57 protein-coding genes, 2 tRNA genes, 1 pseudogene and 1 riboswitch (1 of these 61 running past the window's edge) are annotated in these 54540 nt (G+C 59.0%); of the genes and pseudogenes, 29 read left to right on the top strand and 31 right to left on the bottom strand.

Annotated elements, in window-relative coordinates; genetic code table 11:
• Positions 1 to 899, bottom strand: the 5' portion of a protein-coding gene (gene hpxO, locus ACTJI7_RS04240; RefSeq protein WP_236307364.1) for an FAD-dependent urate hydroxylase HpxO. The gene continues 256 nt to the left of window position 1, outside the view; only the first 899 of its 1155 coding nucleotides appear in the window; the start codon lies at positions 897 to 899; its stop codon lies off the left edge, out of view.
• A 239-nt stretch (positions 900 to 1138) separates the two neighbouring features.
• Here hpxO and uraD point away from each other — a divergent pair, with 239 nt between their 5' ends.
• A complete protein-coding gene (gene uraD, locus ACTJI7_RS04235) occupies positions 1139 to 1639 on the top strand; it encodes a 2-oxo-4-hydroxy-4-carboxy-5-ureidoimidazoline decarboxylase (protein ID WP_236299846.1) in 501 nt (166 codons plus the stop codon).
• On the top strand, positions 1636 to 1959 hold the full coding sequence (gene uraH / locus ACTJI7_RS04230; RefSeq protein WP_236299845.1) for a hydroxyisourate hydrolase: 324 nt from the start codon (positions 1636 to 1638) through the stop codon (positions 1957 to 1959). The genes uraD and uraH overlap by 4 nt, the downstream gene beginning before the upstream one ends.
• On the opposite strand, the gene guaD is transcribed toward uraH, so the two are convergent.
• Together guaD and ACTJI7_RS04220 are read right to left on the bottom strand one after the other, a co-directional pair.
• Complete coding sequence (guaD, locus tag ACTJI7_RS04225; RefSeq protein WP_440669746.1) at positions 1939 to 3255, bottom strand: guanine deaminase; 1317 nt, start codon at positions 3253 to 3255, stop codon at positions 1939 to 1941. The two genes, uraH and guaD, sit on opposite strands and share 21 nt — an antisense overlap.
• 101 nt (positions 3256 to 3356) lie before the next feature.
• Positions 3357 to 4853: an NCS1 family nucleobase:cation symporter-1 gene (locus ACTJI7_RS04220; protein ID WP_047368247.1), complete on the bottom strand. Its 1497-nt coding sequence runs from the start codon at positions 4851 to 4853 to the stop codon at positions 3357 to 3359.
• Positions 4854 to 4997: 144 nt separating this feature from the next.
• Between ACTJI7_RS04220 and ACTJI7_RS04215 the strand changes: the two genes are divergently transcribed.
• From ACTJI7_RS04215 to puuE, 3 genes and pseudogenes are all read left to right on the top strand, one after another.
• A complete protein-coding gene (locus tag ACTJI7_RS04215) occupies positions 4998 to 5714 on the top strand; it encodes a GntR family transcriptional regulator (protein WP_045630054.1) in 717 nt (238 codons plus the stop codon).
• Positions 5714 to 6548 (top strand): annotated as a pseudogene (gene hpxA / locus ACTJI7_RS04210) (allantoin racemase). Before ACTJI7_RS04215 ends, hpxA begins: the two are co-directional and overlap by 1 nt.
• Positions 6502 to 7401 carry an allantoinase PuuE gene (puuE, locus tag ACTJI7_RS04205; protein ID WP_410173285.1) on the top strand — a complete coding sequence of 300 codons (900 nt, stop codon included), beginning with the start codon at positions 6502 to 6504 and terminating at the stop codon, positions 7399 to 7401. Before hpxA ends, puuE begins: the two are co-directional and overlap by 47 nt.
• A gap of 42 nt (positions 7402 to 7443) precedes the next feature.
• Here the strand turns inward: puuE and hpxZ are convergent, their stop codons facing one another.
• The 4 genes from hpxZ to hpxW are packed head-to-tail and all read right to left on the bottom strand — an operon-like array spanning position 7444 to position 11003.
• Entirely contained in the window at positions 7444 to 7830 is a 387-nt protein-coding gene (hpxZ, locus tag ACTJI7_RS04200) for an oxalurate catabolism protein HpxZ (RefSeq protein WP_248199297.1), read from the bottom strand.
• Positions 7827 to 9224, bottom strand: a complete 1398-nt coding sequence (locus ACTJI7_RS04195) for an AtzE family amidohydrolase (protein WP_440669743.1) — start codon at positions 9222 to 9224, stop codon at positions 7827 to 7829. Before ACTJI7_RS04195 ends, hpxZ begins: the two co-directional genes overlap by 4 nt.
• Positions 9221 to 9409, bottom strand: coding sequence for an oxalurate catabolism protein HpxX (gene hpxX / locus ACTJI7_RS04190; RefSeq protein WP_028012637.1), 189 nt, complete (start codon positions 9407 to 9409; stop codon positions 9221 to 9223). Before hpxX ends, ACTJI7_RS04195 begins: the two co-directional genes overlap by 4 nt.
• A gap of 10 nt (positions 9410 to 9419) precedes the next feature.
• Positions 9420 to 11003, bottom strand: a complete 1584-nt coding sequence (gene hpxW, locus ACTJI7_RS04185) for an oxamate amidohydrolase (RefSeq protein ID WP_063154509.1) — start codon at positions 11001 to 11003, stop codon at positions 9420 to 9422.
• Between the two features lie 143 nt (positions 11004 to 11146).
• Between hpxW and hpxU the strand changes: the two genes are divergently transcribed.
• The 7 genes from hpxU (at position 11147) to hpxK (ending at position 17518) form a co-directional block, all read left to right on the top strand.
• Positions 11147 to 11986: a MurR/RpiR family transcriptional regulator HpxU gene (gene hpxU, locus ACTJI7_RS04180; protein WP_045261682.1), complete on the top strand. Its 840-nt coding sequence runs from the start codon at positions 11147 to 11149 to the stop codon at positions 11984 to 11986.
• Between the two features lie 191 nt (positions 11987 to 12177).
• Positions 12178 to 12960 carry a transporter substrate-binding domain-containing protein gene (locus ACTJI7_RS04175; RefSeq protein ID WP_045261681.1) on the top strand — a complete coding sequence of 261 codons (783 nt, stop codon included), beginning with the start codon at positions 12178 to 12180 and terminating at the stop codon, positions 12958 to 12960.
• Positions 12961 to 12964: 4 nt separating this feature from the next.
• Positions 12965 to 13630 carry an amino acid ABC transporter permease gene (locus ACTJI7_RS04170; protein ID WP_041912033.1) on the top strand — a complete coding sequence of 222 codons (666 nt, stop codon included), beginning with the start codon at positions 12965 to 12967 and terminating at the stop codon, positions 13628 to 13630.
• Positions 13630 to 14286, top strand: coding sequence for an amino acid ABC transporter permease (locus tag ACTJI7_RS04165; RefSeq protein WP_014883296.1), 657 nt, complete (start codon positions 13630 to 13632; stop codon positions 14284 to 14286). The genes ACTJI7_RS04170 and ACTJI7_RS04165 overlap by 1 nt, the downstream gene beginning before the upstream one ends.
• On the top strand, positions 14267 to 15004 hold the full coding sequence (locus ACTJI7_RS04160) for an amino acid ABC transporter ATP-binding protein (RefSeq protein WP_008499843.1): 738 nt from the start codon (positions 14267 to 14269) through the stop codon (positions 15002 to 15004). Before ACTJI7_RS04165 ends, ACTJI7_RS04160 begins: the two co-directional genes overlap by 20 nt.
• Positions 15005 to 15017: 13 nt before the next feature.
• Positions 15018 to 16259 carry a pyridoxal-phosphate-dependent aminotransferase family protein gene (locus ACTJI7_RS04155; RefSeq protein WP_048959633.1) on the top strand — a complete coding sequence of 414 codons (1242 nt, stop codon included), beginning with the start codon at positions 15018 to 15020 and terminating at the stop codon, positions 16257 to 16259.
• Positions 16256 to 17518 carry an allantoate amidohydrolase gene (hpxK, locus tag ACTJI7_RS04150; RefSeq protein ID WP_192979187.1) on the top strand — a complete coding sequence of 421 codons (1263 nt, stop codon included), beginning with the start codon at positions 16256 to 16258 and terminating at the stop codon, positions 17516 to 17518. The genes ACTJI7_RS04155 and hpxK overlap by 4 nt, the downstream gene beginning before the upstream one ends.
• Here hpxK and ACTJI7_RS04145 read toward each other — a convergent pair.
• A complete protein-coding gene (locus tag ACTJI7_RS04145; RefSeq protein ID WP_045261677.1) occupies positions 17484 to 18485 on the bottom strand; it encodes a magnesium transporter in 1002 nt (333 codons plus the stop codon). The two genes, hpxK and ACTJI7_RS04145, sit on opposite strands and share 35 nt — an antisense overlap.
• A 60-nt stretch (positions 18486 to 18545) precedes the next feature.
• A riboswitch (M-box (ykoK) riboswitch) is annotated at positions 18546 to 18715 on the bottom strand.
• 154 nt (positions 18716 to 18869) lie between these two features.
• Here ACTJI7_RS04145 and ACTJI7_RS04140 point away from each other — a divergent pair.
• Positions 18870 to 19373, top strand: coding sequence for a DedA family protein (locus ACTJI7_RS04140; protein ID WP_063154504.1), 504 nt, complete (start codon positions 18870 to 18872; stop codon positions 19371 to 19373).
• 1 nt (position 19374) lies between these two features.
• On the opposite strand, the gene ACTJI7_RS04135 is transcribed toward ACTJI7_RS04140, so the two are convergent.
• The gene (locus ACTJI7_RS04135; RefSeq protein ID WP_028012645.1) at positions 19375 to 20124 is read right to left on the bottom strand and encodes an SDR family oxidoreductase; all 750 of its coding nucleotides are present in this window, start codon (positions 20122 to 20124) and stop codon (positions 19375 to 19377) included.
• A gap of 100 nt (positions 20125 to 20224) precedes the next feature.
• On the opposite strand from ACTJI7_RS04135, the gene ACTJI7_RS04130 reads away from it, so the two are divergent.
• Entirely contained in the window at positions 20225 to 20584 is a 360-nt protein-coding gene (locus ACTJI7_RS04130) for a winged helix-turn-helix transcriptional regulator (protein WP_023335206.1), read from the top strand.
• Between the two features lies 1 nt (position 20585).
• Here ACTJI7_RS04130 and ACTJI7_RS04125 read toward each other — a convergent pair whose 3' ends face one another.
• The gene (locus ACTJI7_RS04125; protein WP_028012646.1) at positions 20586 to 21380 is read right to left on the bottom strand and encodes an SDR family NAD(P)-dependent oxidoreductase; all 795 of its coding nucleotides are present in this window, start codon (positions 21378 to 21380) and stop codon (positions 20586 to 20588) included.
• Positions 21381 to 21504: 124 nt separating this feature from the next.
• Positions 21505 to 21948: a winged helix-turn-helix transcriptional regulator gene (locus ACTJI7_RS04120; RefSeq protein WP_028012647.1), complete on the bottom strand. Its 444-nt coding sequence runs from the start codon at positions 21946 to 21948 to the stop codon at positions 21505 to 21507.
• Positions 21949 to 22100: 152 nt separating this feature from the next.
• Between ACTJI7_RS04120 and agp the strand changes: the two genes are divergently transcribed.
• A complete protein-coding gene (gene agp, locus ACTJI7_RS04115; RefSeq protein ID WP_063154502.1) occupies positions 22101 to 23342 on the top strand; it encodes a bifunctional glucose-1-phosphatase/inositol phosphatase in 1242 nt (413 codons plus the stop codon).
• A 33-nt stretch (positions 23343 to 23375) separates the two neighbouring features.
• On the opposite strand, the gene ACTJI7_RS04110 is transcribed toward agp, so the two are convergent.
• Entirely contained in the window at positions 23376 to 23603 is a 228-nt protein-coding gene (locus ACTJI7_RS04110; RefSeq protein WP_028012649.1) for a YccJ family protein, read from the bottom strand.
• Positions 23604 to 23621: 18 nt separating this feature from the next.
• Complete coding sequence (gene wrbA, locus ACTJI7_RS04105; protein WP_041910554.1) at positions 23622 to 24218, bottom strand: NAD(P)H:quinone oxidoreductase; 597 nt, start codon at positions 24216 to 24218, stop codon at positions 23622 to 23624.
• A gap of 390 nt (positions 24219 to 24608) precedes the next feature.
• On the opposite strand from wrbA, the gene ACTJI7_RS04100 reads away from it, so the two are divergent.
• Both ACTJI7_RS04100 and ACTJI7_RS04095 read left to right on the top strand, forming a co-directional pair.
• Positions 24609 to 24779, top strand: a complete 171-nt coding sequence (locus ACTJI7_RS04100; protein WP_001273664.1) for a general stress protein — start codon at positions 24609 to 24611, stop codon at positions 24777 to 24779.
• A 116-nt stretch (positions 24780 to 24895) separates the two neighbouring features.
• On the top strand, positions 24896 to 25816 hold the full coding sequence (locus ACTJI7_RS04095; protein WP_047368260.1) for a DMT family transporter: 921 nt from the start codon (positions 24896 to 24898) through the stop codon (positions 25814 to 25816).
• Positions 25817 to 25925: 109 nt separating this feature from the next.
• Here the strand turns inward: ACTJI7_RS04095 and rutG are convergent, their stop codons facing one another.
• From rutG to rutA, 7 genes are all read right to left on the bottom strand, one after another.
• A complete protein-coding gene (rutG, locus tag ACTJI7_RS04090; protein WP_063154500.1) occupies positions 25926 to 27248 on the bottom strand; it encodes a pyrimidine utilization transport protein G in 1323 nt (440 codons plus the stop codon).
• Between the two features lie 21 nt (positions 27249 to 27269).
• A complete protein-coding gene (rutF, locus tag ACTJI7_RS04085) occupies positions 27270 to 27761 on the bottom strand; it encodes an NADH-dependent FMN reductase RutF (RefSeq protein WP_047364261.1) in 492 nt (163 codons plus the stop codon).
• Between the two features lie 12 nt (positions 27762 to 27773).
• A complete protein-coding gene (locus tag ACTJI7_RS04080) occupies positions 27774 to 28364 on the bottom strand; it encodes a malonic semialdehyde reductase (RefSeq protein ID WP_063154499.1) in 591 nt (196 codons plus the stop codon).
• A 9-nt stretch (positions 28365 to 28373) separates the two neighbouring features.
• Positions 28374 to 29174, bottom strand: a complete 801-nt coding sequence (gene rutD / locus ACTJI7_RS04075) for a pyrimidine utilization protein D (RefSeq protein ID WP_028012656.1) — start codon at positions 29172 to 29174, stop codon at positions 28374 to 28376.
• A 7-nt stretch (positions 29175 to 29181) separates the two neighbouring features.
• Positions 29182 to 29568 (bottom strand): pyrimidine utilization protein C, encoded by a 387-nt coding sequence (rutC, locus tag ACTJI7_RS04070; RefSeq protein WP_063154497.1) that lies wholly within the window; start codon positions 29566 to 29568, stop codon positions 29182 to 29184.
• A gap of 11 nt (positions 29569 to 29579) precedes the next feature.
• Positions 29580 to 30257: a pyrimidine utilization protein B gene (gene rutB / locus ACTJI7_RS04065; protein ID WP_440705157.1), complete on the bottom strand. Its 678-nt coding sequence runs from the start codon at positions 30255 to 30257 to the stop codon at positions 29580 to 29582.
• A complete protein-coding gene (gene rutA / locus ACTJI7_RS04060) occupies positions 30257 to 31348 on the bottom strand; it encodes a pyrimidine utilization protein A (protein ID WP_440669736.1) in 1092 nt (363 codons plus the stop codon). Before rutA ends, rutB begins: the two co-directional genes overlap by 1 nt.
• A 245-nt stretch (positions 31349 to 31593) precedes the next feature.
• Between rutA and rutR the strand changes: the two genes are divergently transcribed.
• A complete protein-coding gene (gene rutR / locus ACTJI7_RS04055; protein ID WP_028012659.1) occupies positions 31594 to 32232 on the top strand; it encodes an HTH-type transcriptional regulator RutR in 639 nt (212 codons plus the stop codon).
• Here rutR and ACTJI7_RS04050 read toward each other — a convergent pair.
• A complete protein-coding gene (locus tag ACTJI7_RS04050) occupies positions 32229 to 32624 on the bottom strand; it encodes a lysozyme inhibitor LprI family protein (protein WP_041910548.1) in 396 nt (131 codons plus the stop codon). The two genes, rutR and ACTJI7_RS04050, sit on opposite strands and share 4 nt — an antisense overlap.
• A gap of 51 nt (positions 32625 to 32675) precedes the next feature.
• Positions 32676 to 36638: a trifunctional transcriptional regulator/proline dehydrogenase/L-glutamate gamma-semialdehyde dehydrogenase gene (gene putA, locus ACTJI7_RS04045; RefSeq protein WP_440669734.1), complete on the bottom strand. Its 3963-nt coding sequence runs from the start codon at positions 36636 to 36638 to the stop codon at positions 32676 to 32678.
• Positions 36639 to 37060: 422 nt separating this feature from the next.
• On the opposite strand from putA, the gene putP reads away from it, so the two are divergent.
• Together putP and ACTJI7_RS04035 are read left to right on the top strand one after the other, a co-directional pair.
• Entirely contained in the window at positions 37061 to 38569 is a 1509-nt protein-coding gene (gene putP / locus ACTJI7_RS04040) for a sodium/proline symporter PutP (RefSeq protein ID WP_045261668.1), read from the top strand.
• 116 nt (positions 38570 to 38685) lie between these two features.
• Positions 38686 to 39105, top strand: a complete 420-nt coding sequence (locus tag ACTJI7_RS04035; RefSeq protein WP_047368265.1) for a DUF3574 domain-containing protein — start codon at positions 38686 to 38688, stop codon at positions 39103 to 39105.
• A 48-nt stretch (positions 39106 to 39153) separates the two neighbouring features.
• On the opposite strand, the gene ACTJI7_RS04030 is transcribed toward ACTJI7_RS04035, so the two are convergent.
• Positions 39154 to 40338: a NupC/NupG family nucleoside CNT transporter gene (locus ACTJI7_RS04030; protein WP_047368266.1), complete on the bottom strand. Its 1185-nt coding sequence runs from the start codon at positions 40336 to 40338 to the stop codon at positions 39154 to 39156.
• 251 nt (positions 40339 to 40589) lie between these two features.
• On the opposite strand from ACTJI7_RS04030, the gene efeU reads away from it, so the two are divergent.
• From efeU to phoH, 4 genes are all read left to right on the top strand, one after another.
• Positions 40590 to 41423: an iron uptake transporter permease EfeU gene (efeU, locus tag ACTJI7_RS04025; RefSeq protein WP_028012665.1), complete on the top strand. Its 834-nt coding sequence runs from the start codon at positions 40590 to 40592 to the stop codon at positions 41421 to 41423.
• Between the two features lie 40 nt (positions 41424 to 41463).
• A complete protein-coding gene (gene efeO, locus ACTJI7_RS04020; RefSeq protein WP_028012666.1) occupies positions 41464 to 42591 on the top strand; it encodes an iron uptake system protein EfeO in 1128 nt (375 codons plus the stop codon).
• Positions 42592 to 42596: 5 nt separating this feature from the next.
• Positions 42597 to 43880 carry an iron uptake transporter deferrochelatase/peroxidase subunit gene (gene efeB, locus ACTJI7_RS04015; protein ID WP_048960510.1) on the top strand — a complete coding sequence of 428 codons (1284 nt, stop codon included), beginning with the start codon at positions 42597 to 42599 and terminating at the stop codon, positions 43878 to 43880.
• 499 nt (positions 43881 to 44379) lie between these two features.
• Entirely contained in the window at positions 44380 to 45168 is a 789-nt protein-coding gene (phoH, locus tag ACTJI7_RS04010) for a phosphate starvation-inducible protein PhoH (RefSeq protein WP_024908976.1), read from the top strand.
• A 293-nt stretch (positions 45169 to 45461) separates the two neighbouring features.
• Here phoH and ACTJI7_RS04005 read toward each other — a convergent pair.
• From ACTJI7_RS04005 to ACTJI7_RS03995, 3 genes are all read right to left on the bottom strand, one after another.
• Positions 45462 to 45549: transfer RNA gene (locus tag ACTJI7_RS04005), tRNA-Ser, on the bottom strand.
• A gap of 137 nt (positions 45550 to 45686) precedes the next feature.
• Positions 45687 to 46364 carry an isochorismatase family protein gene (locus ACTJI7_RS04000; protein ID WP_063153818.1) on the bottom strand — a complete coding sequence of 226 codons (678 nt, stop codon included), beginning with the start codon at positions 46362 to 46364 and terminating at the stop codon, positions 45687 to 45689.
• A 20-nt stretch (positions 46365 to 46384) separates the two neighbouring features.
• Complete coding sequence (locus tag ACTJI7_RS03995) at positions 46385 to 47245, bottom strand: pirin family protein (RefSeq protein ID WP_045261663.1); 861 nt, start codon at positions 47243 to 47245, stop codon at positions 46385 to 46387.
• 109 nt (positions 47246 to 47354) lie between these two features.
• Here ACTJI7_RS03995 and ACTJI7_RS03990 point away from each other — a divergent pair, with 109 nt between their 5' ends.
• Positions 47355 to 48260 (top strand): LysR family transcriptional regulator, encoded by a 906-nt coding sequence (locus ACTJI7_RS03990; RefSeq protein WP_440669730.1) that lies wholly within the window; start codon positions 47355 to 47357, stop codon positions 48258 to 48260.
• 243 nt (positions 48261 to 48503) lie between these two features.
• Here the strand turns inward: ACTJI7_RS03990 and ACTJI7_RS03985 are convergent.
• Positions 48504 to 48591: transfer RNA gene (locus tag ACTJI7_RS03985), tRNA-Ser, on the bottom strand.
• Between the two features lie 232 nt (positions 48592 to 48823).
• Here ACTJI7_RS03985 and ghrA point away from each other — a divergent pair.
• The 4 genes from ghrA (at position 48824) to ACTJI7_RS03965 (ending at position 51738) form a co-directional block, all read left to right on the top strand.
• Positions 48824 to 49762, top strand: coding sequence for a glyoxylate/hydroxypyruvate reductase GhrA (gene ghrA, locus ACTJI7_RS03980; RefSeq protein WP_440669728.1), 939 nt, complete (start codon positions 48824 to 48826; stop codon positions 49760 to 49762).
• 84 nt (positions 49763 to 49846) lie between these two features.
• Positions 49847 to 50584 carry a phosphatase gene (locus tag ACTJI7_RS03975; protein WP_028012671.1) on the top strand — a complete coding sequence of 246 codons (738 nt, stop codon included), beginning with the start codon at positions 49847 to 49849 and terminating at the stop codon, positions 50582 to 50584.
• 20 nt (positions 50585 to 50604) lie between these two features.
• Positions 50605 to 51159: a TorD/DmsD family molecular chaperone gene (locus ACTJI7_RS03970; protein ID WP_028012672.1), complete on the top strand. Its 555-nt coding sequence runs from the start codon at positions 50605 to 50607 to the stop codon at positions 51157 to 51159.
• A gap of 96 nt (positions 51160 to 51255) precedes the next feature.
• Positions 51256 to 51738, top strand: a complete 483-nt coding sequence (locus ACTJI7_RS03965) for a DUF1097 domain-containing protein (protein ID WP_072201771.1) — start codon at positions 51256 to 51258, stop codon at positions 51736 to 51738.
• A gap of 45 nt (positions 51739 to 51783) precedes the next feature.
• Here ACTJI7_RS03965 and csgG read toward each other — a convergent pair whose 3' ends face one another.
• From csgG to csgD, 4 genes are read right to left on the bottom strand one after another with little or no spacing between them, the layout of a single operon-like run.
• On the bottom strand, positions 51784 to 52617 hold the full coding sequence (gene csgG, locus ACTJI7_RS03960; RefSeq protein WP_047368272.1) for a curli production assembly/transport protein CsgG: 834 nt from the start codon (positions 52615 to 52617) through the stop codon (positions 51784 to 51786).
• Between the two features lie 26 nt (positions 52618 to 52643).
• Complete coding sequence (csgF, locus tag ACTJI7_RS03955) at positions 52644 to 53057, bottom strand: curli production assembly/transport protein CsgF (RefSeq protein WP_028012675.1); 414 nt, start codon at positions 53055 to 53057, stop codon at positions 52644 to 52646.
• A gap of 23 nt (positions 53058 to 53080) precedes the next feature.
• Complete coding sequence (csgE, locus tag ACTJI7_RS03950) at positions 53081 to 53470, bottom strand: curli production assembly/transport protein CsgE (RefSeq protein ID WP_028012676.1); 390 nt, start codon at positions 53468 to 53470, stop codon at positions 53081 to 53083.
• A gap of 4 nt (positions 53471 to 53474) precedes the next feature.
• A complete protein-coding gene (gene csgD, locus ACTJI7_RS03945) occupies positions 53475 to 54125 on the bottom strand; it encodes a biofilm master transcriptional regulator CsgD (RefSeq protein ID WP_028012677.1) in 651 nt (216 codons plus the stop codon).
• Positions 54126 to 54540 lie beyond the last annotated feature (415 nt).

Here is a 54540-nt window from a genome sequence, read left to right as displayed (position 1 = left end):
GCGCAACCGCCCTGGCCGATATCCGGCGTGGTGCTGTGCCCGGCATCGCCGAGCAGCGCGACGTTGCCGCGTACCAGGCTGTCGAACGGCTCGATGTCATGGATTTCAATGCGGTTGGTGGTATCGGGATCCAGCGCGGCGATAAGCTTCTGTACCGGCGGCGCCCAGCCGCGGAAGTAGCCCGTGAGATCGGCGCGCAGGGTGGTGCGATCCTCCGCCAGGCCCGCGGGCAGCGGCACGTCAAAAAAGAAGTAGAAACGACCGCCGGAGACGGGCATCAGCGACACGCGTTTACCCTCGCCAACGAAGGTGGTCCACTGGTGCGCCGGGGCAATCTCTTCATCAATCTTCACCAGCCCGTTCCAGTTCACGTATCCGGCGTAGCGGCGCTCCGGGGTATAGCCCAGCACGTACGGACGAACCGCCGAGTGGCTGCCGTCGGCGGCAATCAGAAAATCGCCTGTTGCCGTGGTGCCATCGGTAAAGGTCACGCTTACGCCCGCGTCGTCTTCGTGGACGTGTTCCACGCGCTTGCCAAACTGCACCTTGTCGCGCCCCCAGAAGTCCAGCATTTCGCGCTGGAGTTCAGCGCGCGAGACGGGGCAGGGGCGCCCGCCGGTACGCTCAACCAGCGGAGCGAGGCTGAAGCGGGTCAGGGTGTCGCCGCGCCGGTAATCCTTGTAGGCCATAAAACGCATTGGACCGCCGTAGGTTTCGATAATGTCGCCCATGCCGAGGTGCTGCATACACTTCACGCCGTTAGGCCAGATGGAGATGGCCGCCCCGACGGGCCGGATCTCTTTTACGGCTTCGAACACGGTACAGTCGATGCCCGCTTTCTTTAGCGCGACGGCAGCGCTCAGGCCGCCAATACCCGCGCCAATGACGATTGCTTTCATGCTTCTCTCCTTTTGCAGGGTGTAAAAACATTCAGCAATTTGCGTACCAGGCTGCAGAGTGGCGAAAACGGCGTTGTGGGGGGTGAGTTTGCACTGCTAAGGTGCGCAAACACGGTGAATATGCCTTTTTATGAATCAATAATTTCCTGTCCAGCCATACAGAATCGACTGTTTCACATCGGCGACAAGAGTGGCGTGGTTTGTGCAACAACCCGGAGGAGGACAATAAAGGAGACACTATGATCGCACTGCACGACTTCAATTATCTTCCTGAGAAAGAGGCTCTCGCGCTGCTCACCCCCTGCGTGGCGCTCCCCGGCTGGGCTGAGGCGCTGGTTTGTGGACGGCCTTACCCGAGCCGGAGTGAATTGACGATCGCGGCGCAGGCGCTGATGCAGCGCTGGGATGAGGCGTCGTTAGCGCAAGCCCTGAGCGCGCACCCGCGCATCGGGGAAAAGCCCGCGGGTGCAGAGGTGGAGGCGGCGCTGTCGCGTCAGGAGCAGGGCGCGGTGAATGACCGGGACGCGGCACTTGCGCAGGCGCTGCGCGAGGGTAACGCCCGCTACGAGGCACGCTTCGGCCGGGTGTTTCTGATCCGCGCGAAAGGCCGGAGCGGCGAGGACATTTTACAGATACTGAATGCACGGCTGGAGAACAGCGACGCGCAGGAAGTTCAGGCGGCGCTGGAACAGCTGCGGGAAATTACGCTGCTGCGCCTTGAAGGAGTTATCCACGAATGAGCACACTCAGCACCCATATTCTCGATATTTCGACGGGCAAGCCCGCCGCGGGCGTGACGGTTCACCTTGAACGGGAGGGCGAAATCATGGCGACGGACGTGACCAACGTAAATGGTCGCATCAACGAATTTGTCCCTTTCCTGCCCGCAGGCCGCTATCGGCTGGTGGCGGAGATCGGCGGGTGGTTTCGCGCAACCGGCCGGGAGACGATCTACCCCTGCGCGCAAATTGAGTTTGTGACGGGAGAAGCGGCAGACGAGCACTTCCATCTGCCGTTTGTGATTGCGCCAGGCGGGTGGTCAACCTACCGGGGCAGTTGACCACACCCGCTCGCCGTTGACCCAGGTCTCACTGATGTTGCGCTCGTCGCCCAGGGTCATCAGCACAAATAGCTGCTCGTAGATATCCTGACAGCGGCGATTGCGCAGGCGCTGCAGCGGCGTCACGTCAGGATCGATAACCACGAAATCCGCCTCTTTGCCGGGGGCGAAGTTGCCAATCTTATCGTCCAGCCTGAGGGCGTGCGCGCCGCCCAGCGTGGCGTGATAAAACGCCTCGCTGGCGCGCAGGCGGTAGCTCTGAAGCTGGCCGACCTTGTAGGCTTCTCCCAGGGTGCGCAGCATACTGAAGGTGGTGCCCGCGCCGACGTCGGTGCCGATGCCCATCCGCACCTTGTGCTGCCAGCAGGCGGGCAGGCGAAACAGCCCGCTGCCGAGAAACAGGTTCGAGGTGGGGCAAAACGCCACCGCCGAACCGGTGTCGTGCAGGCACTGCCACTCGCTGTGGTGCAGATAAATCGCGTGGGCAAACACGCTGCGCTCGCCGGTCAGGCCGTAGTGGTGATATACGTCCAGATAGCGCTCGTGCTCCGGCCAGAGAGCGTTCACCCAGGCCACTTCGTTTGGGTTTTCGCTGAGATGGGTCTGCAGCCAGGTATCCGGGAACTCTTCTCTGAGCAGGCTGACCGCGGCGAGCAGCTCGGGTGAGGACGTTGGGGCAAAGCGCGGCGTAATGGCATACCCCAGCCGACCCCGTTGATGCCAGCGCTGGATCAGCTCCCGCGTCTGCCGGTAGCTCTGCTTTGCATCTTCGCTCAGGTAGTCCGGCGCGTGCCGGTCCATCATCACCTTTCCGGCGATAAGGCGCATGTTGAGGCGCAGGGCTTCGGTAAACAGCGCTTCGACCGATTGCGGATGCAGCGTGCAAAACACCAGCGCGGTGGTGGTGCCGTTGCTCACCAGTTGGTTAATGAAAAATTCGGCGATCTCTTTCGCGTAGGCTTCATCGGCAAACTGGCTCTCCACCGGGAAGGTGTAGGTGGTTAGCCACTCCAGCAGCTGTTCGCCAAAGGCGCCGATCATCTCCGTTTGTGGATAATGAACGTGGGTGTCGACAAAACCGGGCAGCAGCAGCCTGCCGCGCAGGTCCGTGTAGCCTTTGTGGGGGTCGAGATACTGCTCGCCCTCCTGACACGGCATCTGCGCCAGAATTTTTCCGTTCTGGATAAACAGCAGCCCGTCCTCAAGGTAGCGGGCGTGTTGGGCAATCGCGTCTGCGCTGTCGCAGACCTGGGCGATATCGAAAAATGCACCGCGTATCGCAGTCTGGTATTCCATCGTGGGTCCTGCCTTAGTGTTTGCGTAGCGGGGTGAAAAAGCTCAGCAAGAACGGTGCCAGAATGAACGGGCCGCAGATAAACTGCGGCCGGTGGGAGGGGTTACTCTTTTTGCGTCGCCACGCGGGAGCTGAACGAGGCCGCGCCTGCCGTCTCGCGCTCTTCCCGCGCCAGCCAGCGGTAGGTCACGCCGCCGAGGAAGACGCCGATAAACCAGCTGAAGTTTGCCACTTCATGCAGGGCCGGGATAAAGCCAATCACCAGACCTACGGCAACGGATGGGATCAGCGCGCCAATGGCCTTCGGGTTAAAGCCGTTGCGGTACCAGTATTTGCCCTTTGGCGTGTCGTCGAACAGATCGTCTACCGACACCTTGCCGCGCTTAATCAGGTAGAAATCGGCAATCAGAATGCCGAACAGCGGGCCGATAAACGCTCCAAGCACGTCCAGGGTGTAATGGATGAGCTCCGGCGAGTTGAACAGGTTCCACGGGGTGAGCAGGATCGAGCCGACGGCGGCAATCATCCCCCCGGTGCGGAAGCTGATCTTCTGCGGCGAGCAGTTAGAGAAATCAAACGCCGGTGAGACAAAGTTCGCGACGATGTTGATCCCGATGGTGGCGGTGATCATCGTCAGCAGGCCAATTGCCACGGCCAGATCGTTACCTACGCGACTGACGGTTTCGATCGGGTCGGTGATCATGCGGCCAAACAGCGACTGGGTGCCGGAGACAATCACCACAGTGACGATGGAGAACAGCAGGAAGTTAAACGGCAGCCCCCAGCGGTTGCCGCGGCGGATCTCACCCATGCTTTTGCCGTAGCGGGAGAAGTCGCCAAAGTTGAGCAGCGGGCCGGAGAAGTAGGAGACCACCAGCGCGGTCGCGGTGATCATCTGCCAGGTCTGCTCGCCCGCGCTCAGGGATTTGCTGGCGAGGGTGAAAGAGATCCCGTCAAAACCGGTCTTGTATACAATCCAACCCGCAAGGGCCAGCATCACCACATAGACCGCCGGACCGGCGATATCAATAAAGCGCTTAATGGCGTTCATGCCGTGCCAGAAGACCATCGCCTGAAGAACCCACATGATGGCAAAGCAGATCCAGCCCAGCGGCGACAGGCCCAGGAAGGCACCGGTGGTAAGGCTCGCCAGAGAAGGCCAGAACTTCAGCACCACCAGCATCAGCGCGTTGGCAGCAAGCCAGGTCTGGATGCCGTACCACGCAAAGGCGATAAGCCCGCGGATCACCGCCGGAATATTGGCCCCGAAGACGCCAAACGCCTGACGGCTGATCACCGCATAGGGCACGCCCGCCATCTGGCTCGGTTTTGCTACCAGGTTGGCGCACAGCTGCACAATGCAGATCCCCACCAGCAGGCAGAGCAGTACCTGCCAGCTTGCCAGCCCGAGCGTAAAGAAGCTCGCGGCAACAACGTAACCCCCCATGCTGTGAACGTCGGACATCCAGAAAGAAAAGATGTTGTACCAGCTCCAGTTCTGGTCACGCGTCGGTGCCAGATCCTCATTGCAAAGACGTGGGCTGTAAACCGCACCGGAATCAGCGGCCGTACTCTGCTGTGCGTTTTGACTGTTTGGCATGAAACCTGCTCCTGTGAATGTAAACCCGTTGAGTGGGAGTGCAAACGGTGTTGCAGGATCCAGGCCAAAATAATAAATCTTGTATGCAATATTTTATTTTTATGTATACGATTCGATAACGGAAAGTAAAATTCGGAGTGGTGAATGAACAACATAAACGCCCTGCAGACCGCGCCAGACCTGCATGACAAAGACGAAACCATCTTCCAGGCGCTGATGACCGCGATTGTGGAACATCAGCTGCTGCCGGGGAGCAAATTGCCGGAAGAGGCGCTGGCCGAGGTGTTTGGCGTGAGCCGCACGGGCATCCGCAAGGTGCTTCAACGACTCGCCGCTGTGCAAATGGTCACCCTGACGCCCAAACGTGGTGCACACGTCGCCAGCCCGACGGTGGAAGAGGCGCGGCACATCTTCCGCACCCGCGCGCTGCTGGAGGTCGCTAACCTGCCGGATGTGCTGGCGCACTGTCAGCCGCCGCACCTTGCCGCGCTGGAGGCCATTATTCGTCAGGAGCAGCAGGCGCACGAGGCGTACGACGGCCCGGCGGCAATCCGACATTCCGCCAGTTTCCACATTCAGCTGCAGGCCATCTCCGGTAACCAGGTGCTGACGGAGATGGTGACAAGCCTGAGTCAGCGCTCCTCGCTGGTGATTGCTACCTGGGGCGCGCCGTGGCGTCAGGGCTGTCGCTGCAACGACCACGAACAGCTGGTGGATCTGCTGCGTCAGAAGGCGCTGCAGCCGCTAAGCGATGCCCTCATGCACCATTTTGAACACATCGTTGCCAGCCTTTGCTTCGAGCGGGCGGGCGAGTGCCTGCCTGATTTTGCCCGGCTGTTTGCCGGCCACAAGGAGTCGTAATGTCTGTCTGTATACAAGTGATCAACCCCAACACCAGCCTCGCGATGACGGAAACCATCGGCGCGGCGGCCCGCTCGGTGGCGGCACCGGGAACGGAGATCCTCGCGGTCTGTCCGGGCGCGGGCGTGCCGTCTATAGAAGGCCACTTTGATGAGGCCATCGCCGCCGTTGGTGTCCTGGAACAGATCAAAAAAGGCAGGGAGCAGGGCGTGGACGGTCACGTGATTGCCTGCTTTGGCGATCCGGGACTGCTGGCGGCGCGCGAGTTGGCGCAGGGGCCGGTTATCGGCATTGCCGAAGCTGCCATGCATATGGCGACGCTGGTCGCGACGCGCTTTTCGGTGGTCACCACGCTGCCGCGCACGCTGATTATTGCTCGCCATCTGTTGCACCAGTATGGCTTTCAGGACCACTGCGCAGCGCTGCACGCCATCGACCTTCCGGTGCTGGCGCTGGAGGACGGCAGCGGTCTGGCGCAGGAGAAGGTGCGCGCGCGCTGTATACAGGCGCTGAAAGAGGATGGCTGCGGCGCCATCGTGCTCGGCTGCGGCGGCATGGCGACGCTGGCGCAGGAGCTGACGCGCGAGCTGCGCGTGCCGGTGATCGACGGCGTCAGCGCGGCGGTGAAGATGGTGGAATCGCTGGTGGCGCTGGGGCTCTCGACCAGCAAGCATGGGGATCTGGCCTTCCCGGAGAACAAACCGTTAAGCGGGCATTTTCAGGCATTGAATCCATTTTAACTTTTGGGGGTGGTATGGGGCTTTTCGAACAGGATTATCCGCGGGATCTGCGCGGCTACGCGGGCAACCCGCCGCACGCGCGGTGGCCGAATGAGGCGCGCATCGCGGTGCAGTTTGTGCTCAATTATGAAGAAGGGGCGGAAAACCACGTTCTGCACGGCGATGCCGGGTCCGAGCAGTTCCTGTCGGACATCATCGGCGCGGCCAGCTACCCGGACAAACACATGTCGATGGACTCCCTTTACGAATACGGCAGTCGCGCCGGGTTCTGGCGGATCCACAATGAATTTCAAAAACGCGGCCTGCCGCTGACGGTCTTTGGCGTGGCAATGGCGCTGGCGCGTCACCCGGAGATTGTTGAGGCGATCAAAGCCGCGGATTACGACGTGGTCAGCCACGGCTGGCGCTGGATCCACTATCAGAACATGGACATCAGCCAGGAGCGCGAACATCTGCACAAGGCGGTGCAGGTTCTTACCGACCTGTTCGGCAAGCCGCCAACCGGCTGGTACACCGGGCGCGACAGCCCCAACACCCGCCAACTGGTGGTGGAGCACGGCGGCTTCGACTACGACAGCGACTACTACGGCGATGATTTGCCCTTCTGGACGGAAGTGGCCTGCGGCGACGGCACCCGTAAACCGCACCTGGTCGTGCCCTATACGCTGGATGCGAACGACATGCGCTTCGCGACCGCGCAGGGATTTAACACCGCCGAGCAGTTTTATACGTATCTGAAGGACAGTTTTGACGTGCTGTATGAAGAGGGGGAAAGCGCGCCGAAGATGATGTCTATCGGCATGCACTGCCGCCTGCTGGGGCGGCCGGGGCGCTTCCGCGCGCTGCAGCGGTTCCTGGATTACGTGCAGCAGCACGATCGGGTGTGGGTCTGTACCCGCCAGCAGATTGCCGACCACTGGCGGGAAGTGCATCCGTTTCAGAAGTAATTGTGCGATGTTTTGCCGGGTGGCGGTTGCGCCTTACCCGGTCTATACCATCAAACTCACCTGCGCCGCAACAATGCGCCACCCGTAGGCAAACCTTACCCACGTCTGCTGCTGGCGGCCAATCCGCTCCGTACCTTCACGGGTAAACTCGGTGCTGCACACGGCATAATCCTCCCCGAAGGTGGTAATCACGGTGTGGCGCAGCGTCCGCTGAAGCCCGGCAGACGGACGCGCCGCCCTAAAGGCGCGGATTTCATCGATCCCGTACAGGTTTTCACCCGCCCCCAGACGCACCGTGTTTTTGTCGTGCCAGAACAGCTCGTCCAGCACGGCAATGTTGTTATTCACCAGCGCGTCTTCATAGCGATAAAACGCGGCGGTCACCTCGGCAACCACCCACGGCAGGTTAATGTCATCGTGATTGATCATGCTGCAACCTCCGCCGGGCGGGTATCGGTGATGCCGCTCTCTTCCAGCACGCGCGCGACGCGCAGGCAGGCCTGCTCGTTAAACGGCGCGGCAATCAGCTGCAGGCCAATCGGCGCGCCATGTGCGGTGCGCAGCGGAACGGTGGTCACGGGCAGGCCCAAAAATGAAATCGGCTGGGTCAGCATCCCCATGCTGGCGCGGATGGGGAGCGGCTGACCGTTAATCTCCATGGTTTGCTCGCCGATCCGCGTGGCGCTGCGCGGCGTCGCGGGGGCGATCAGCACGTCGGCCTGGGCAAACAGCGCGTGAAACGCCTGCCGCGCCTGCGCGCGGAACCGCTGGGCCTGAATATACCAGGCGGAGGGGATCATCGCGCCTGCCAGCAGTCGCTCGCGGGAGTGCGGCTCAAAGCGCTCGGGCTCGCGGCGAAGCGCGGGCAGGTACTGATTTCCCCCTTCGGCGGCGCTGATGATAAACGCCGCGGAGCGCGCCAGCTCGGCGTCCGGAAACTGCAGTTCATCCTGCACGTCGAGCGCCTTCGCCACCCGCGCCACGGCGTCTCTGGCCTGTGCGTCGCACCAGGTGGTGAAGTAGCCGCCGAGCACCGCGCAGCGCAGGCCGTCAAGCCCGCGGTCTAGCAGGGGGCGCGTCTGCTCGCGTGAGCTCTCTGCCTGAAAACGGTCGCTGCTGTCCCGGCCCTGAAGCGCGTCGTACACGGACGCCAGGTCGCACACCCGGCGGGCAAAGGGGCCGATATGATCCAGGCTCGCGACAAACGGATGGCTGCCGGATCGTGACAGGCGGCCAAAGGTGGGCTTGAGGCCATAGATGCCGCACAGGGAGGCCGGAACGCGAATCGACCCGTTGGTGTCGGTGCCGAGCGAAAAGTGCACCAGCCCGGCGGCCACGGCGGCGGCTGAACCGCCAGAGGACCCGCCCGTAATGCGCGTCAGGTCGTGCGGGTTACGCGTCGCGCCGTAGTGGCTGTTCTCGGTGGTAAAGCCGTAGGCGTAGGCGTCCATATTCACCATGCCGGACAGCAGCCCGCCCGCGCTGCGCAGCTGGCGCACCGCGAAGCTGTCAGCGGCCGCAGCGGGACGCTGGCTGAACAGCTCGGCGCCGGCGAGGGTGGTGTGTCCGGCAACGTCGAACAGGTTTTTCACCGCGTAGGGCACGCCCGCCAGCGGCGGCAGGGGGCGCTTTTCGCGGCGCAGGGTGTCGATGTTCTCGGCCTCGGCGAGCATGCGAGCTTCCGTCACGGTGGTCCAGGCATTGATCTGCGGGTTAACGCGCCCAATCGCCTCCAGCGTCTGGCGGGCAATCTCATGGGCGCTCAGCTCGCCCGCGCTCAGCGCCTGTTGAATGTCGCTGATACTCATCTCGTGTAGCGTCATGCTTTATACACTCCTGCGATCTCCAGACGGTCGTCGAGCGGCAGCGCCATCAGCGGGGCGGCCATGCTGGCAATGCGGCTGAACTGCAACTGCAGCTCGGCGCGGCGGGCATCGTCCAGCGTCACGCCGAGCACGGACTCCATTTGCGCAAGATATGCCTGCCAGTCGGGTTGTTGTGTCGTCATTGTTTTCTCCTCAGTATCCGGCGGCCGCGCCGTTGCTGCGCGGGTCAAACGCCCCTTCAAACAGCCCGTTGGGGTGCCGGACAATCGCGCCCGCGTGGCCCATCGCTTCGCTAAAGTCCGGGAAGCGTTCGACCTCATGCCCCCGCGCCCGCAGTTCAGCGACCGTCTCAGCACTAAAGCGTCCTTCCAGCTTTAACGTGTCCGAGGTTTGCCCCCAGGTACGCCCCAGCAGCCAGCGCGGGCGGGTGATGCTCTCCTGCAGCGGGACGCCCTGAACCACGTAGCGGGTAAAGAGCGCGGCCTGGGTTTGCGGCTGTCCGTCACCGCCCATCGATCCGTAGACCATTACGCGCCCGTCCTTAAGACGCGCCGCCGCCGGGTTCAGGGTATGGAAAGGCTGTTTGCCCGGCGCGAGGGCCAGAAGATGAGCGGGGTCGAGGCTGAATGACGCCCCCCGGTTCTGCCAGACGAGGCCGGTATCGGGCAACACCACGCCGCTGCCGAACTCGTGATAAATACTCTGGATAAACGACACGGCAAGCCCGCTGTTATCCATCACCCCCATCCACACCGTATCGCCGGGCCCTTTTCCGGTTCCCCACGGCGCGGCGTGGCCGTCGTCAACCCTGTCGGCAAGCGCCTGCAGGGCTGAGGGATCCAGCAGTTTCTGAATCTCGGTTTTCAGCTCACGCGGGTCGGTAATGTGGGCATCGCGCAGGCCAAAGGCCAGCTTGGTGGCTTCAACGATGCGGTGAATGGTGTCCGCGTCGTCGGCCTCCGCCATATTCAGGCGGTCGGTGATGCCGAGTATCGCCAGCGAGACCAGCCCCTGCGTCGGCGGGGCGTGGTTAAAGATCTCCCCCTGCTGATGCTGCAGCTTCAGCGGCGCGGTGCGCCGGGCAACGTGCGCGTTAAGATCGGCCAGCGTCACGGGCATGCCCAGCGTCTCCATACCGTGCGCCAGCACGTTCGCCAGCGGGCCGCGATAAAAGCTGTCCAGACCGTCCTCTACGAGGCGCGTCAGGGTTGAGGCCATGGCGGGCTGATAAAAACGGCTCCCGACCTGCGGCGGCTTACCGTTCACCAGCCACGTTTCCGCGAAGCCGGGGATGGCCTTCAGTTCGTCGAATTTACTGGCCGTGGCATGGGCCTGTGAGGCCGTGACCGGGGTGCCGTTCTGCGCATAGTCAATGGCGTCGGCCAGCAGGCGGGCCAGCGGCAGCGACTTGCCGGTCATCTCGCGGGAGACCTTCAGCGCCTCGTCCCAGCCGCTCACCGTGCCAGCGACGGTCAGCGCCGCCTGCGGTCCGCGATGAGGAATGTGCGTGTGCCCGTCGTAGGCGGCAAGCGTCGCGCGCGATCCCGCCGCGCCGCTGGCGTCAATGGCGATGGGGTCGCCTTCTGGCGGCACGATAAGCCAGAAGCCATCGCCGCCCAGCCCGTTCATGTGGGGGTAAACCACGGCGATGGTGGCCGCCGCCGCGACCATCGCTTCAATCGCGCTGCCGCCTTCGCGCAGCACCGCCAGCGCGCTCTGGCTGGCAAGATGGTGGGGCGCAACGGCCATGCCGTGCGTGGAGACGTTGCTTTGCATGAGAAGTCCTCGTAACACTGAAAGTCACAAGGCGCTGCAAAAGCTGTTCCAGTTCTGAAAGAAAAGTTTCAGTAAACTGGCACGTATAATGAATACGTATAAAGAAAGGTATAATGTGATGAAACAAAAGTTACAGAGGCGCTATGGAACAACTGGATGAACGTCTGAAAGCACAATACCCGTCGCTGTCGCCGCAGGAGCAGCGGGTGGCAGACTTTATATTCGACCATTTTGACGACCTGATCAGCTACAACAGCGCCGAGCTGGCGCAGCTGAGCGGGGTGTCTAAAGCCACGGTCAGCCGCCTGTTTAAGCGTCTGGGCTATGAGAAATATAAGGATATGCGCGACGAGCTGCGCACCCTGCGCCAGAGCGGGATGCCGCTCACCGATAACCGCGACGCGGTGCAGGGCAACACGCTGCTGGCGCGCCACTACAAGCAGGAGATGGCGAACCTGACCCAGTGGGTCAATGCCCTTGACGCGCAGCAGTTTGCCGACGCCATGGCCTGCATGGTCAAGGCGCGGCGCATCGTCATTATCGGAATGCGTAACGCTTATCCGGCGGCGCTCCACCTGCGCCAGCAGCTACTGCAGGCGCGCGGTCAGGTGCTGGTCCTGCCGCAGCCGGGCCAGAGCCTGAGCGAGGAGCTGGTGGACTTAACGCCGGACGATCTGGTGGTGATGATGGCTTTCCGCCGCCGCCCGCGCATCATTCGTCCGCTGATGCAGCAGCTTCAGAGTAGCGGTATTCCGGTGCTGCTGATGTGCGAGCCGCAGGCCCACAGCCTGTTTCCGCTGGCGAGCTGGCAGCTCTGCGCCCCGCTGGACAGCGTCTCCGCCTATGACAGTTATTCCTCGGTCAACAGCCTGATCAACCTGCTGGCGAACGCCTTCCTGCATGACATTCTCGATAAAGGCCGTCCGCGCATTCACGAGATTGCCTCCCTCTACCAGCAGCTGGACGAACTCGAACAACGATAATGGGGCATCAGACTGGTGCTTTGCATTGAAATGGTGCAAATGAATGGGGCGAAAATAGAGAGTATTTTCGCCCCGTCCGCGTTTTATCAGGCTTTAAGAGAAAATTCCCCGCTTCGCCTTATCTGGCACATTAGTTGCAAAATCACATTCAAAGAATCTTTTGTTTCATGTTAACGTTACGGGGAAGCACCATGAAAAAACTATTTATTGCACTGGCCGGGGCCGCATGTCTCTTCACTCAGCTGCCAGCAAAGGCTGACCAGCTTCAGGATATCGAGAAGCGCGGCACCATTCGCATTGCCGTTCCGCAGGATTTCCCGCCGTTTGGCTCGGTGGGGACTGATCTGCAGCCGCAGGGCTACGACATCGATATGGCGCGCTATCTGGCGAAACAGATGAAGCTCAAGCTGCAGCTGGTGCCGGTGACCAGCGCCAACCGCGTGCCGTACCTGCAAACCGACAAGGTGGATCTGGTCATTTCCAGCCTCGGTAAAAACCCGGAACGCGAGAAGGTGATCGACTTCAGCCGCGCCTACGCGCCGTTCTTCCTCGGCGTGTTTGGCCCGAAAGGGGCCGAGCTGAAGGACGCCGCCGCGCTGAGCGGAAAAACCATCGGCGTGACGCGCGGGGCGGTGGAGGACATGGTGCTGACCGGCCTGGCACCGAAAGACGCCAACGTGAAACGCTACGAAGACAACAACACCACGCTCTCGGCCTACCTCTCCGGCCAGGTGCAGTACGTGGCGACCGGCAACCTCGTGGTGGCGGCCATTTCGCGCCAGAACGCGGATAAAGCCCCGGTGCCGAGCTTTATGCTGAAAGACTCACCGTGCTTTATCGGCCTTAAGAAGAACGAACCGGCCCTGAAGGCAAAAGTGGATGCGCTGATTGAGCAGGGCATCAAGGACGGCACGCTGAACGGCCTGTCCGAGCAATGGCTGAAGGCCCCGCTGCCGGCAAACCTTGGCGCCTGAGCCGATGACGGAGCAACTTGATTTTTCAGCCCTCTGGCCGCACTGGCCGGAGCTGCTGGCGGGGCTGTGGGTCACCATTCAGCTGACGGTAATGGCAACCGTCGGTGGGCTGGCAATCGGGATTTTCGGCGCGGCGATCCGCAGCGGACGCACCACCTGGTACAGCCGGATCTGGGGCGGCTACGTGGAGATCATCCGCAACACGCCGTTTGTGGTGCAGCTGTTTTTCATCGTCTTCGGCCTGCCGAATCTTGGCCTGAAGATGACGGCGGGGGAGGCGGCGCTGCTGGCAATGGTGGTGAACCTGGGCGCGTACAGCACCGAAATTATCCGCGCGGGCATTCAGGTCACGCCGAAAGGACAGTGGGAGGCCGGGCGCGTGCTGGGGCTAACCCGTCTGCAGACGTTTATTCGCGTGGTGCTGCCGCCCGCGCTGCAGCGCATTTATCCGGCGCTGGTGAGCCAGTGCATCATCGTGATGCTCGGCTCGTCGGTGGTGTCGCAGGTCTCGTATGAAGAGCTGACCTTCGCCGCTAACCTGATCCAGTCCAGAACGTTTTTGAGCTTTGAGGTCTATCTGGTGACAACCGGGATTTACTTAGCGCTGTCGATTACCCTGCGCCAGCTGATGATGGCGGCAGGACGCAAATGGCTGGGGGTGCAGGCATGATGACCACTTTTACCGACTGGGACATTATTCGCAACCTGCTGCTGGCCGGACGCTGGACGGTACTACTGTCGCTGGTGGCGTTTGTCGGCGGGGCGGTGGTAACGCTGCCGCTCCTGCTGCTGCGCCTGACGGGCGGACGCACGGTGAAGCGCATTATCCGCGGCTATATCGAGCTGTTTCAGGGCACGCCGCTGCTGATGCAGCTGTTCCTGGCCTTCTTCGGCGTGGCGCTGTTCGGCATCGACGTTTCGCCGTGGACCGCCGCCTCGCTGGCGTTAACCTTCTACACCAGCGCATTTCTGCTCGATATCTGGTACGGCAGCATTCGCGCCCTGCCGAAGGGGCAGTGGGAAGCCTCGCGCTGCCTGGGCCTGACCTTCGGCCAGACCCTGTTTCGCGTGGTCGCTCCGCAGGCGCTGCGCATCGGCATCGCCCCGACGGTGGGCTTTGCGGTGCAGGTGATCAAAGGTACCGCGCTGGCGTCGATTATCGGCTTCATCGAGCTGACCAAGGCCGGCACCATGCTGACCAACGTGACCTATCAGCCGTTTAAGGTCTTTGCGCTGGTGGCGCTGGGCTACTTTATTCTGTGTTATCCGCTGTCGCGCTACAGCCGCTATCTGGAGACCAAATTCAATGCCTCTCATCACCATTAATCAGGTGCAGAAGTACTACGGCGATAACCACGTGCTCAAGGGCGTCGATCTGGATATCGATATGGGCCAGGTGATCTCCATTATCGGGCGCAGCGGATCGGGCAAAAGCACGCTGCTGCGCTGCATCAACGGCCTGGAAGGGTATCAGGACGGAAGCATCAAGCTGGGCGGCATGACCATTACCGACCGGGATTCTCAGGCGCGCGAAATCAGCCGCTCGGTCGGGATGGTGTTCCAGAGCTTCAACCTGTTCCCGCACATGACGGCGCTGGAGAACGTGATGCTCGCCCCGCGTCGGGTGCTGAAGAAAAGCGCCGCCGAATGCCGCGAACTGGCCCAGCGCATGCTGGAGAAAGTGGGGCTTGGCGATCGTCTGGATTACTACCCGTCGAGCCTCTCCGGCGGCCAGCAGCAGCGCGTGGCGATTGCCCGCGCGCTGGCGATGTCGCCTAAAGTTTTACTCTGCGACGAGATCACCTCCGCGCTCGACCCGGAGCTGGTGGGCGAAGTGCTCAAGGTGCTGGAGCAGCTGGCGGCCGAGGGGATGACCCTGATTCTCGTGACCCATGAAATGAATTTTGCCCGCGAAGTGGGCGACCGCGTGGTGTTTATGCACCAGGGGAAAGTCTGGGAGCAGGGCGACAGCAAAACGCTGTTCGCCAACCCGCAGACCACGGAACTGAAGCAGTTCATCTCCTCCGTGCGCGGCCTCAACTGATAAGGACTGACAAATGGATATCGCACGCTTTCCGCAAATCAACCCGCCCCAGCGCCTGCTGATGGGGCCGGGGCCGATCAACGCCGACCCGCGCGTACTCCGCGCCATGTCGAGCCAGCTGATCGGCCAGTACGATCCGGCCATGACCCACTACATGAACGAGGTGATGGCGCTCTATCGCGGTGTGTTTCGCACCGAGAACCGCTGGACGATGCTGGTGGACGGCACCTCCCGGGCGGGGATTGAAGCCATTCTGGTCTCCGCCATCCGCCCCGGAGATAAAGTGCTGGTGCCGGTCTTTGGCCGCTTTGGACACCTGCTGTGCGAAATTGCCCGCCGCTGCCGCGCGGAGGTGCATACCATCGAGGTGCCGTGGGGCGAGGTGTTCACCCCGGACCAGGTCGAAGATGCGATTAAGCGTATTCGTCCGCACCTGCTGCTGACCGTGCAGGGCGACACCTCCACCACCATGCTGCAGCCGCTCGCGGAACTCGGCGCCATCTGCCGCCGCTACGACGTGCTGTTTTACACCGATGCCACCGCGTCGCTCGGCGGCAACGCGCTGGAGACCGACGCATGGGGGCTGGACGCCGTCTCGGCCGGGATGCAGAAGTGCCTCGGCGGCCCGTCGGGCACGTCGCCGATCACCCTGAGCGCGCGCATGGAGGAGGCGATCCGCCGCCGCAAATGCGTTGAGGAGGGCATTCGCACCGACGCCCACCGCGACGGCGACGAGGAGATGATCTACTCCAACTACTTCGATCTCGGCATGGTGATGGACTACTGGGGGCCGGAGCGCCTCAACCACCACACCGAAGCGACCACCGCGCTGTTTGGCGCCCGCGAGTGCGCGCGTCTGATCCTGCAGGAAGGGCTGGATAACGGCATCGCCCGCCACAGGCTGCACGGCGATGCGCTGCTGAAGGGCATTCAGGCGATGGGGCTGGAGACCTTTGGCGATCTGAAGCACAAGATGAACAACGTGCTGGGCGTGGTCATCCCGCAGGGCATCAACGGCGACCAGGTGCGTAAGCTGATGCTGGAGGATTTCGGGATTGAAATCGGCACCTCGTTTGGCCCGCTGCACGGCAAGGTGTGGCGCATTGGCACCATGGGCTACAACGCGCGTAAGGACTGCGTGATGACCACCCTGAGCGCGCTGGAGTCGGTGCTGAACTACCTGAAATTCACCACCACGCAGGGTGCGGCGATGCAGGCCGCGTGGGACCACTATCGCCGCGAGACGCCGCAATGAGCCCGGCGGCAGAACGGGTGATGGCCCGCTCCGACGCGCTGGCCGCCATCAGCGAAACCCCGGATGCGCTGACCCGGGTCTATCTCTCCACGCAGCATCTGCAGGCCAACCAGCTGGTGGGGCAGTGGATGAGCCAGGCGGGAATGACCGTCTGGCAGGACAGCGTGGGCAACATCTGCGGACGCTATGAGGGGGCGCAGGAAGGGGCGCAGGCGGTGCTGCTTGGATCGCATCTGGATACCGTGCGCAACGCGGGACGCTACGACGGCATGCTCGGGGTGCTCACGGCCATTGAAGTGGTGGACAGCCTGCATCAGCAGGGAATGCATCTGGCGCAGGCCATCGAGATTGTCGGCTTTTGCGATGAAGAGGGCACCCGCTTCGGCATTACGCTGTTAGGCAGCCGGGGGCTGACGGGCACCTGGCCGCAGGGCTGGCTGGAAAAAACTGACGCTAGCGGCATCAGCGTGGCGCAGGCGATGACACAGGCGGGGCTCGATCCTGCCCGCGTGTCGCATGCCGCAAGGCGTCAGGAAGATTTCAGCGCCTATCTCGAGCTGCATATTGAGCAGGGGCCGTGCCTTGAGCAGGAGGCGCTCGCGCTTGGCGTGGTGGAAGCCATTAACGGCGCCCGTCGCCTGAACTGTCGCTTCACCGGCGAGGCCGGACATGCGGGAACCGTGCCGATGCTCCACCGCAGAGACGCGCTGGCCGCCGCCGCCGAGTGGATGGTTATCATTGAAAACGCTACCCGACAGCAGGGCGGCAACCTGGTGGCGACGGTAGGGGAATTGCGCTGTCTGCCGGGAGCGGTCAACGTGATCCCCGGTGAGGTTCAGCTCTCGCTCGATATTCGCGGCCCGCAGGATGCACCGCTGGACAGGTTGCTCAACGACCTGCTGGAACATGCCCGGGCGATCGCATCGCGCCGCGGGCTGGCATTTAGCGCCGAGGAGTTTTACCGCATTGCCGCCACGCCGTGCGATCTGCACTTGCAGAACGTGCTGGGGGAGGCCGTAAAATCGGTACAGGGACGCTCGCTGTCGCTGCCCAGCGGCGCGGGCCACGATGCGATTGCCATCGCGGAACGCTGGCCGGTGGGCATGCTGTTCGTGCGCTGCAGGGGCGGAGTCAGCCACCACCCGGCGGAATCGGTGATGGCTGAGGATGTTGCGCTGGCGATTGAGGCGTTTTCGCGTGCGGTGATTCAGCTGGCGGATCGCGTTACTCCAGCCCCAGCGTATACTGCGCGATCTTAAAGTAGATAATCAGCCCGGTACCGTCGATAAGCGTCGCGATAAACGGCGCGGAGACGACCGCCGGGTCAATGCCGCAGCGCTTGAGCACCATCGGGATCACTGACGACACAATCGCGCTCCAGAGCGTAATGCATACCAGCGTCAGGCTGACGATAAGCGTGATTTCCAGCCCGATACCCATCATCCAGGCGCGGATGCACCCGGCAATACCGAGCGTCACGGCAATCATCAGCGAGGTGGTCATCTCTTTGCGCAGCACGCGGCCTACGTCGCGCAGATGCACTTCACCCAGCGCCATGGCGCGCACCAGCGTGGAGGTGATCTGCGTTCCGCTGTTGCCACCCGTGCCGATCAGCAGCGGAATAAAGAACGCCAGCGCGATGGCAGACTCCAGCGCCTCTTCGAAGTGCTGAATCACCGAGCTGGTGTAGGCTTCCGCGACAAACAGCAGCAGCAGCCAGACGGAGCGTTTCTTCCACAGGCTGAAGGCGCTGGTTTCCAGATAGGGCTTCTCCAGCGGCAGCGTCGCCCCCTGAAGCTGGGCGTCTTCGGTGACGTCATCTTCCAGCAGATGGGCGATTTCGCGCTCGGTCAGACAGCCGACGAGCTTGCCGTGGGTCACCACCGGCACGACGTCCGCGTCGCCGTGGGCCAGAAGTCCGGCGACATCGGCTCGTTCATCTTCCGGTTTGACCTGCAAAAACTGCGAAATCATCAGGCTTTTAATTGGCTGCACGGTATCCGTGACCTGCAATAATTTGCGTACCGCAATCATGCCCGCCAGGCGTCCATGGTCTTCAATAAAAATATGCGACGGAATATCATCGTCTTTTAATTTTTCGAAGAATTGCTCGCGCGCCAGCGCCACGCATAATGAAACGTCGAGGACAATAAAATCGGTATTCATATATTGCGCGACCGCGCGGTCATTGAATGCCAGGTTGTGGTTGTGAATAGCGTAAGACATAGTGAATTCCCTTTGAATAATAAAATCTCTCAGGGGCGAGCAAGACAGGGCATGTCGGAAAGGAGATCCCCACGTCCTGGGTTCAGCACTGTACACCGTATCCCGCAAGGGAAGTTATACTGACAAAGCCTTGATTCGACAGTGCCTGTTTTACCCTGTGCCGGTTCTCTCGAACCCACCAGAGCGATAACGTGTATTTGTACAGGAGCCTCGCCATAACGAGATCGTTGTAAAGCGTGAGGAATAATACGCTTGTTTAAATTTATCGCTCAGGAAATTAAATAATGTTTAAGGAAGGTTTAGGTAAATCTTATTAATAAAATGTTGAGGGTTTATTTAAGGTTATTCCTTTTAAATGGAGGATTAATTAACGGGGGAAGGAAAATGGCGTGGTTTGATAATCTGCTGAATCATTTTGCGCTTTATCCGGCACATCTGTTCGCGCTGTTATTCGTAATGGCGCTGAGCAAGTCCACGGTGCTGATCTCCTCCGTGCTGCCGCCCGCCTCGGTGATGCTGCTGGCGGGCATCGGCGTCAGCCAGGGGAGCATGCCCCCGGCGCTGGCGTGGCTCGCCGTGGTGCTGGGGGCAACGGCGGGTTCGGTGCTGAACTACCATATCGGCCAGTTGATGGGGCACACCCGGCTTGTCGCGCGCTTTACGGCGAAGCATGCCGCTATGTTTTTACGGGTTCAGCATCAGCTGCAAAAAAACGGTGTCATCGTACTGTTTACGTCGCGCTTTCTGGCGGTGTTGCGTTATGTCGTGCCGCTGGCGGCAGGGATGCTCAGGCTGAACGCCGTCAAAGTTTACGCCGTCAGCCTGCTTTCCGCCTGTGCATGGGCGGCGCTGTATGTCGGCGCGGTCACCGGCATCAGCGCCTTTTGAGTTACAGACTCCCCATTCCGCCGTCCACCAGCAGCTCCGTTCCTACCGTGTAGCTCGACTCGTCGGACGCCAGATAGAGCGCGGCTTTTGCCAGCTCCGTCGTCGAGCCCATTCTGCCGAGCGGCACCAGCTTGATGATCTCCGCCATCATCGCGTTAAGCGTCTCTTCGCTTAAGCCCGTCTTCGTAAATGCCGGCGTTTCCACCGGACCGGGGCTCAACCCGTTGACGCGGATCCCGCGCGGCAGCAGCTCCGCCGACAGCGTACGCGCCAGCGACAGGAGGGCGGCCTTGCTCGCGGCATACACGCTGCTGGTGGGCAGGCCGATGCGTGCGCTCACGGAGCCGCAGAGGATCACCGACGACGGGTTATTCAGCAGCGGCAGCAGCGCCTGAATTAAAAAGAACGGTCCCTTCAGGTTGATGCCCATCAGGCGGTCCCACGCATCCTCCTGCCAGGCTTCCAGCGGCGCGTGCGTCACGTCGCCAGCGTTGAGAAACACCGCGTCCAGGCGTGGCCAGCGAGCGGCGAGAGTTTCCGCCAGCGCTTTTTGCGACGCGATATCGCCTGCGTCGGTTGGGATCACCCAGGCCTTATCGCCCAGAATGCGCTCTGCTTCGGCGAGGGTGTCCGGGTTGCGTCCGGTCACGGCGACGCGCGCCCCTTCGGCGATAAACGCCTGCGCGGTGGCAAGACCAATGCCGCTGGTGCCGCCGGTAATCAGCGTATATTTATCGGTTAAACGACCCATGTTCTTCTCCTGAAATGTCACTGGAGAAAGCACTATAGAAACGTTAGTATCGAAAGGAAACCAGGTACCAAATGGATACTAACGAGGCAAGAGGTGTGCTATGGCAGAAATGCTGGAGGTGTGCTGCGAAAAAAAATCTGAGGCGTATACCTGCCCGATGACGCAGTTTGTCAACCTGATATCCGGTAAGTGGGCGATCCCCATTCTCTATCGCCTGATTGTGTTCAACACGCCCGTACGCTTTGGCGATCTGCTGCGTGCCGCTGCCCCCATCACGCAGAAAGAGCTGACGAAGCAGCTCCGCCTGTTTGAGCAGCGCGGGCTGGTGACGCGGACGGTCTACCCGGAGATCCCCCCGCGCGTGGAGTATCAAATTACCGAGCTGGGGTTAACCCTGCAGGATGCGCTCTCGCCGCTGGCCGCCTGGATGAGCGAGTACGGCGACCAGCTTGAGCGTTAGGCTACTGTTTCACGTAGCGCGGTGCCGGAACCCCGGTGCGCGCGCTGTTAAACAGCTCAAGGCGCGCCGCTTCGTAGCGATCCCACAGGGCGGCGTCATGCATCGGCGGAATAGTGATCTGTTCGCCCTGATCCAGACCCGCCAGTGACGCATCGACCATATCGTCGGTGGTCATCACCGACCCTTCCGGCAGATCGTTCACCGTAACCCCTGAATGGCTCCAGATCTCCGTCGCCGTCGCGGCGGGCAGCACGGCCTGAATGCGCACGCTGCTATCGGCAAATTCTTCCTGCAGTCCGCGGGTAAAGCTCAGTACCCAGGCTTTGGTGGCGCTGTACAACGCGCTACCCGCACGGACATGGAGCGATAACACCGAGGCGATATTGATCAGCGTCCCGCGATTGTTCTGCGCCAGGCGGGGCAGGATAGCGTAGGTCAGACGCATCAGCGCCGTGGTGTTGAGGGTATTGATGGCCTGATGCTGCGCCACATCGCCCGCGAGGAACGGGGCCATCTGCGCGGTGCCCGCGTTGTTTACCAGCGTATCGATGGCGGTATTGTGGCGCAGTTCATTTTCCACGGCGCGGATCCCGGCTTCATCGCTGAGATCGGCCACCAGAATAGCGACGGCCACGCCATAGCGCGCGCGCAGGTCGGCGGCGAGGGTTTTCAGGCGATCCTCGCGGCGGGCGACCAGGACCAGGTTAGCGCCGCGCGCGGCCAGGCGATCGGCATAGACGGCCCCGATCCCGGAAGAGGCGCCGGTAATTAAGGCGGTGGTGATTTGCGTAGTCATCATGTGTTACCTCAAAGCAAAGTGGGTTATTTGGTTTCAATATGAAACTGAATTAACTCTCTGCTATTTGGTTTTATAATGCAACCATTTTGGGGGCATTTTGTGCTTTTGCCGTTGGGAACGATCAGGAGGGGAGTTTAGCCACGATCTCTTCAGGCGTCAGCTCGCGCCCATCGTCGGCGATAAGCGCCAGTTTACGCAGGGGTTTGCGCTGTTCGCTATCGACGAGAACAGTGCCGCATTCGTTTTCCGCGAACAAAAATTCATTGCCCCACTGGGAGAGAGCAACCAGCACCGTCTGGAGCGCGCGTCCCTTGTCGGTCAGAACGTATTCCTGCCAGGCGCTACCGTCGGAGGCGGGCTGAAGCCGGAGGATGCCTTCATCGACCAGCAGCTTCAGCCGAGAGGTGAGCATGTTTTTCGCGATACCGAGGCTTTTCTGAAACTCGCCGAAGCGTTTAATCCCGCGCAGCGCGTCGCGAACGATCAGCAGCGACCACCAGTCGCCAATGATATCCAGCGAACGGGCGACGGGGCAGGTGCTCTCTTCAAGGCGGGTGCGTTTCACGGTCAGGTCTCCGGTGGTGTATGGTTTTATTATAAAACTAATTAGCGCCCACCGTAAGCACGTTAATCATCAGTTTGAGAAATGCTTCCCGAAAAAACTGTCACGAATCTGTCACACTCACTGGAACATTAAAAAAACGTGAGGAACGAGGGATGAGAAAAGCACTACTCGCAGTGGCCGTGGCAGGAACCCTTTCAATGACCTTTGGCGCACAGGCGCAGGAGACGCCGAAAGGCTATCAGCTGGAGCAGGTGTTAATCATGAGCCGTCACAACCTGCGCGCGCCGCTCGCCAACAACGGCAGCGTGCTGGAGCAGTCCACGCCGAAGCAGTGGCCGGAGTGGGACGTGCCGGGCGGTCAGCTCACCACCAAAGGCGGTGTGCTGGAAGTCTATATGGGCCATTACATGCGCGAGTGGCTGGCAGAGCAGGGGATGGTGAAGACGGGAGAGTGTCCGCCAGCGGATAGCGTTTATGCCTACGCCAACAGCCTGCAGCGTACTGTCGCCACTGCGCAGTTCTTTATCACCGGCGCGTTCCCGGGCTGCGACGTACCCGTGCATCATCAGGAAAAAATGGGCACCATGGATCCGACCTTTAATCCGGTGATTACCGACAACTCGCCGGAATTCCGCGAAAAAGCGCTGAAGGCGATGGAGACCGAGCGGCAGAAAATGCAGCTTGGCGAAAGCTATAAGCTGCTGGAGCAGATGACAAATTACGCCGATTCCCCGTCCTGCAAAGAGAAAAAAGTCTGCTCCCTGGCAGACGCGAAAGATACCTTTAGCGCCGACTATGAAAAAGAGCCTGGCGTATCCGGGCCGCTGAAGGTGGGTAATTCGCTGGTGGACGCGTTCACGCTGCAGTATTACGAAGGTTTCCCGGCCGACCAGGTGGCCTGGGGTGAAATCAAGACCGACCAGCAGTGGCGCGTGCTGTCGAAGCTGAAGAACGGCTATCAGGACTCGCTGTTTACCTCCACCGAGGTGGCGCAAAACGTGGCGAAGCCGCTGGTGAAATATATTGATAAAACGCTGGTCACCGAACAGGCGAAAGCACCTAAGATTACTCTGCTGGTAGGGCACGATTCGAACATCGCTTCACTGCTCACCGCGCTGGATTTCAAGTCGTATCAGCTGCATGACCAGCAGGAACGGACCCCGATCGGCGGCAAGATTGTCTTCCAGCGTTGGCACGACAAAAACAGCAATCAGGAGCTGATGAAAATTGAGTATGTCTACCAGAGCGCGGAGCAGCTGCGCAACGCCAGCGTGCTGTCATTGCAGTCGCCCGCGCAGCGCGTGACGCTGGAGCTGAAGGGCTGTCCGGTGGACGCGAACGGCTTCTGTCCGGTTGATAAATTCAATGCGGTGATGAATAACGCGGCGAAGTAAAAGAGAACCCCCCGCTGCGGCGGGGGGAAACGCTTAGACGTTTTTACGTTCGATGGTTTGCTCGCCCCAGAAGAGCGAGTCTTTGTCCGTTTTTTCGAAGGCGCGAATCAGCACTTCATCGTTGCCTTCTTCCCAAATCTGCTCGGCCAGCTTTTCGTCGTAGTTCGCGACTTCAAAGATGGCTTCGGCAATCTCCGGAGAGGTGTTGCGTAAACTTGCCCATTCGCCCACGTGGTGAGCTTTGGATTCCTGTGTTGGCATACTTTTCCTCCTGTTGGGTTAGCCGTTCAGTTTTTTAGCGAGACCCGCGACGTATTCACCCTGATAACGGGCGATAGAGAGTTCTTCATTGCTTGGCTGACGTGAGCCATCCCCACCGGCAATGGTGGTTGCGCCGTACGGCGTCCCGCCGCGCACCTGAGAAACGTCAAACAGCTCCTGCGCGCCGTAGCCAATTGGCACAATCACCATCCCATGATGAGCAAGGGTAGTCCAGGTTGAGGTAATCGTCTGCTCCTGGCCGCCGCCGGTGCCGGTAGAGCTGAATACGCTGGCGAGTTTGCCGTACAGCGCCCCGGATGCCCAGAGCCCGCCGGTTTGATCGAGGAAGGTACGCATCTGGCCTGACATATTGCCGAAGCGGGTCGGGGTGCCGAAGATAATGGCATCATACTCCGCCAGCTCCTGCGGGGTGGCGACCGGGGCATTTTGTGTTTTTCCCCCGGCTTTGGCGAACGCTTCCGCCTGCATGGTTTCCGGTACGCGTTTTACCACAACCTCAACGCCGTCCACTCTGTTTGCACCTTCTGCTACCGCGTGAGCCATGGTTTCAATGTGTCCATACATGGAATAATAGAGCACCAGAACTTTTGCCATTTTGCATCACTCCTCGTTGGTTTTTCTGACAGCGGATCGCTGCGTTCATTTAAAGATATGACATCACGGCCAGACTGCAAAAATGAACGGCATTTCTTTGATTTATAACAACATGGTTACAATAAGGTGCTGTAGCAAAATGAAACAACTTTCTGGCCGTCGAATTTTAAAATGATAAGAAAGGCTTATAGATTTCCGTCGCGTTATCTGACCCGAAAGGCGGATATCATGTTGCAGAATATTACCCGTGGCTTGCCGGATAGCCTCAGTCCACTAAGCTTAGTTTCACGCGGCACAGATAAAGGCCCTGTCCTTTAGCCGCGAGGTGAAAGAATCCTCTTTTACTGAATGCAATATGATGTCTAATGTTTCACACTCTGGAGGTTAGAGATGGCAAACCATCGTGGTGGTTCAGGTAATTTCGCTGAAGACCGTGAAAGAGCATCAGAAGCAGGTCGTAAAGGTGGCCAGTCTAGCGGGGGTAACTTCAAGAACGACCCTCAGCGCGCATCAGAGGCTGGTAAAAAAGGGGGTAAAAATAGCCACGGCAGCAATAAGTAGTACGCCGGGTTGACTCCCTGCCGCCGGGTTTCCCGGCGGTTTTTTTATGTCTGCAACATTGAACTGCAACCAAAGGCAACGCACACTACAGAATTGATCTCACTTGTTGGTGTCGCATGTCCGTCTCACGCTTTAAATTCTCCATAAAACCGCAGGAAGCCATCCTTATTCTCATCACCATGTTCTGGGGCGGGACCTTTCTTGCCGTCCAGTACGCGGTGACCCTCAGCGATCCGTTCTTTTTTGTCGGCCTGCGCTTTGCGACGGCGGCGATAGCCGTGGGGCTGATCTCCCTTAAAACGCTGCGGGGTCTGACGCTGAAGGAACTCAAGGCCGGCGTGGCGATTGGGATTGCGATAGCGATGGGCTACAGCCTGCAGACGTGGGGATTGCAGACCATCTCCAGCAGCAAATCCGCTTTTATTACCGCCATGTACGTGCCGCTGGTGCCGCTGCTGCAATGGTTATGCCTCGGGAGGCTACCGGGGCTGATGTCCTGCATTGGCATCGTGCTGGCGTTTATCGGCCTGATTTTATTAGCCGGGCCGGAAAATAACCTGCTGGCGCTGGGGCCGGGCGAGATCATTACCCTCGTCGGGGCCATTGCCATCGCGGCGGAAATTATTCTGATCAGCGCCTGGGCTGGGAAAGTGGACGTCAAGCGCGTGACGGTGGTGCAGCTCGCGACGGCGTCGCTGGTGGCCTTCGCGACGATGGTGCCAGCCGGGGAATCCGTGCCGCCGATGTCCACGGGGCTGGTGGTGGTCGCGCTGGGGCTTGGCATCTTCAGCGCCATTATCCAGGTGACCATGAATTGGGCGCAGCGCAGCGTATCGCCAACGCGGGCGACGGTGATCTACACCGGTGAACCGGTCTGGGCAGGGATTTTCGGACGACTGGCCGGCGAGCGTTTACCGCTGCTGGCGCTGGTGGGCGCGGCGTTTATTGTCGCCGGGGTGCTGGTGAGCGAGTTGAAGTTAAAAAAACGACGTAAGGCGATTGCCGGGGTAGGTGCTGAACAAGGTGCAGATAGCTAACAACGCGCACGCTACCGTTTTGCCCGACGGCGCTACGCTTGCGCGGGCCTACATCCCAAATGTAGGCCGGGTAAGCGTAGCGTCACCCGGCAAGAAAGTGACACACATATCAGGTGGACGGGGTGATGGCTTCCCCTTGCGCCACATCCCTTTTCCGGCGGTTCAGCAGGGCGTTAAGCAGGATCGCGCCGAAGGTCGCCGTACCAATCCCACCGATCGTAAACCCGCCCAGCGTCAGGGCAAAATCGCCCGCGCCCAGCACCAGCGTGACGGCCACCATGATCAGGTTGCTGTTCTGGCTGAGATCAACCCGATGCTGCACCCAAATGCGCGCCCCGGCCACGGCGATCAGCCCGAACACCACAATCGACGCGCCGCCGATGACCGGTGACGGAATGGTGTGGATCAGTGCGCCGAACTTCGGTGAGAAACCAAGAAGGATCGCCATTACCGCCGCCGCCACGAAGACCAGCGTTGAGTAGACCTTGGTCACCGCCATCACGCCGATGTTTTCCGCGTAGGTGGTCACGCCGCTGCCGCCCACGGAGCCTGAGAGCATGGTCGCCAGCCCGTCGCCGACGAACGCGCGGCCCATGTACGGATCCATGCTGCGCCCGGTCATTCCCGCCACCGCCTTCAGGTGCCCTAAGTTTTCCGCCACCAGGATCACCGCCACCGGGGCGATAAGCATCATCGCCTGCGTGTTAAAGGTGGGCGAGGTCACCTGCGGCAGACCGAACCAGGCGGCCTGATGAAGCAGGGTAAAATCGACCGGCTTGCCCATGCCGAACACGTTCGCCAGCAGGGCGTAGATCAGACAGGCGACAATCAGCCCGACCAGGATCAGCAGACGCTGGATCATCCCGCGCGTAAAGACTGCCACCAGGCCGATGCACAGCACCGTGATCACCGCCATCCAGCTTTCAAACGGCGAAGCGGAGACGCTTTTCACCGCAATCGGCGCGAGGTTCAGGCCTATCGCCATCACCACCGCGCCGGTGACGACGGGGGGCATCAACCGTTCGATCCAGCGCGTGCCGATCTTCATCACAACGAGACCAATCAGGGTATAGACCAGCCCGCAGGCGATGATGCCGCCGAGGGCCACGCTCAGGTTGGGGTTGATCCCCTGGCCGTTAAAACCGGTAGTGGCGATCACCACGCCGACAAAGGCGGCGCTGGAGCCCAGGTAGCTGGGCACGCGCCCGCCGGTAACAAAAAAGAACAGCAGGGTGCCGATTCCCGACATCAGAATAGACAGGTTGGGATCGAGCCCCATCAGCATCGGCATCAATACCGTCGCGCCAAACATCGCGACTGCATGCTGGACGCCCATCACCATGGTTTGCCCGAGCGGGAGGCGTTCATCCGGCGCGACCACGCCTGCTTCAGTGGAGGTCGATTTCAACTGCCAGTGGGGAAATCCGAACATGGTCTGTCTCCTTAAAGCGCCTTAGCAGGCGGGTCGCATAAGAGCGTGGTAGCTGCGGTCAAACCACACCAGACCTTGCGGGGCGGGGTGGCGAATAATCGATACGATGTCGCAAAACAGAATGTCGTGAGTACCGACGCTGACCACCTGACTGATGCGGCAGTCAAACGAGGCCAGCGCATCCTCCAGACGCGGGCAGCCCGTGTCGCCCGTCTGCCAGCGGGCGGCGGTAAAGCGTTCCGCCATCGGCGTTTTGCCGCCAAACAGATTGGATAAAGACTCCTGTCCGGCACTCAGGGTATTCACGCACAGGGTGCGGTTTTCGCTGAACGTGGGCCAGACCGACGCGCCGCGGTTCAGGCACACCAGCAGGGTGGGAGGGGAATCCGTGACGCTGCATACCGCGCTGGCGGTAAAGCCCGCCATCCCCGCTGGGCCGTCGGTGGTGATGATGTTGACCGCCGCGCCAACGCAGGCCATGGCGTCGCGAAAGGTTTGTTTATCCGGTGTCATCACGATCGCTCCTTACGCCAGTCCGCAGGCATCGTCGAAGGTCAGGCGCGGCAGGCGCCCGTAAAGTTTGCGCGTATCGCCATAGCCAATGTTGATCAGCAGGTTGCTTTTAAGCGTTGTGCCGGTGAAAAAGGCCTCGTCGACCTTTTGTCGGTCAAAGCCCGACATCGGCCCGGTGTCCAGGCCGAGTGCGCGGCAGGCGAAAATCAGATACGCGGCCTGCATTGAGCTGTTGCGAAAGGCCGTCTCTTCCGCCAGCGCGGGGCTTGCGGTAAACCAGCTTCTGGCATCGCCGTGCGGGAACAGCTCGGGCAGGCGCTCGTAGAATTCCCTGTCCCAGGCAACAATCGCTGTCACCGGGGCGGTAAGCGTTTTCTCTTGGTTGCCGCTGGAGAGCGCCGGGCGCAGCTTCTCTTTTCCCTCTGCGCTTCGCACAAAGACAATGCGCGCCGGTGAGCAGTTGGCAGACGTTGGGCCCCATTTCATCAGGTCATACATCTCGCGCAGCGTCTCGTCGCTGACCGGCATATCCAGCCAGCCGTTGTGGGTGCGGGCACCGGTGAACAGCGTTTCCAGCGCGGCGGGGGTAATGACTTCGCTCATTAAAGCTCCTTATAAAGCGGGTTCAGGGCTGTGCAGCAGGCTGGCAAGCCCGTTCAGCAGCAGGGTGTTAAAGGTGTCCGGTTCGGTGACGTTGCAGGCATGTCCGCCCTGGCGCATGACCGTTTTGTGGGCGTGCGGGAGGGCGGCGTGCAGTTCAGCGGAACAGACGGACGGCACCAGCACGTCGTCGGCGGAACAGATAATGTGCACCGGGCAGCGAATGCGTGCGGACTGGCGGCGGAAGTCGGCTTTTTTCAGGGCGCTGAGCCTGCGCAGCAGGTTGGTTTTACCCTGGAAATGGGCCAGCGCCAGCGCTTCTTCGGCCTCCAGACGCGGCGCGCGGGCGGCCATCCAGTCTGCCGGATAGAGAAACAGCGGCTGCGCCTCGACCCACGCCTGCGCTCCGCCGGAATGCAGCAGCCGCTCGCGAACGTCAAAACAGCGGCGGGTGTGGGCATTGAGGGTCAGCCAGCCATTGACGCACACCAGCGCGGTGAGGGCGTCGGGCCTGTCGAGGGCCAGCTGCAGGCCGACCAGCGCGCCGAGCGCGTGCCCGACGACGCTGTAGCGCGCAATGCCTGCGTCAGCCAGCGCCTGGGCGAGCTCGTCTGCCATCTGCGCAAGGCTGTAACCCTCCGGCAGGGTGTCGGGGTTATTGCCCGTTCCCCGCTGGTCATAGCACACCACCTGATACTCCGGCTCCAGCGCGGCCTGCTGGGGCAGCCAGTAGCTGCCGCTGCCGCCGAGACCGGAAATAAAGACCACTACGGGCGCACCCTCGTACGGCGGCGGCGAGACGGAAAGTTTCATGCCTGCCTCACTTCGCGATGTGCGCAACGGTGGCGATCTCAACCAGCGCGTCCGGTTTTACCAGCCCGCACTGAATGCAGAACCGCGCCGGTTTATCGCCGGGGAAGAACTCGGCGTAGATTTCGTTAATCGCGGCGTAGTTTTTCCAGTCGGTGATAAAGATGCTGTTGAAGGTCACGTCCTCCATGGTGCCACCCGCCGTTTCGATCACGGTTCTGATCGTCTCCAGTACGTGGCGGGTTTGCGCCTTTGGGTCGTTGATAAATACCACGTTGTTGTCTTTATCAAACGGCAGCGTGCCGGAGACATACACCACGCCGTCGGCGAGGGTGCCGGGGACGAACGGGGCGATGGGCGTGCTGGTGCCCGGCGGGATGATTACGGATTTCGGCATCGTGTGTCTCCTCAGGCGATACGGGCGAGCGGAGGATTCAGGGCGTCGCAGAAATCCGCAACGTTACTGACCCAGCCAAAAAAGGTTTCGATATTGAACAAAGCTGCCTTTTGGGCGAATTCCGGCCCGGCCTGATGGGTGGCGTCTTCCAGCACCACGCCGAAATACTCGAGGAAAAAGCCGTCGCGCAGGGTCGATTCCACGCAGACGTTGGTGGCAATGCCGGTGAACACCAGGTGGCGAATGCCCCGGCTGCGCAGCAGGCTGTCGAGCGGGGTGTTGAAAAAGCCGCTATAGCGCGGTTTCGGCAGGACGATATCGCCCGCCTGCGGGACCAGCTCATCCACCAGCTGATAATCCCAGCCGCCTTTGGCCAGCAGCTTGCCCTGCAGTTCGGGCCGCTTGCGCATGGTTTTCAGGGCGTTTGACTTGTGGAAGTTGGGCGAGCCGGGGCCGCCGGCCTCGACGTACTGGTCATCCCAGCCGTTCTGGAACCAGATGATGAGCATTCCNGCGGCGACGGCGGTTTTGATGTTCTCGATCACAGGCCTTGTGGCGGAGACGTCGAACCCCGCCAGATCCAGATAACCGCCCTGGCTGGCATAGGCGTTTTGCATGTCCACCACGATCAGCGCGCTCTGCTGCGGCGCAAAGGTGATGGCTTCCGGGCGAGCGTTTAAGGTCGTCATTACGCCACCTCCTTCGTGACGGCAGGGATATGGGCGCGGCACTGCATCAGCGGCTGGATGCGCTCGCCAAAGGTTTCCACGCCGGTGAGGAAATCATCGAAGGTCAGCAGGACACCCTCCGCGCCGGGTACGGCCGCCACTTCGTCGAGCATCCTGGCAACGCTGGCATACGAGCCGACCAGCGTGCCCATGTTGATATTGACGGCGGAGGTTGGGTCGGCCATCTGACGCACGTTGGTGTCTGCGCCGGAGCGGGTGTCTTTCTGGCTCTGCTCGGTAAGCCAGCTCAGGGCTTCGTCGTCAGCGCCGTCCTTATACCGTTCCCATTTGGCGCGCGCGGCGTCGTCGGTTTCGTCGGCAATGACCATGAACAGCACGTACGAGCCCACGTCGCGCCCGGTTTTGTCGGCGGCCTCCTTCATGCGTGCCGCGGTCGGGGCGAAGGCGGCAGGGGTGTTAACGCCTTTGCCGAAGCAGAAGTTGAAGTCAGCATATTTCGCGGAGAATGCCATCCCCGCGTCGCTCTGCCCGGCGCAAATCACCTTCATCGGCACCGACGGCTGCGGGCTGACGCGGCAGTCGTTCATGGTAAAGAAGTCGCCTTTGAAGTCGCTTTTGCCGGTGCCCCACAGGTCGCGCAGCACCTCTACGTATTCGGTCAGGTAGTCGTAGCGACGGGAGAAGTAATCGTCGCCCGGCCAGAGTCCCATCTGCTCGTACTCCGGTTTTTGCCAGCCGGTGACCAGGTTAACGCCAAAGCGCCCGCCGGAGATGGAGTCGATGGTGGAGGCCATGCGTGCCACGATCGCGGGCGGAAGGGTGAGGGTGGCCGCGGTGGCGTAGATCTGGATCCGCGAGGTAACCGCTGCCAGCCCGGCCATCAGTGTGAAGGACTCCAGGTTGTGATCCCAGAATTCCGTTTTGCCGCCAAAGCCGCGCAGCTTGATCATCGAAAGCGCAAAGTCGAAATGGTAGTGCTCCGCTTTCTGCACGATGGCTTTGTTCAGCTCAAAGGTCGGCATGTACTGCGGTGCAGTGGTCGAGATAAGCCAGCCGTTGTTGCCGATGGGTACAAATACGCCAATTTTCATCACGAACCTCTCTTCATTACGTCGCAGGTGTAAAGGTGGTTTTGCAAAGGCAATGCCAGTTTTGAAAATGCTTGTGTTATTAATGTGTTAATTGGAGGTTGGGGAATTGATGCCGCTAAATGTGGACTAAATGGTCAAAAACATTGCACAGAAAACAGGCACTCATGCGCGATGGGAGTGCAGAAGGTCGTGGCGAGGCGGGGGTTTTGCTATGCTGAGCGCAGGAAAGAAAATGGAGAGCGGAAATGACACAAGGCGCAGTGAAAACACCCGGAAAACGTTCGCAGGCGGTGAGCGCCAAAAAGCAGGCGATCCTTAGCGCCGCGCTGGAGACCTTTTCACAGTTTGGCATTCACGGCACGCGCCTGGAGCAGGTGGCGGAGCAGTCCGGGGTGTCTAAAACCAATCTGCTCTACTATTACCCGTCGAAAGAGGCGCTGTATGTGGCGGTGATGCAGCAGATCCTCGACATTTGGCTGGCGCCGCTCAAGGCATTTCGCGAAGAGCTGGCCCCGCTGGTGGCTATCGAGGAGTACATTCGCCTGAAGCTCGAGGTGTCGCGCGATTACCCGCAGGCGTCAAGGCTGTTTTGTCTTGAGATGCTGCAGGGCGCGCCGCTGCTACAGGCGGAGCTGACGGGGGATTTAAAGCAGCTGGTGGACGATAAGTCGGCGATTATTGCCGGATGGGTTGCCAGCGGAAAGCTGGCCCCGGTCGACCCGCAGCACCTGATCTTTATGATCTGGGCCGCTACCCAGCATTACGCTGACTTTGCGGCCCAGGTTGAGGCGGTGACCGGTAAAACGCTTCAGGACGAGGCGTTTTTCCAGAGCACCCTCGAAAACGTGCAGCGGATGATTATCGAAGGGATCCGCGTGCGTTAATTGCCCGGCGGGAGAGGGCAGCTTAAGTCGCCCTCTTCACATTGCATCAGCGAGGCCAGAAACGCCTCGCGCTCCACGGTTTTTTCTGCCAGGCACTGGTTAACAATCATTGGCTGGACGCTCCCGCCTTCCGTCCCCGAACCGATAAACGCGCAGTCCGCGTCGCGCAGGGTAATCCACGCCTGTTGCGCTTTTTTCAGCAGGTCGCGCTGGGGGGCCGCCGCGCGTTTGATGGCGGCCTGGTAGGTCTGGTTGAGTTTTTTATCGGCTGCCTGGTACTGCTGCGCGCTACAGGTGTTCAGTTCAAGCTGCGTAGTGGCGTTGTCGCACTCGTTGGCCAGCGCGCTGGTGCTGAGCAGCAGTGCCGCACCGGCGATAAGATATCGTTTCATATACTCCCCAATAAAATAAGGCTCCGTCTCCGGAGCCTTATTAGCACAGCGTTAGCCGATTGTCATCAGGCTGGCGTTACCGCCCGCCGCCGCGGTGTTGACGCTGAGCGAGCGCTCCACGTACAGACGCTCCAGCAGCAGGTTGGTTTCCCCGCGGGCGAAGCCCTGCACGGAAACAATCGCCCCGCTGCGGGCCGCCACCTGCTCGCACAGCTCGCGCAGCTGGTCGGAATCACCGTGGTAGATCACCGCGTCAAACGGCTGGGTCAGCAGCGCGTCAGCCTTGGCAAAGCGAATGCGGGCCGAGACCGCTTTCGGCAGCTGTTTGGCGAGATCGCGATGCAGCGCATCGTCCGGCCACAGCACTTCACATCCTGTGGCCATCGCCGCGGCCAGCTGTACCAGCGCGTCCTGCTCGTTATCCGCCACGCACAGTACGTGTTCGCGCGGCATCAGCGTCCAGGTGTTGCGCTCGCCGGTTGGCCCCGGCAGCAGACGCTGGGTACCGGCCTGCGCCAGCTCGCTGTACTGCTGGGCAACCGCACGCAGCTCAGGACGTTTTTCCGCCCAGGCGATCAGCGCCTCCAGCGGTTGCGTCAGCACGGTTTTCAGCTGCGCATCCACCGGATACTCCGCATCCTGACGCGCCAGGGTGACTCCCAGTGCGTTCTCAGGACGGTTCGCCAGCAGACGATACAGGTAGAGCGGGCCGCCCGCTTTCGGACCCGTACCGGAGAGGCCTTCGCCGCCGAACGGCTGCACGCCCACGACCGCGCCAACCATGTTGCGGTTGACGTACAGGTTGCCCACTTTGGCCGTGCCGGTGACCTGCGCAATGGTCTCGTCGATACGGGTATGCACGCCGAGCGTCAGGCCGTAGCCGGAGGCGTTGATCTGGTCGATAAGCGCGTTGAGGTTGTTACGGTTGTAACGCACCACGTGCAGCACCGGGCCGAAGACCTCTTTTTTCAGCTCGTCGAAGCTTGCCAGCTCAATCAGCGTAGGCGGCACGAAGGTGCCAGTCTGCCACTCGCGGGCATCTTCGCTGTTCTCGCGCACCGCCTGGAACACCGGACGGCCTTTGGCGCGCATGGCCTGAATGTGGTTTTCAATGTTGGCTTTGGCTTCCGCGTCGATCACCGGCCCGATGTCGGTGGTGAGACGGCCCGGGTTGCCCATGCGGCATTCCGCCATCGCGCCGCGCAGCATCTTCAGCGTGTGGTCAGCCACGTCATCCTGTAAGCACAGCACGCGCAGGGCGGAGCAGCGCTGACCCGCGCTGTCGAAGGCGGAGGCCAGCACGTCAACCACCACCTGCTCGGTGAGCGCGGAGGAGTCAACAATCATGGCGTTCATGCCGCCGGTTTCGGCGATAAGCGGGGTAGGACGACCCTGCGCATCCAGACGGGTGGCGATGTTGCGTTGCAGCAGGGAGGCCACTTCGGTCGAACCGGTAAACATCACGCCGCGCACGCGGTTATCGGAGGTGAGTTTGGCGCCCACCGTTTCACCGCGCCCTGGCAGCAGTTGCACCACGCCCACCGGAACGCCTGCTTCCAGAAGAATGTTGATGCCCTGGGCGGCAATCAGCGGGGTTTGCTCTGCCGGTTTCGCCAGCACGCTGTTGCCTGCGGCAAGGGCGGCGGCAACCTGGCCGGTGAAGATCGCCAGCGGGAAGTTCCACGGGCTGATACAGACCACCGGACCGAGCGGACGGTGAGTCTCGTTGTCGAAATCATCGCGCACCTGACCGGCGTAGTAGTGCAGGAAGTCGACCGCCTCACGCACTTCAGCGATAGCGTTGCTGAAGGTTTTCCCTGCCTCACGCACCAGAATGCCGATGAGCTGCTGCATCTGATCTTCCATCAGCACCGCGGCACGTTCCAGAATGGCGGCACGCTCCTGCGGCGGGGTGGCGAACCAGATTGGCGCGTTGTTCACCGCGCTCTCCAGCGCCTGTTCCACTTCCGCTTCGGTTGCTTCACGCGCGTAGCCGACGATGTCCTTCGGCTCTGCCGGGTTGATCACCGGCTGCATTTCACCGTCCTCAACGGACTGCTCAAGGATCGGTTTGGCCTGCCATTTCTGCAATGCGCTGTTGAGCAGGGCAGAGGAGAGCGACGCCAGACGGTGTTCGTTCGCCAGATCCAGGCCCGCCGAGTTGACGCGGCCCGCGCCGTACAGCTCGCGCGGCAGGGCAATTTTCGGATGCGGCAGACCAATCTGGCCTTCCTGCGCCGCCAGCTTCTCAACGGCCTGCACCGGATCGGCCACCAGCTCGTCGAGCGGCAGCGTGGTGTCTGCGATGCGGTTAACGAAGGAGGTGTTCGCCCCGTTCTCCAGCAGACGACGCACCAGGTACGCCAGCAGGGTTTCGTGGGTGCCCACCGGGGCATAGATACGGCACGGGCGGTTCAGCTTGCCGTCCGCCACTTTCCCGGTGACCTGCTCGTACAGCGGTTCGCCCATGCCGTGCAGGCACTGGAACTCGTACTGGCCCGGATAGTAGTTCTGCCCGGCCAGGCTGTAGATCGCCGCCAGGGTATGGGCGTTGTGGGTCGCGAACTGCGGGTAAATCAGGTTCGGCACGCCGAGCAGTTTTTTCGCGCACGCGAGGTAAGAGACATCGGTGTAGACCTTGCGGGTATAGACCGGATAGCCTTCCAGACCTTCCATCTGGGCGCGTTTGATTTCGCTGTCCCAGTAGGCGCCTTTCACCAGGCGGATCATCAGGCGGCGACGGCTGCGGCTGGCCAGGTCAATCAGGTAATCAATGACGAACGGACAGCGTTTCTGGTAGGCCTGGATGACGAAACCAATCCCGTTCCAGCCCGCCAGCTCCGGTTCAAAACACAGTTTTTCCAGCAGATCGAGGGAGATCTCCAGACGGTCGGCCTCTTCGGCGTCGATATTAATGCCGATGTCATACTGGCGCGCCAGCAGGGTCAGGGACTTCAGGCGCGGATAGAGCTCTTCCATCACCCGGTCATACTGCGCACGGCTGTAGCGCGGGTGCAGGGCAGAGAGCTTAATAGAGATGCCCGGACCTTCATAAATACCGCGACCGTTGGATGCTTTACCGATGGCGTGGATCGCCTGCTGGTAAGAGACCATGTAGGCCTGCGCGTCGGCGGCGGTCAGCGCCGCTTCACCCAGCATGTCGTAGGAGTAGCGGAAACCTTTGTCTTCCAGCTTACGGGCATTCGCCAGCGCTTCGGCAATGGTTTCCCCGGTGACGAACTGCTCGCCCATCAGGCGCATCGCCATGTCCACGCCCTTGCGGATCAGCGGCTCGCCGCTCTTGCCGATAATGCGGTTCAGAGAGCGTGACAGGTTGGCTTCGTTATGGGTGGAGACCAGCTTGCCGGTAAACAGCAGACCCCAGGTGGCGGCGTTGACGAACAGCGACGGGCTGCGGCCAATGTGGGAGTGCCAGTTGCCGTTGCTGATCTTGTCGCGGATCAGCGCGTCGCGGGTAGCTTTATCCGGAATACGCAGCAGCGCTTCCGCCAGGCACATCAGCGCCACGCCTTCCTGTGAGGAGAGGGAGAACTCCTGCAACAGGCCCTGCACCATCCCGGCGCGGCCGGTGGCGGTTTTCTGGTTGCGCAGCTTGTCGGCTAACTGATACGCCAGGCTGTGCGCCTGGGCGGCAATGGCTTCCGGCAGGCGGGCCTGCTCCAGCAGCATCGGCACGGCGTCGGTTTCGGCGCGGCGGTAAGCCCCGGTAATGGCGGCGCGGCTGACGGACTGCGGCAGGATCTGCTCGGCAAATTCGAGGAACGGCTGGTGGTTTTCTTCCACCGCCGTCGCGGCGTCTTCGCTTTCGTTCGCTGCGCCCGCCAGCAGGGCAGGCAGCTCCGGCAGGCCGTCTTCACTCTCCAGCCTTTCCAGATAGTTAAAAATCGCCTGCTTGATTAACCAGTGCGGTGTGCGGTCAATGCGGGTTGCTGCGGTCTTAATCCGTTCGCGGGTCGCGTCATCCAGCTTAACCCCCATGGTGGTCATCCCCATGCCAAAACTCCTGTTGTTCTGTAATAGCGTTCTGTTGATAGCGTGAAATATCCACCATGTTGCAACTTTGTGCAACCGTGTTAAATGTGACCTAGTTTGCAAGCTGGAAAATGAATGGATTGTTAACGAATAGTTAGCTGGAAAAAAGCGCTGGCTTCTGCAAGCGAAGCCTGTTTTTATGCGGTGCTTAACACTTTTCAAAGGTGCAACCCGTATAAATGTGAGCGAGTGCAACCTATAGGAAAGACGTATAAAACCAGGGATGAAATTCATGTAAATGCAGTGTTAAATCGTTTGTCAGTGGGAAGCGTATACGGCAGGATAGCGCGCCCAACGGAAACACATACACACATCACTACGTTCCGGTGATGACATAACAAGGCAACCCGGACGGTTGTCGCTCGACATTTTGGAGAATTTGAATGGCTATTAGCACACCGATGCTGGTGACATTTCTCGTTTATATTTTTGGCATGATCCTGATAGGGTTTTTGGCATGGCGTTCCACTAAAAACTTTGACGACTACATCCTTGGCGGGCGCAGCTTAGGCCCAATGGTCACCGCGCTCTCTGCGGGCGCATCCGACATGAGCGGCTGGCTGCTGATGGGGCTGCCGGGCGCGATTTTCATCTCTGGTATTTCCGAAAGCTGGATCGCCATCGGCCTGACCGTCGGCGCGTGGATCAACTGGAAGCTGGTGGCAGGCCGTCTGCGCGTACACACCGAAGCCAACAACAACGCCCTGACGCTGCCGGATTACTTCACCGGACGCTTTGAAGATAACAGCCGCATTCTGCGCATTATCTCCGCGGTGGTGATCCTGCTGTTCTTCACCATCTACTGCGCATCCGGCATCGTGGCGGGTGCGCGACTGTTCGAAAGCACCTTCGGCATGAGCTATGAAACCGCCCTGTGGGCCGGTGCCGCGGCAACCATCCTCTATACCTTCGTGGGCGGGTTCCTGGCAGTAAGCTGGACCGACACCGTGCAGGCGAGCCTGATGATCTTCGCCCTGATCCTGACCCCGGTGATTGTGATTTTCACCGTTGGCGGCTTTGGCGATTCACTGGAAGTTATCAAGCAGAAGAGCATCGAAAACGTCGATATGCTGAAAGGGCTGAACTTTGTCGCCATCGTCTCCCTGATGGGCTGGGGGCTGGGCTACTTCGGTCAGCCGCACATTCTGGCGCGCTTTATGGCGGCGGATTCTCACCACACCATCGTTCACGCGCGTCGCATCAGCATGACGTGGATGATCCTGTGTCTGGCGGGCGCGTGTGCGGTCGGCTTCTTCGGTATCGCCTACTTCAGCAATAACCCGGCGCAGGCGGGCGCGGTGAACCAGAACGCCGAGCGCGTGTTCATCGAGCTGGCGCAGATTCTGTTTAACCCGTGGATTGCCGGTATCCTGCTCTCCGCGATCCTGGCGGCGGTGATGTCCACCCTGAGCTGTCAGCTGCTGGTTTGCTCCAGTGCAATCACCGAAGACCTCTACAAGGCCTTCCTGCGTAAAAATGCGAGCCAGAAAGAGCTGGTGTGGGTAGGGCGCTTTATGGTGCTGGTGGTGGCGCTGGTAGCCATTGCGCTGGCAGCCAACCCGGAAAACCGCGTGCTGGGTCTCGTGAGCTACGCGTGGGCGGGCTTCGGTGCCGCGTTTGGGCCGGTGGTGCTGTTCTCCGTCATGTGGTCACGCATGACCCGCAACGGCGCGCTGGCGGGGATGATCATCGGTGCGGTGACTGTCATCGTCTGGAAGCAGTTCGCGTGGCTGGGCCTGTACGAAATCATTCCGGGCTTCATCTTCGGCAGCATCGGTATTGTGGTGTTCAGCCTGCTGGGTAAAGCGCCGTCTGCCTCTATGCAGAAGCGCTTTGCGGAAGCGGATGCGCACTACCACACTGCGCCGCCGACTAAGCTTCAGGCAGAATAATTTTCTCACGCAGTACCGTAGGCCGGGTAAGCGCAAGCGCCACCCGGCTTTTTTCTTGCCAAAATCCGTATTTTCCTGTGATATCCATGTGCTTATAACAATGAGGATAGCGACACATGACCATCAAAACAGGGGTAATGGCAGCGGCATTATTGATGCTGGCGGGCTGCAACGCGCCATCGCAACATGCGGCGGTGGAGACCTGCAAAGCGGATAACCAGATGCAGCAGACCACGCTCTATTTTGGCTTGAATCGCCCGGCAGGGGCGCAGATTACCGGCAGCGAGTGGCAGCAGTTTGTTGACCAGGACGTGACGCCGCGTTTTCGCGATGGCTTAACGGTGTTTGATGCGCGCGGGCAGTGGCTGGGGAACGACGGGAAAGTGGCGCGTGAATCCAGCAAAGCGTTAATGCTGATCCACGGTAAAGATGCGCAGAGCGAGAAGAACATCGAAGCATTGCGCGGGATCTATAAGTCTCGTTTCGCGCAGGAATCGGTGATGCGGGTCGACCAGCCGGTGTGCGTACAGTTTTAATAAAAAACGGCGGGATAACCCGCCGTTGTTGTTTTGTAGCAAAGCAATTTACAGCACTAATCCCGCAAAGCTCGCCGACAGCAGGCTCACCAGCGTCGCACCGTATACCAGGCGCAGACCAAACCGCGACACCACGTTGCCCTGCTGCTCGTTCAGCCCCTTAATCGCCCCGGCGACGATGCCGATGGAGGCGAAGTTAGCGAACGAGACGAGGAAGACGGACAAAATACCCAGCCCGCGCGGTGACATTTCATGAGCAATTTTTTGCAGCTCAATCATCGCTACAAATTCATTCGCCACCAGCTTGGTTGCCATAATGCTGCCCGCGTTTAACGCATCGCTGAGCGGAATCCCGATAAGCCACGCCAGCGGATAAAACACATAGCCCAGGATCTGCTGGAAGCTCATGCCGAATACGCTGGAGAAGAGGGCGTTAACGGCGCTGATGAGGGCGATAAAGCCAATCAGCATCGCCAGAATAATCATCGCCACCTTAAAACCGGCCAGAATATACTCGCCCAGCATTTCAAAGAAGCTCTGGGATTCATGCAGTTTTTCCAGCTTGATATCCGGCTCGGCTTCCGGACGTACCGGGTTAATGACCGAGAGAATAATAAAGGTGCTGAACATGTTCAGGATCAGCGCGGCAACGACAAATTTGGCGTCGAGCATGGTCATATAGGCACCGACAATCGACAGGGAGACCGTCGACATGGCCGTGGCCGCCATGGTAAACAGACGACGCGAGGAGAGATCCCCCAGCACGCCTTTATAGGCAATGAAGTTTTCCGACTGGCCGAGGATCAGCGAGCTCACCGCGTTGAACGATTCCAGCTTGCCCATGCCGTTCAGTTTTGACAGCAGCGTCCCGATGATTCGAATAAAAATCGGCAGGATCCGCCAGTGCTGGAGAATACCAATCAGTGCGGAAATAAAAATAATCGGACACAGCACGCCGAGGAAAATAAACGCCAGCCCTTTTTCTCCCATTCCGCCAAAGACGAAATTCGTCCCTTCCGAGGCAAATTTCAGCAGTGACTCAAAGAAGCCGGAAACGTATTTAATCAGGAATAGCCCGCTTTCGGCGTGCAGGAAAAAGAACGCCAGGGCAATTTCAATAACAATCAGCTGTAAAACATAACGAATGCGAATTTTTCGGCGGTCGAAACTCACCAGCCAGGCAAGCGCAAGAATAATCACCAGCGCCAGCAGGAAATGGACAATCTTAAACATGGGATATTTTCGGTTGGTTTTTGAGGCGGATATTTAGCCACAGCACTGGTTAACCGTAAATGGGCATTTTTATTATAACTTATAAACTTAACGGTAACGGCGGCAACTATTAACAGGCTTTGCGTTTACAACTCGTCATCAAATCACCACACATTTCGCTTGTGTTTCCTTTCGCCGTAATGATAATCACTATCACAAGAATTTACCTTTCTTTGCATCAGTTGACCGCGATAAACATTTAAGGTGTCGGCATGTTTGTTCCATTTCTCATTATGTTACGTGAAGGCCTTGAAGCGGCCCTGATTGTCAGCCTTATCGCCAGCTATCTGAAGCGCACCCAGCGTGGGCGCTGGATTGGCGTGATGTGGGTTGGCGTATTCCTTGCCGCGGCGCTCTGCCTGGGCTTAGGTATCCTCATCAATGAAACCACCGGCGAATTCCCGCAGAAAGAGCAGGAGCTGTTTGAAGGTATCGTCGCCGTGATTGCGGTGTTTATCCTGACGTGGATGGTCTTCTGGATGCGCAAAGTTTCCCGCAACGTGAAGGTGCAGCTTGAGCAGGCGGTGGATAACGCCCTGCAGAAGGGGAATCACCACGGCTGGGCGCTGATCATGATGGTCTTTTTCGCCGTGGCGCGCGAGGGTCTGGAATCGGTTTTCTTCCTGCTGGCGGCATTCCAGCAGGACGTGGGCATCTGGCCGCCGCTGGGCGCCATGCTCGGTCTGGCAACGGCGGTGGTGCTGGGCTTTCTGCTCTACTGGGGCGGCATTCGCCTCAACCTGGGCGCCTTCTTTAAGTGGACCAGCCTGTTCATTCTGCTGGTGGCCGCGGGGCTGGCGGCAGGGGCGATCCGCGCCTTCCACGAGGCGGGCCTGTGGAACCACTTCCAGGACGTAGCGTTCGATCTTAGCAACGTTCTCTCCACCCATTCACTGACCGGCACCCTGCTCGAAGGCATCTTCGGCTACCAGGAAACGCCGAGCGTCAGCGAAGTGGCGATGTACTTTATCTATCTGGTTCCGGCGCTGGTGCTGTTCGCGATGCCGCCGCGTACCGGCTCGCAGGCGTCGCGCGTTGCGCCGTAATTATTGTTTTAGTTACAACATACTTTTTAAGGGAAGAGTCATGGCAATTCAGTTTCGTCGTAGTGCATTGTGCGCAGGCATTGCCGCGCTGTTCGCTTCTGCATTCGCTGCGCAGGCTGCGGATATTCCGCAGGTAAAAGTCACCGTTAACGATAAGCAGTGCGAGCCGATGACCATCACGGTTAACAGCGGTAAAACCCAGTTTATCATTCAGAACCACAGCCAGAAGGCGCTGGAGTGGGAGATCCTCAAAGGCGTGATGGTGGTGGAAGAGCGCGAGAACATCGCGCCGGGCTTCAGCCAGAAGATGACCGCCAACCTGCAGCCGGGTGAATACGACATGACCTGCGGCCTGCTGACCAACCCTAAAGGCAAGCTGATCGTCAAAGGTGCAGCGACGGCGGACGCGGCCAAAGGCACGGCCCTGCTGAGCCTGGGTGACGCTATCACCGCCTATAAAGCCTACGTCACCAAAGAGACGGCGGACCTGGTCACGGGTACCAAAGCCTTCACCGACGCCGTGAAAGCGGGCGATATCGAAAAAGCGAAATCCCTGTACGCGCCAACCCGTCAGCACTACGAGCGCATCGAGCCGATTGCCGAGCTGTTCTCTGACCTCGACGGCAGCATTGATGCCCGCGAAGATGACTACGAGCAGAAGGCCGCCGATCCGAAATTCACCGGCTTCCACCGTCTGGAAAAAGCCCTGTTTGGCGATAACTCCACCAAAGGAATGGAGAAATACGCCGGGCAGCTGAACACCGACGTGCTGGAGCTGCAAAAGCGCATCAGCGAGCTGGCCTTCCCGCCGTCGAAGGTGGTGGGCGGCGCGGCCGGTCTGATTGAAGAAGTGGCTGCGAGCAAAATCAGCGGTGAAGAAGATCGCTACAGCCATACCGACCTGTGGGACTTCCAGGCCAACGTCGACGGTGCGCAGAAGATTGTCGAGCTGCTGCGTCCTCAGCTTCAGAAAGAGAACGGCGAACTGCTGGCGAAAGTGGATGCCAACTTCAAAAAGGTCGATACCATCCTGGCGAAGTACCGTACCAAAGACGGGTTCGAAACCTACGACAAGCTGACCGACGCCGACCGTAACGCGCTGAAAGGCCCGATTACGACGCTGGCGGAAGATCTCTCCCTGCTGCGCGGCGTACTGGGTCTGGACTAAGCACGATGAACAAGCACGAAGAATTCGACGTGGCGGAACCTTCCCGACGTCGTTTGTTAAAAGGGGTAGGGGCGCTGGGCGGCGCGTTTGCCCTGGCGGGAGGTTGCCCGGTGGCGCATGCGGCGAAACCGCAGAGCGCGCCCGGTACGCTCTCGCCGGATGCCCGCATGGAGACCCAGCCGTTTTATGGCGCGCACCAGGCGGGTATTCTCACGCCGCAGCAGGCTTCCATGATGCTGGTGGCCTTTGATTTGCTGGCCAGCGATAAGGCGGATCTGGAGCGTCTGTTCCGCCTGCTGACGGCGCGCATCGCGTTTCTTACCGCGGGCGGGCCGGCACCGGATACGCCGAACCCGCGCCTGCCGCCGATGGATTCCGGTATCCTCGGGGCGTTTATCGCGCCGGATAACCTGACCATTACCGTGTCGGTAGGGGAGTCGCTGTTTGACGGCCGCTACGGCCTGGCAAAACAGAAGCCGAACGCGCTGCAGAAGATGACGCGCTTCCCGAATGACTCCCTCGACGCGGCGCTGTGTCACGGCGATCTGCTCCTGCAGATTTGTGCCAATACCCAGGACACAGTGATCCACGCCCTGCGCGATATCATCAAGCACACGCCGGATCTGCTGAGCGTGCGCTGGAAGCGGGAAGGGTTTATCTCTGACCACGCCGCCCGCAGCAAAGGCAAAGAGACGCCGGTTAACCTGCTGGGCTTTAAGGACGGCACGGCCAACCCGGACAGCAGCGATGCGGCGCTGATGAAAGATGTGGTGTGGGTGACGGCAGATCAGGGGGAACCCGCATGGGCTGTGGGCGGCAGCTACCAGGCTGTGCGCATTATTCAGTTCCACGTGGAGTTCTGGGACCGCACGCCGTTGAAAGAGCAGCAGACGATTTTTGGCCGCGACAAGCAGAGCGGGGCGCCGCTGGGCATGAAGCACGAGCATGATGTGCCGGACTACGCGAACGACCCGGATGGCGACGTTATCGCGCTCGACAGCCATATTCGCCTTGCCAACCCGCGCACCAAAGAGACGCAGTCCAGCCTGATGATGCGCCGTGGCTACAGCTATTCGCTGGGCGTGACTAATTCCGGCCAGCTTGATATGGGGCTGCTGTTCGTCTGCTATCAGCACGATCTGGAGAAAGGCTTCCTGACCGTGCAGAAGCGGTTAAACGGCGAAGCGCTGGAAGAGTACATTAAGCCCATCGGCGGCGGCTATTTCTTTGCCCTGCCCGGCGCGCGCGATGCTGGCGCGTATCTCGCACAAGGTCTGATGGAAGCCTGATAATCGTCCCTGCGATAGTTCGCGGGGACATTATTTTTTCATATGACTATCTTATTGTTATATTTCTGTAATATTCATATATAAGACTGATTCCGCTGCAGGAACAGTCTTAAAAGTTGCATTCAGGTAAAATAAATGTTGCATTTATGATAACTCCTGATGTACTTAAGATAAGACAGCGGTAGTTCCCGGCAGTGATGCTGAATCACTATGGAGATCGCGAATGGTTGCGTCCTGTACTGGACAAGGTAAACATAACAACCGCAGCACCCGGCGCGGAGGCTCAGACTCCGGCAGCGATTTCCTCACCACTAAATTCTCCCCCACACCTCAAGAATCTGATTCGACCGACGTGCAGACCGGTGCGCGTAGCCGTTCTGTATCGTCATCTGATAAAGCAAGCAATGGCTTACAAGGAAGCCAACCCTCTGATGTTCGTGCGCATAATCGTGCCGAAGCTGGCGCGTGTGATGAATACCAACAACTCAAGGTGCTATCCATGGGAAGACAAAAAGCAGTGATCAAAGCTCGTCGCGAAGCAAAACGTGTGCTGAGACGGGACTCACGTAGCCATAAACAGCGTGAAGAAGAATCGGTCACCTCGCTTGTGCAGATGAGTGGCGTAGAAGCAATTGGCATGGCCAGAGACAGCCGTGATAATTCTCCAATTGTGGCGCGCAATGAGGCTCAGGCGCACTACCTGAATGCTATCGAGAGTAAACAGCTCATCTTTGCAACCGGTGAAGCCGGATGCGGGAAAACCTGGATCAGTGCAGCCAAAGCAGCGGAAGCGCTGATCCATAAGGACGTGGAGCGCATTATTGTTACCCGTCCTGTACTGCAAGCTGATGAAGATCTCGGCTTCCTGCCCGGCGATATTTCGGAGAAGTTTGCTCCGTACTTCAGGCCCGTCTATGACGTGCTGGTGAAGCGACTGGGTGCATCCTTTATGCAGTACTGCCTGCGACCAGAGATTGGCAAGGTGGAAATCGCGCCGTTCGCCTATATGCGCGGACGTACATTTGAAAATGCGGTCGTTATTCTCGACGAGGCTCAGAACGTGACCGCTGCGCAAATGAAGATGTTTTTAACGCGCCTCGGGGAGAACGTGACGGTTATCGTTAACGGCGATATTACCCAGTGTGACCTGCCGTCGGGCGTGAAGTCCGGCCTCAGCGACGCCATGTCACGTTTTGAAGAAGATGAGATGATTGGGGTGGTTCGTTTCACCAAAGAGGACTGCGTGCGTTCGGCGCTGTGTCAACGGACGCTGCAAGCGTATTACTGAGTGTGCTGTTGCGTTCAAGGCCCGGGAAACCGGGCTTTGTTTTATGTGCATTTTATTCCCTCTCCCCTGGGGAGAGGGTTAGGGTGAGGGTCTCAGGCCGCACCTAGCTGAATATAGCACCGGGGGGGATTGACTCGCTTCGCTCGCCCTGCGGGCAGCCTGTTCGCTTTGCTCACAGTCTGTCCAACTGGCTGCGCCAGTTGTCGAACCCCGGTCGGGGGTTCTCATCCCCCCACAGGCGTGCAATATGCGAAAAAAAAGCCCGCATTTTCATGCGAGCTCTTCTTAAAATATGGCGGTGAGGGGGGGATTCGAACCCCCGATACGTTGCCGTATACACACTTTCCAGGCGTGCTCCTTCAGCCACTCGGACACCTCACCATATTGTTTTGCTGCCTGACCGCTTGGGGGGCAACGGGGCGCTACTATAGGGAGTTGCGCGAAAGCGGTCAAGCAGATTTTCTGCATTCGTGCTTGTTCGGTTAAGCCTTAATCAGCTTATGTCGTACAGCGCAGGATTAACGCTGCGAATCGAGCACTTCGCTGTTTTTCACCACCTCCTGCGCTTTGCCGTAGCTTTCGATCAGCAGCTGGTAGGCCGGGAAGATGTGGGTGTATACCTCAGCCCATTCAGCCGCATCTTTACGGTTCCAGGTTCGCTGGATCTCAGAGGCCACAGCGGCGGTATCCATCGGCACCACGCCTGCCTGGACCACGCGGGCCAGGGTGATCTCCTGCGCCATTTTGCTGTAGGTGCCGGAGGCATCAATCACTGCAAACACTTTATATCCGTCCGCTACCGCGCTGATGGACGGGAAGGCCATGCAGACGCTGGTGATCGTACCTGCAATAATTAACGTCTTGCGACCGGTAGCTTTTACCGCCGCCACGAATTCCGGGTTATCCCAGGCGTTGATCTCACCTTTGCGGGCCACATACTGCGCATGCGGCGCGTTGGCGTGGATCTCCGGGATAAGCGGGCCGTTCGGTCCCTGTGGAACGGAGGCGGTGGTGATCACCGGGATCTTCGCCAGCGTGGCGATCTTTGCCAGCGCCGCCGCACGGGCGCGCAGCTCCGGCATGGGCATGTCGCCGACGGTCTGGAACAGGCCGCTCTGGTGGTCGATAAGCAGCATGACGGCATCATTTACGTCAATGACGGGACGTTCACCGTTGAAGTTTGCAGGGGTAGACATATTGCGCTCCTTAATTACGTTCAGATCTGGCCAAAGCGGCCGGAGTTGAAATCACGAATGGCTTCCGCGATCTCGGTTTTACTGTTCATCACAAACGGGCCGTAGCCCACAATCGGTTCATTCAGCGGCTCACCGGCCATCAGCAGCAATTTCGCGTCGCTGTTCGCTTCCAGATGCAGCTTTTCACCGCTCTGACTTAGCACAACCAGCTGCGCTTCACCCGCTGGCGTGGTGCCGTTCACCGTTACGCTGCCCTCAAGTACCACCAGCGCCGTGCTCCAGCCTTCGGGCTGGTTGAGCGTCAGATGGCTGCCCTGGTTAAGCGCGATGTCCCAGACGTTCAGCGGTGAGAAGGTATGGGCCGGGCCCGTCACGTCCTCAAGGCGACCGGCGATGACCCGCAGCGTGCCGCTGTTATCCGGCAGCGTGACCACCGGGATATCCGCTTTGGTGATGCTCTGGTAGCCGGGCGTCGCCATTTTGTCTTTGGCGGGCAGGTTGACCCACAGCTGCATCATTTTTAGTTCACCGCCTTTCTGCGCGAAGGCGCTGGAGTGGAACTCCTCGTGCAGGATGCCTGCGCCCGCCGTCATCCACTGCACGTCGCCGGGGCCAATAACGCCGCCTCTGCCGGTGGAGTCGCGATGCTCCACTTCGCCGGCGTAAACGATGGTCACCGTTTCAAAGCCGCGATGAGGATGCTCGCCCACGCCGCGTTTCGCGCCGTCCGCCGGGAAGGTGTACGGTCCGGCATAGTCCAGCAGCAGAAACGGGCTCAGCGGCTCGCCGTGCGTCTGGTAAGAAAACATTGAACGAACCGGGAAACCGTCACCGACCCAGTGCGGACGAGGTGCGGTATAAACGCCTGTTACGTTTTTCATGATGTACTCCTGATGTTCTGTTGATGTAATTAGCTTATATTCAGGGTTAATATCCCGGTAGATAGTGAAAATGACATTCACTGTTCTGAATATGGAACGATGAGGGCGTATGCAGGATCTCAATGATTTCGCGTGGTTTGTGAAGGTGGTGGACCATGGTGGATTTGCGGCGGCGGGTCGGGCGCTCGATCAGCCCAAGTCAAAACTGAGCCGCCGGATTGCCCAGCTGGAAGAGCGCCTTGGCGTGCGGTTGATCCAGCGCACCACCCGGCAGTTTACGGTGACGGAAGTGGGGCAGACGTTCTATCAGCACTGTAAAGCCATGCTGGTAGAGGCCGAAGCTGCGGAAGAGGCGGTGGCGGCGTTGCAGGCCGAGCCACGCGGCGTGGTCAGGATCACCTGTCCGGTCACCTTGCTGCACGTGCATGTGGGTCCCATGCTGGCACGGTTTATGGCGCGCTATCCGGGGATCAATCTTCAGCTTGAGGCCACCAACCGACGGGTCGATCTGGTGGGCGAGGGTATTGACGTGGCGATCCGCGTTCGTCCACGTCCGTTTGATGACAGCGACCTGGTGTTAAGAGTGCTGGCAGACAGGGGACACTGCCTGGTGGCGAGCCCTGCGCTGATTGAGCGGATGGGTCACCCTGCCGTGCCCTCTGAGCTGAGCGAGTGGCCGGGTTTGAGCATGGGGGTGGGAAAGCAGCTGCACAGATGGGAGCTGAGCGGGCCGGAGGGAGCGAAAGCCGCGATTCATTACACGCCGCGCTTTATTACCACCGACATGCTGGCGCTGCGTGAAGCGGCGATGGCGGGGGTGGGCGTGGTGCAGCTGCCGATTTTGATAGTCAAGGATCAGCTGGCATCCGGGGAACTGGTAAGGGTGCTGGACGCATGGGAACCCCGACGGGAAGTGATTCACGCTGTTTATCCTTCCAGGCGAGGTTTGCTGCCGTCCGTCAGAACGCTGGTGGATTTTCTTACTGAAGAGTATGCGCGGATGGTGGAGGAGTAACGATCCCCTCGCCGCTTTGGGGAGAGAGTTAGGGTGAGGCGCTCAGGCTGCACCGAGCTGAATATAGCACCGGGGGGGATTGACTCGCTTCGCTCGCCCTGCGGGCAGCCTGTTCACTTCGCTCTCAGTCTGTCCAACTGGCTGCGCCAGTTGTCGAACCCCGGTCGGGGGTTCTCATCCCCCCCTTACGGAGAATATAAAAGAAAAAAGCCCGTACTTTCGTACGAGCTCTCATCTTGAATATGGCGGTGAGGGGGGGATTCGAACCCCCGATACGTTGCCGTATACACACTTTCCAGGCGTGCTCCTTCAGCCACTCGGACACCTCACCATATTGTCATCCCGTTGTTGCTGGGACGGGCGCTAATGTAAGGAAAAGCCGAACTGCCGTCAACCCACTTTTTCAGTAATTTAGCGCGTTTAGACAAACTTCAGGCAACATGATTCTTAAATGTGCTGAAAGCGTCTTTTTTATCAACAACACGATCACGCAATAAATTTGCTATGCTGACCGTCCAGTTAAAAAGCAAAATAAATCAGCGCAATAAAAGGCAGGATTGACTATGGATATACTCTTCTATCACCCCACTTTTGATACGGCTTACTGGATTAAGGCACTTTCTGCGGCACTGCCGGGCGCTCGCGTTCGTGAGTGGAAGCGGGGCGATAACGAACATGCTGACTACGCGCTGGTCTGGCATCCGCCGGTAGAAATGCTCCAGGGCCGTAAGCTAAAGGCCGTGTTCGCGCTCGGAGCCGGCGTGGATTCCATTCTGAGCAAGCTGAAAGCACACCCTGAAATGTTGCCGGAAGATATTCCTCTGTTCCGCCTGGAAGATACCGGTATGGGCCAGCAAATGCAGGAATATGCCGTCAGCCAGGTGCTGCACTGGTTCCGCCGCTTTGATGACTATCAGGCGCTTAAGCAGCAATCCCGCTGGGAGCCGCTGCCTGAATATCCGCGCGAAGCGTTTACCGTTGGTATCCTCGGCGCAGGCGTGCTGGGTTCGAAAGTGGCTGAAGCGCTCGCGCCGTGGGGCTTCCCGCTGCGCTGCTGGAGCCGCAGCCGTAAAGACTATCCGGGCGTTGAGAGCTTTGCCGGAACGGATGAGCTTCCGGCCTTCCTGAACGGCACGCGTGTGCTGATTAACCTGCTGCCCAATACGGCGGAAACGGTGGGGATTATCAATGAAGGCCTGCTCAACCAACTGGACGACCAGAGCTACCTGATGAACCTGGCGCGCGGCGTGCATCTGGTCGAGCCGGATCTGCTGAAGGCGCTGGATAGCGGGAAGCTTAAAGGCGCCATGCTGGATGTCTACAGCCGTGAGCCGCTGCCGGAGGAAAGCACGCTGTGGCGACACCCGCGCGTGGCAATGACTCCGCACGTTGCCGCCGTGACGCGACCTGCCGAGGCGGTGGCCTATATCTCGCACACGATCGGTGAAATAGAGAAGGGTAACCCGGTCACCGGACAGGTCGACCGACAGCGCGGCTACTGAGAGAAACCCGGCGTTCGCCGGGTTTTTGCTAATATTCGCCGCTGATAACTGCTATCCTTTGGAAAAAACGCAGAGGAGAGAAAGATGTATCCCGTTGACCTGCATATGCACACCGTCGCCAGCACCCACGCGTATAGCAACCTCCATGATTATATTGCCCAGGCGAAGCTTAAGGGCATCAAGCTGTTCGCGATAACCGATCACGGCCCGGATATGGCGGATGCGCCGCACTACTGGCATTTTGTGAATATGCGTATCTGGCCACGTCTGGTGGACGGGATTGGGATACTGCGCGGCATTGAGGCGAACATCAAAAACACCGACGGTGAAATTGACTGTACCGGCCCGATGCTGACCTCCTTAGATCTGATCCTTGCCGGCTTCCATGAGCCGGTTTTCCCGCCGCAGGATAAAGAGACCAATACCGCGGCGATGATTGCCACTATTGCCAGCGGCAATGTGCACATCATCAGCCATCCGGGCAATCCGAAATACCCGATTGATATTCAGGCCGTGGCGCAGGCCGCGGCGAAACACCGCGTGGCGCTGGAGATTAATAACTCCTCGTTCGTGCACTCGCGTAAAGGCAGTGAAGCCAACTGTCGCGAAGTGGCTGCCGCCGTGCGTGATGCGGGTGGCATGGTGGCGCTGGGCTCTGATTCGCACACGGCCTTCACGCTGGGGGATTTTAGCGAGTGCCTGAAAATATTGCAGGATGTGGATTTCCCGGAAGAACGCATCCTGAACGTCACGCCGCGTCGTATGCTTGATTTCCTCGAGTCGCGCGGCATGGCGCCGATTGATGAATTTGCCGATCTTTAATTGAATAACGGAATAAAACAATGAATGAATTTTCCATCCTTTGCCGCGTGCTGGGCTCCCTGTATTACCGCCAGCCGCAGGACCCGCTGCTGGTGCCGCTGTTTACGCTGATTCGCGAAGGTAAACTGGCGCAGAACTGGCCGCTGGAACAGGATGAGTTGCTGGAGCGCCTGCAGAAAAGCTGCGATATGCAGCAGATCTCAACGGACTACAATGCTCTGTTCGTGGGCGAAGAGTGCCGCGTGTCGCCGTATCGTTCCGCCTGGCAGGAAGGCGCGACCGAAGCGGAAGTGCGGGCATTCCTTTCAGAACGCGGGATGCCGCTGAGCGATACCCCAGCCGATCATATCGGTACGCTGCTGCTGGCCGCGTCCTGGATCGAAGACAACGCTGGCGACGATGAAAATGAAGCCATCGGGATCCTCTTCGAAACGTATCTGCTGCCGTGGGTGGGGACCTTCCTGGGTAAAGTGGAAGCCCATGCCACCTCTCCGTTCTGGCGAACGCTGGCCCCGCTGACGCGTGACGCCATCGCAGCAATGTGGGACGAGCTGGAAGAAGAGAGCGAGGAGTGATGTAAATCACAAAAATCCTGCAACGATACATTTCAACTTGCACGTAATGTGCTTCTGATCTCATTTCTATGGCGCGCTTCTGCTAAGATGCGCGCCATGAACATATTACTTTGTATTGCAATCACGACGGGTATCCTCTCCGGTATTTGGGGATGGGTAGCGGTGTCTCTCGGTCTGTTAAGCTGGGCTGGCTTCCTGGGTTGCACGGCCTATTTCGCCTGTCCTCAGGGCGGGCTGAAAGGGCTCTTTATCTCAGGCTGCACGCTGATGAGCGGCGTTATCTGGGCGCTGGTCATCATGAAAGGCAGCGCGCTGGCGCCGCATCTGGAGATGCTGGGGTACGTCATGACGGGTGTCGTCGCCTTCCTGATGTGTATCCAGGCGAAGCATCTGCTGCTGTCGTTTGTGCCGGGAACCTTTATGGGGGCCTGCGCAACCTTTGCCGGGCAGGGGGACTGGAAGCTGGTGGTTCCTTCCCTGGCGCTGGGGCTGCTGTTTGGCTACGCCATGAAGAACAGCGGTCTTTGGCTGGCGGCGCGACGGGAAAAAACGCAAAACATCACCGCGGTGAGTGAATAAAAAAAAGGCGAGATAATCATCTCGCCTTTTTTTATGCGCTGCCCGTCAGGATTCCGGAGGCACCGACATATCACGGTATTTCACCAGGATCGGGTTCTGCACCTCCGCTTTGTTTTGCAGATCCCACAGCCCGCGATCGATACCATCGTTGATTAAGAAGATCACACCGGTTTCAATGGCTGACATCAGACACATCATGACCGGTTCGTTAGAGGTGTAGCCAATTTCTCCCTCCAGCAGGCGCTGGTAATCAATAAAGCGGAATACCCCAGCCTGAACTTCATAAGACAATATCGTTTTGCTGGTGTTGACCGAAGAGAGCACTTCACCGGTACTGACGTTCACGACGCGCAGGTTAACCGCAATTTGGTCGAGCTGGTACTGGGTATCTGCGCCGATACCGAAGTAGCGCGCGCCCACGCCACCCGATTTCACGTTGCTCTCGTAACCGATAATCGACCCTTCAATCATCACGTTTGCAGCGGCCAGAGACTGCAGAGGCATCCGGTTATTGTCCGCAACGGTGCCATTCTCCTGCGCGGCACGAATGATTTTTCGTTCATTTAACAGGTTCTGAAGCCCCTGGCGTTCCAGCGGAATAAACCAGTGCGAATCTTTAAGTGCAGTCACCAGCATGGCGGTGGCGCTTTGCGGCACCGCGGTGGAGAAGTTACTTGCCGGATAGGGCTTAAATTGTCCTGTTTCATCCTGAATATTGTATACCGAGACAAATATCTTGCCCGTAGGTGAAGGCAAATGGGTTAAATCACGGTAACTCTGGGCCCGCGGCATTAATGTGGGTTTTGCAGCTTCTTTAGGCGGAGCAGTTAAACAACCGCTCAATAAGCACACTGCAACAAATATCAGGAAGCGCTGCATGGTCGTTGTCCTTATTTAGCTATTGTTTAAAAGTCAGTTGAATTATTTTGCAGGCCGGAAACCTCTATGGTGGAAGTTTTTCCGGTTTTACGATCGGTCACATTCAACTGGAGCTGTCCGTCCCTGTTGGCGATGTCGACGATAAAGTCGTTGGTCATCATTCGGCCGGGTTTGCCGGTATTAATGTTGGTCAGCAATCCCCCTAAAATCTGCGACTGGATAGCCTGGGTGAAGTTATCCAGTGCGGAAGGGGTATCAACGGTAAAATCCTGAAAGCTCGGATCTTTATAGGAGTTTTGTGCCTGAGCTTGATTCAGCAGAAAGGCACCGTTGTTGGGGTTACCGCCAAAGTTAGGGTTACGGAACTGGAAGGTCATATTTCCGGCCCAGCTCAGGGGAGCAATAAGCATGATCGAAACAACTGCATATGCAATACGCATGACAGCCTCCGCATATCGGTTCGCTAGAACTCATCTTTTGCTAAATCGCTGGTGCTTAATAGGGCTTTATCTATTTGCAGGCGATTAATAGCGTCTTCAGTTTGAGCCAGTGCTAAGGCTACGTTTTTTTCGAAGTCTGTTTTCGAGGGGAATAAAAAAGTTTGATAAATAACGTCCTGATTGGCCGTTATGGTTATCCAGCTTCCCCATCGTGCACTGGGCCGCTCGTTGATTGTTAAATTACCCGTGTAGGGACTGTCCCATTTATCGCTGAAGGCCCGGTAAAAACTGTGCCCGATCGATGAGACAGTGTGGTCAGTTAACAATCCGGGAACTTCGACCTCAACGGCCTGCAGGTTCCCTGCAGCGAGCAGGAGACTCGCTGCGGCGATCCAACTCAACGTGCGCTTCATGTGATTAACGCCTGAGGTTATCGTTTGCCCATGAAACCGCCTGAGTTCGGTTTTTAACAGCTATCTTCTTGAAAAGATTATAAAGGTGCGTCTTTACCGTATTTTCGCTGATAAATAACGAACGGGCGATTTCAATATTTGAAGCACCAATGCGTAATTTGTTCAGGATCTCTTTCTCACGGTGGGTGAGCAGCGCTGATTCCGAACTGTTATAGCGGTAATTTCCGGAGTGCGTGATGAGGTAGCTGGCCAGCTTTTGCGAGAAATAGCATTCGCCGCGCAATATGCCTTGCAGACCATCTACCACCCGAACTTCTTCTTCAGTGACGTAGAACACGCCATTGATATGCGGCCAGCTTTCAATATCTCTGAAAGGATATTCATCAGGCGTATTCAATAATAACACGCGGATATTATTGTTTTTCCTGCTTAAGTTATCTTGCCAGTAATGGATAAGCTTTTTATCGGCTTCCATCATATCAAACAGAATGATGCTGCCAGGCGCAATATCATCAAAAGAACGTTGAATATTATGCAATTTCCCGTTCAGTGATAGAGATTGCTTTAAATGTTGTAATAAAGCTGTCGCTTGCAGAGAAGGTTTTGTGATCAACAGTAATGTATGACCATGTAAACTATGGACTTCATTATACATGATGAAACCCCACTTATTTTGGCACCTGACAGCCGCCCTCTCTGTAAAGAAGAGGGCGCCAGAAGTACTGACAGATGTTGCACTGCTGTGTGTAGAATCAGAACATAACCTCCACAGGGAGGTAAATATAAAACCAATTTCGTACATCTAATTTCAATCTAGCTTTTACGAATTTTAAAGCAAGTGTTAATCATGTAACAAGATGTAAAAATCAATATTAATTTGTGAAAATTGGAGATTTTTAATGTTGTTATTTGATATGAAAGTTGTACATGGAAATAGTTGTGCATAGATTTTAAAAATCATACAAATATAATTAACTGGTTAATATTTATAAGTATTTATTATTTTCTTTAGTTTGTACCCAGGTATGAGTAACTGATACTTTCTAAGTCATGCCGTTCTGGTTTTTCTG

Source organism: Enterobacter sp. 22499, assembly GCF_052044815.1.
Taxonomy (GTDB): domain Bacteria; phylum Pseudomonadota; class Gammaproteobacteria; order Enterobacterales; family Enterobacteriaceae; genus Enterobacter; species Enterobacter bugandensis.
Note: the sequence above shows the minus strand (reverse complement) of the source record. Positions and strands in the feature narration are given on the sequence as shown.

Bases quoted from the DNA above. Each gene is read 5' to 3' on its own strand.
- ACTJI7_RS04135 (WP_028012645.1), bottom strand. From the start codon at position 20,124: ATGGGTCGTTTAACCGATAAATATACGCTGATTACCGGCGGCACCAGC.
- ACTJI7_RS04140 (WP_063154504.1), top strand. From the start codon at position 18,870: ATGGCGTGGTTTGATAATCTGCTGAATCATTTTGCGCTTTATCCGGCA.
- hpxU (WP_045261682.1), top strand. From the start codon at position 11,147: ATGGAACAACTGGATGAACGTCTGAAAGCACAATACCCGTCGCTGTCG.
- ACTJI7_RS04030 (WP_047368266.1), bottom strand. From the start codon at position 40,338: ATGTTTAAGATTGTCCATTTCCTGCTGGCGCTGGTGATTATTCTTGCG.
- ACTJI7_RS04095 (WP_047368260.1), top strand. From the start codon at position 24,896: ATGTCCGTCTCACGCTTTAAATTCTCCATAAAACCGCAGGAAGCCATC.
- ACTJI7_RS04220 (WP_047368247.1), bottom strand. From the start codon at position 4,853: ATGCCAAACAGTCAAAACGCACAGCAGAGTACGGCCGCTGATTCCGGT.
- rutA (WP_440669736.1), bottom strand. From the start codon at position 31,348: ATGAAAATTGGCGTATTTGTACCCATCGGCAACAACGGCTGGCTTATC.
- efeB (WP_048960510.1), top strand. From the start codon at position 42,597: ATGAACAAGCACGAAGAATTCGACGTGGCGGAACCTTCCCGACGTCGT.
- rutC (WP_063154497.1), bottom strand. From the start codon at position 29,568: ATGCCGAAATCCGTAATCATCCCGCCGGGCACCAGCACGCCCATCGCC.
- ACTJI7_RS03965 (WP_072201771.1), top strand. From the start codon at position 51,256: ATGAACATATTACTTTGTATTGCAATCACGACGGGTATCCTCTCCGGT.
- ACTJI7_RS04165 (WP_014883296.1), top strand. From the start codon at position 13,630: ATGACCACTTTTACCGACTGGGACATTATTCGCAACCTGCTGCTGGCC.
- ACTJI7_RS03990 (WP_440669730.1), top strand. From the start codon at position 47,355: ATGCAGGATCTCAATGATTTCGCGTGGTTTGTGAAGGTGGTGGACCAT.
- ACTJI7_RS04050 (WP_041910548.1), bottom strand. From the start codon at position 32,624: ATGAAACGATATCTTATCGCCGGTGCGGCACTGCTGCTCAGCACCAGC.
- ACTJI7_RS04100 (WP_001273664.1), top strand. From the start codon at position 24,609: ATGGCAAACCATCGTGGTGGTTCAGGTAATTTCGCTGAAGACCGTGAA.
- ghrA (WP_440669728.1), top strand. From the start codon at position 48,824: ATGGATATACTCTTCTATCACCCCACTTTTGATACGGCTTACTGGATT.
- ACTJI7_RS04215 (WP_045630054.1), top strand. From the start codon at position 4,998: ATGAACAACATAAACGCCCTGCAGACCGCGCCAGACCTGCATGACAAA.
- ACTJI7_RS04145 (WP_045261677.1), bottom strand. From the start codon at position 18,485: ATGTCTTACGCTATTCACAACCACAACCTGGCATTCAATGACCGCGCG.
- ACTJI7_RS04175 (WP_045261681.1), top strand. From the start codon at position 12,178: ATGAAAAAACTATTTATTGCACTGGCCGGGGCCGCATGTCTCTTCACT.
- agp (WP_063154502.1), top strand. From the start codon at position 22,101: ATGAGAAAAGCACTACTCGCAGTGGCCGTGGCAGGAACCCTTTCAATG.
- putA (WP_440669734.1), bottom strand. From the start codon at position 36,638: ATGGGGATGACCACCATGGGGGTTAAGCTGGATGACGCGACCCGCGAA.
- ACTJI7_RS04110 (WP_028012649.1), bottom strand. From the start codon at position 23,603: ATGCCAACACAGGAATCCAAAGCTCACCACGTGGGCGAATGGGCAAGT.
- ACTJI7_RS04130 (WP_023335206.1), top strand. From the start codon at position 20,225: ATGGCAGAAATGCTGGAGGTGTGCTGCGAAAAAAAATCTGAGGCGTAT.
- rutD (WP_028012656.1), bottom strand. From the start codon at position 29,174: ATGAAACTTTCCGTCTCGCCGCCGCCGTACGAGGGTGCGCCCGTAGTG.
- ACTJI7_RS03975 (WP_028012671.1), top strand. From the start codon at position 49,847: ATGTATCCCGTTGACCTGCATATGCACACCGTCGCCAGCACCCACGCG.
- ACTJI7_RS04125 (WP_028012646.1), bottom strand. From the start codon at position 21,380: ATGACTACGCAAATCACCACCGCCTTAATTACCGGCGCCTCTTCCGGG.
- ACTJI7_RS04035 (WP_047368265.1), top strand. From the start codon at position 38,686: ATGACCATCAAAACAGGGGTAATGGCAGCGGCATTATTGATGCTGGCG.
- hpxX (WP_028012637.1), bottom strand. From the start codon at position 9,409: ATGACGACACAACAACCCGACTGGCAGGCATATCTTGCGCAAATGGAG.
- csgD (WP_028012677.1), bottom strand. From the start codon at position 54,125: ATGTATAATGAAGTCCATAGTTTACATGGTCATACATTACTGTTGATC.
- uraD (WP_236299846.1), top strand. From the start codon at position 1,139: ATGATCGCACTGCACGACTTCAATTATCTTCCTGAGAAAGAGGCTCTC.
- uraH (WP_236299845.1), top strand. From the start codon at position 1,636: ATGAGCACACTCAGCACCCATATTCTCGATATTTCGACGGGCAAGCCC.
- rutF (WP_047364261.1), bottom strand. From the start codon at position 27,761: ATGACACCGGATAAACAAACCTTTCGCGACGCCATGGCCTGCGTTGGC.
- rutR (WP_028012659.1), top strand. From the start codon at position 31,594: ATGACACAAGGCGCAGTGAAAACACCCGGAAAACGTTCGCAGGCGGTG.
- ACTJI7_RS04195 (WP_440669743.1), bottom strand. From the start codon at position 9,224: ATGACGCTACACGAGATGAGTATCAGCGACATTCAACAGGCGCTGAGC.
- ACTJI7_RS03970 (WP_028012672.1), top strand. From the start codon at position 50,605: ATGAATGAATTTTCCATCCTTTGCCGCGTGCTGGGCTCCCTGTATTAC.
- wrbA (WP_041910554.1), bottom strand. From the start codon at position 24,218: ATGGCAAAAGTTCTGGTGCTCTATTATTCCATGTATGGACACATTGAA.
- putP (WP_045261668.1), top strand. From the start codon at position 37,061: ATGGCTATTAGCACACCGATGCTGGTGACATTTCTCGTTTATATTTTT.
- efeO (WP_028012666.1), top strand. From the start codon at position 41,464: ATGGCAATTCAGTTTCGTCGTAGTGCATTGTGCGCAGGCATTGCCGCG.
- efeU (WP_028012665.1), top strand. From the start codon at position 40,590: ATGTTTGTTCCATTTCTCATTATGTTACGTGAAGGCCTTGAAGCGGCC.
- csgG (WP_047368272.1), bottom strand. From the start codon at position 52,617: ATGCAGCGCTTCCTGATATTTGTTGCAGTGTGCTTATTGAGCGGTTGT.
- ACTJI7_RS04080 (WP_063154499.1), bottom strand. From the start codon at position 28,364: ATGAGCGAAGTCATTACCCCCGCCGCGCTGGAAACGCTGTTCACCGGT.
- ACTJI7_RS04160 (WP_008499843.1), top strand. From the start codon at position 14,267: ATGCCTCTCATCACCATTAATCAGGTGCAGAAGTACTACGGCGATAAC.
- hpxW (WP_063154509.1), bottom strand. From the start codon at position 11,003: ATGCAAAGCAACGTCTCCACGCACGGCATGGCCGTTGCGCCCCACCAT.
- phoH (WP_024908976.1), top strand. From the start codon at position 44,380: ATGGGAAGACAAAAAGCAGTGATCAAAGCTCGTCGCGAAGCAAAACGT.
- hpxZ (WP_248199297.1), bottom strand. From the start codon at position 7,830: ATGATCAATCACGATGACATTAACCTGCCGTGGGTGGTTGCCGAGGTG.
- ACTJI7_RS04000 (WP_063153818.1), bottom strand. From the start codon at position 46,364: ATGTCTACCCCTGCAAACTTCAACGGTGAACGTCCCGTCATTGACGTA.
- ACTJI7_RS04170 (WP_041912033.1), top strand. From the start codon at position 12,965: ATGACGGAGCAACTTGATTTTTCAGCCCTCTGGCCGCACTGGCCGGAG.
- ACTJI7_RS04155 (WP_048959633.1), top strand. From the start codon at position 15,018: ATGGATATCGCACGCTTTCCGCAAATCAACCCGCCCCAGCGCCTGCTG.
- csgE (WP_028012676.1), bottom strand. From the start codon at position 53,470: ATGAAGCGCACGTTGAGTTGGATCGCCGCAGCGAGTCTCCTGCTCGCT.
- ACTJI7_RS03995 (WP_045261663.1), bottom strand. From the start codon at position 47,245: ATGAAAAACGTAACAGGCGTTTATACCGCACCTCGTCCGCACTGGGTC.
- guaD (WP_440669746.1), bottom strand. From the start codon at position 3,255: ATGGAATACCAGACTGCGATACGCGGTGCATTTTTCGATATCGCCCAG.
- rutG (WP_063154500.1), bottom strand. From the start codon at position 27,248: ATGTTCGGATTTCCCCACTGGCAGTTGAAATCGACCTCCACTGAAGCA.
- hpxK (WP_192979187.1), top strand. From the start codon at position 16,256: ATGAGCCCGGCGGCAGAACGGGTGATGGCCCGCTCCGACGCGCTGGCC.
- csgF (WP_028012675.1), bottom strand. From the start codon at position 53,057: ATGCGTATTGCATATGCAGTTGTTTCGATCATGCTTATTGCTCCCCTG.